Source organism: Dyadobacter alkalitolerans DSM 23607 (genome assembly GCF_000428845.1).
Taxonomy (GTDB): Bacteria; Bacteroidota; Bacteroidia; order Cytophagales; family Spirosomataceae; genus Dyadobacter; species Dyadobacter alkalitolerans.
This window is the reverse complement of the sequence record NZ_AUAS01000005.1, coordinates 1-57,671: the sequence shown is the minus strand read 5'-3', so window position 1 is coordinate 57,671 and position 57,671 is coordinate 1. Positions and strand designations below refer to the sequence as shown.

Genomic DNA, 57,671 nt, shown 5'->3' with positions numbered 1-57,671 from the left:
ATCCCATAATTTTTAACCAGCCAATTGGCACCATCCGTGTTATCCGTGAGATCTTTACCTCCCATAAACCGATAAATGCCTGTGCGCCAGTCACGGCCGTAACCTGAGCTTGCCCTGTAATCAAGATCAAGCACGGTATAACCCTTATCCACCAACATGTTATTGAACATATATTCCCTGAAATACTGACTCCACCATTTGTGCGCGTTTTGCAAATAACCGGCTCCATGTACAAAAACGACCGCTTTGCCATTTGATTTTTTAGGTTCGTAAACCCTTGCATAAATGTCCTGTCCGTCGGTTGCCTTAATGGTGACCACTGTTGCTTTTCGCCATGGGTAAGACAGGAATTCGGGAGATGTGGATCTGGTAACCTGCTCTGAGTTAATGCTTTTGGTATTTGCGTCTGGATTATCCATTACAAACAGCTCCCAGGGAACATTGCTTTGCGAATAGCGAACAGCGAGTTTGGTCTCGTCCGGCGATAACGTTACTTCGTGCGCGCCGGTCTGCTGCGTAATGCGGCTGCGCTGTCCGCCCGTTGCAGACATTTTATAAAAGTGCTGCTCTCCCGGATGTGCTTCGTTGGTTATGAGGTAAAACGATTTTTTGTTTTTTGATAAAATGACATTTTGTACTTCAAATTTCCCATTGGTAAGCGCCGTTTTCTTGCCGCTGACAACATCCAGACTGTAAAGATGCGAGTAACCCGTTTCCTCACTCTGGAAGTAAATGTTGTTATCATTAATAAAGCCAATTTCTCCCGAACTCATCGGATAACCGCCAATGCCCGGCCCGCCGATCCAGGCTTCATCCCGCTGGCGATCCAGCAATTTCAATATTGCAGTTTCAGGATCAAGCGCCATGATCCAGCGGTCCTTGCCATCCAGCGAACGCACAACCACCACTGCATTTTTGCTGTTATCCGACCAGAATGGCCCGTTAATGATAACGTCCCGCTCTTTATTTTTTTTCCAGGCGGAATCCAGTTTGGGATAATCTTTGAGATAATCAGGCTTGTCGCCGATGCCGGGAATGTTCTTTACTACAACTTTTAATGTTGTATCTTTTTTAATATTATAAATCCAGAATTCGGATTGCGAAGCTGGCGCCCCGACTTTGGTCCTGGCATCGATATCTTCTGTAAAACCGGATTCAGTGACGTAATTGGGAACAATAGTCGACTTTGCGGATTTGTTCGGTTGCGTCAACCGGTAAGTAATGAACTGCCCGTCCGGACTGATTTGCTGGCTGGAAACGTTCTTTTCGCCCAGGTAAATTTCTTTTGGATAAGCTGCCTTTTCGGCATCGGTTATTTTTTTGCCCGCATCTTTCTTCTCTTTTCGTTCCTTCAAAACCTCGAACATTGCGAGCTGATCGTCTTTCAAAAATTTTTCCTGGCCTTCTGGTTTGCTATCGGCTTTTTTTGTGCCGCTCTTAAAATCAGTAAGTTGGCTCAGAAGCCCGTTGTCGGGTGTAATGCTGAACAGGTTCATTCCACGCGTAAAAACTACGCGCTGGTCATCGCCACTGAAAGCCGGATTACTTTCCCGCTCGACAGTGTAGGTTAGCTGTCTGATTTTGTAATCAGTAGTCGAGATCAGATAAATGTCCCCATTCTTTTCGTAGAGCCGCTGCGTTTTTTGCTTGTTGAAAACATCACTTTTACCGGGCAATGTTTTGCGAATGGCAGGGGTTATTTTGCTGATTTTTTTGGAGGTCAGATCATAGCCATACAGCGAGTCGGCTGCATGCTTATCCGGATTCCAGTTGAAATAAATCGTCTTGCTATCCTCAGACCAGTGAATGTCACTCGGCGAAGTGCCGATCCACTTCTTCGGATCCCGCATGATTTTCTCAACCGTAAGCGGGCCGAGGGTTTGGGCTTTTGATATACCTGTAAATAAACAAACGGCTAATAAGGTAAGGCGAAAGAATTGCAGCATATGAAATTGGACTTTGGGAATTGTAGCTTAAAGATAATGTTGTTATGATACATCGAAGAAAGGCACTCAAAGTTAACGCTACAAATGCTATTTTTGGCGGTTACCATTTACTCACGTATGAAAATTGCTTGCTGGATTGCTTTGTTGATCGTGTTTTTATTTCAGGCTGGATGCTCGGATCAGAAGTCGAAAATACCGGATAAAGGCGTTAGTTATGAGCTTAATGAGCGGCGGAAAAGTACGATTGACAGCATTGACTATAACATTCAGCTTGATATTCCAAGTAAGAAAAGTGAGCAGATAAAAGGCATTGAAACAATTTCTTTTAACCTGAATGCGCTCGATTCTGCGCTGGTTTTAGATTTTAATTCTGATAGCACGCACATTATTTCTGTCCAGTCTGAGGGTGACGAAATTGAGTTTGATGTGGCCAACCAGCACATCATCATTCATCCCGAAGGATTAAAAAAAGGAAGAAATATATTGACGATCGGTTTCATTGCCGGTGACCTTTCCCTGAACAGGAGCGACGAATATCTCTACACGCTTTTCGTTCCCGACCGCGCTTCCACCTGTTTTCCTCTGTTTGATCAGCCCAATTTAAAGGCCACATATAGCTTAACATTAAGTGTGCCCGACGGCTGGGAAGCGGTCTCGAACGGAAGCTTGAAGTCCAAAACGTCGAGAAGCGGCAAATGTGTTTTTCAGTTTGCTCAAACCAAGCCCATCAGTTCCTATCTGTTTGCCTTTGCAGCCGGCAAGTTTTTTAAGACCGAAAAGACGTTGAAGGGCAGGGCAATGACCATGTATTACCGCGAAACAGATGCTGCCAAAGTGAACCGGAATAAGGATGAAATTTTCAATCTGCACGCCAAGTCGCTTTCCTGGCTGGAAGATTATACGAATATTGGTTACCCTTTTGGAAAGTTTGATTTTGTCCTGATTCCTTCATTTCAATATGGCGGGATGGAGCATCCGGGTTCTATATTTTACAATGAGTCGGCGCTGATCCTGGATGAAAATGCGCCGGTGAATGAGAAGATGGCGCGGGCGAGCGTGATTGCGCACGAGTCGGCGCATATGTGGTTTGGCGATCTGGTAACCATGGATTGGTTCAATGATGTGTGGTTGAAAGAGGTTTTTGCCAATTTTATGGCTGCAAAAATCGTCCATCCAAGCTTCCCTGAGATCAACCACGATTTACGTTTTCTGCTAGCACATTATCCGAGCGCATATGAGGTGGACCGGACGGCCGGCACAAACCCCATTTTGCAGGATTTGGGTAATCTTAAAAATGCAGGGACATTGTACGGGGCCATTATTTACATGAAAGCACCCATCGTAATGCGCCAGCTGGACCGGAAGATAGGAGCGAAGCTCATGCGCGAGAGCCTTGGGGAATATCTGAAAACCTACTCATTTGGAAACGCCCGCTGGGATGATCTGATACAGATTATTGATAAAAAAACGCCGCTCAACATTGCGGATTGGAGCCAGGTGTGGGTAAAAACGCCGGGTATGCCGGAGTATCAATATGCTTCCGGCGAAGGAGCCGGGAAATACATTCAAAAACCAGATTCTGTCTCAAATCGGACGTGGCAGCAACCGGTTGGGCTGATAGATTTCGAGCTTAGTAACCAGCATTACCGCTTCCCTAATCCGGACGGCACTGCCTATGGTTATTTCAAGACGGATAGTGCGAGCACATCCTATTTTTTCATAAATTATAATAAGATGGGTGACTCCATTCTTTCGAAACCTGTTTTCCGGGGTGCCATGCTCGTTAATGTTTGGGAAGGCTTCCTGCGTGGTGACGGACCTGCTGGGGACAAGCTTTTAAAGGATGTGCTGCGGACATTACCGAAGGAGAAAGATCCGCTTTTGACGGACTATCTGCTCGGTCGCCTGCAAAGCCTATGGTGGTCATTCTTAAGCGATGAAAGTAGAAACCGATATCAGTCGGAGGTTGAAAAAGTGGCCTGGGATTTACTTAATTCGACAAAGGATAAGGGAATTAAAAAGTCATATTTCCGGACATTCAAACGTATTGCGCTCAGTGATGACGCTTATCAAAAAATGGAGTCGCTTTGGACTAAAACTATGATAATTGAAAACCTTACATTGTCGGAGGAAGATAACATTTCGCTGGCTTATGAACTGGCTATCAGAGGAAAGGGAGATGTGAAGGCGATTATGCAGACGCAGATGGATAGCACTAAAAATCCCGACCGAAAAACGAGAATGCAGTTTGTCATTCCTTCGTTGAGTCAAAGTGAAGCTGAGCGGGATGCGTTTTTTGAATCTTTGAAAAAACCGGAAAACCGCGAAAAAGAAGCCTGGGTGCTGGATGGGCTATCGAATCTGCATCATCCATTGCGATCCGCTAGCGCTATCAAATATTTGCGGCCGTCGCTGGATCTGTTGCAGGAAATCCAGCTTACAGGCGATATTTTCTTCCCTACGCGCTGGACCAACACCACGTTTTCGGGACATTCGTCCAGGGAGGCGACCGACATTGCCGCTAAATTCCTTAACGAACATCCGAACTATCCTTACTTCCTCAAAAACAAGGTGTTGCAGGCCATTGATATGCCGCAAAGAGCTGCAAGGTTGAAGCGTTAATAAAGGCGTTATGCATAACGTGACATCCCTCCGGGATTTCGGTTAATGCGGATAACTTGTTGCTACCAATATGTTATCCCTCCATGATTATCTAAATCTAAATCGCGGAGCGATGGATATTGGTAGAAACAATGCGCTGGAGGTCTGGTCGTTAAACAGTAAAAGGCACCGTTTTTTGCATTTTTCAATAAAAAACAAATGCTATGGAAAACAAACTTTTTGCGACTGCCTACATCCGGGAGTTGGAGGCAGAGTACACTTCTACTAAAAATTGTCTTGAAAGAATTCCTGAGTCAGCTTATGGTTTCAAACCTCATCCCAAGTCGATGGAAATGGGTTACCTGACGCTGCTGGTAGCCGAAATTCCTTTATGGGTGGCGGTGATGGTGGAGGAGGGCGAAATTGATTTCGTAACCTTCAAACATCTTGAAACCAGGGAAAGAAATGCCGTGGTGAAGCATTACGACGAAAGCATTCAGCGCGCAAAAACCGCGCTCCAGAATGCCACAGAAGAAAGTCTGGCAAAAGAATTCAGGCTCATGAATAATGGCCAGCTTTTATATGCGCAACCCATGATTGAAGCCATCGGATCGACGATCAACCATTGGGTACATCACCGCGGACAGCTCACTGTATACATGCGGTTGAACGACATTGCAGTTCCCTCGATTTACGGGCCGTCCGCGGATGACAAGAGCTTTGGTTAAACGCGTTCAAAGCGCTCTTTTTTTAAATCTTCCAAAATCTCTTTGGTAGAGTCAAAACCCGTGTGGTGAAAAGCTCGTAACCCGAGCTTTTTTGCCATATTAGCGAACATGATCCGGTCGTCGAAATACACACATTGACTCGGCGTGGCTTGCGCTATGCCCATAGCCAGTTCAAATATCCGTGGGTCGGGCTTCCGCATTTTTACTTCGCATGACGAGATGAAAGCGTCGAAACAAGTGTGGAGTTTGAATTTCTGGACGCGGTAATCATTCAACTCCTTGCCTTCGTTGTTGATTGAAATAATGCGAAAGCCGCAGTCCTTTTTCCATTCTTTGAGCCAGGCAAGCATTCCGGGAAGCTCCACGGATTGCGAATACATAAATTCCTTAAAATCTTCGCGTACAAAATCCCTGGGATGATTGAAGATCACCGTGTCCAGATATTGATCGAGATTAATGCTGCCGACTTCGTAGACATTGAAAATGAAATTATGAAGCTGGTCCATTTCCCTGTAATCCAGCCCGAATTTCTCTGCGGCCAGGATGCGGGATTCATGCCCCCAGCCATTACTTAGCAATACGCCGCCGATATCAAAGAAGAGAATTTTAAGATCACTGATTTGCATTATGAAAGAATTTGCCGTTAACAGTTAGTCACGCCTGCAATATATAAAATATGCTATTTCACATTGCGTTTTGCCCAATTGAAAATGGTTGAATAAACTTCTTCCCGTACGGGTTTCCGCGAGAGAATGAGGTCATGCATGCCGCCCTGGATCGCCTGAATGCTGTATTGACCCACAATATTCTGCGCCTGCCGCGCGATTTCCTCCACATTCAGCACTGCGTCGCCGGTAAACATGACGTCGCTCCATTTTTTCTCGTCAATCGATTTTGCCGAGTGAAGGACCAGCACGGGTTTGTCGATCTGCAGTCCCTGCGATAATTTGAGTTGACCCAAATGTATAGCTCTAATCCAGCCGAAATTAACGGGTGGGGCAATATGTGGTTTCCAGCCCAGATTGTAAGTCCATTCTCCATGCGCGTCTTTATGCAAACTTTCCCCATATAAAGGACTTAGCCCTGCGCTAATGGTCGTTTCGGGATGCTTTTCGGCGCGTTTGACAATGACAGGAATTGCTGTTTTCTTTAAAACCGATTTTACATTTAAATCAAAAAACGGACTGTTCAGTAAAATTGCGTCGAACATTTCCCTGCCATTTCGCTCGGCTGCGTAAAGCGAAATGATCAATCCACCCGTTGAATGACCGCTGAGAAGGATTTTCTCCGATCCCTCGGCTTTCATAACACTTAAAACGGTGTCGATATCAGCGAAATACTCGGACAGGTCGCGGACATTGTTGAACTTTTGATTGGCCAGAAATGAGCGTCCGTATTTGCGTAGATCGACGGCGTAAAAGTTGTAACCTTCCTGAATGTAGCGCTCCGCCATTTCCTCCTGGAAAAAATAATCGTTAAACCCATGCACGTAAAGCACAGCCTTGTTGCTTTTTTCAGGTGTTTGTTTTTTGATAATGGTGCACGTTACACTGCCTTCGTAATCAGCAGGTTGTACGATGGTCGCCTGTTTGAAACCATTCCCCAGTATATCAGCAAAATAGGTAACCTGTGCGTGTGCGGAACCGATTCCCACGACGGTCAGGGTTAAATAAAAGAGCAGGGTTTTTGATAAAGAATGCATCAATTACTCGATTTTTTTAAGTTCAGCACCCCGGTCGGGTTTGAGGTTTACATTCAAGAACTCCGCATTGGTGTTATTTTCAATTGTAAATCCTTTGGCAAAATCAATTTCAACGGTTACTGCGTCTGTATCAAACTTGAAAATATGTCCCCCGGCTTTGAGATCGTCCGCAATATAATGCAAATGAAAACCCGGAACATTGGTTCTGGCGAGATAGGGCGGGAGCAGGAATCCAACGCAGGTGCCGGTTGTGTTATTGTAGTTAAAGAGTTTCTGATGCTCACCCAGATGGGCCGGAAGCGTGGTATAGGGCGGTTTTGCAGGACTGGCAGCCCGGGTGGTCATTTTCGAGAATGTTCCGGTGATTTTAATTGCGTAAATAGTGTTGGCATTTAGTTTCTCTATGAGACGCTCCTGCAATTTCTCGTATGTCAGATTCGGTTCTTTCAGATAGATCGTCGTATCCGTTTTGAAAAATTTAACAAATGCGGCAGAGGTGCTGTCGCTGTCGGGAACCTCCTTCACACTGCCGTCGAAGCTCATTTTGAAAACATTACCGTTGAGCATAATTAACTCGCCATCCACTTTATTAAATGTACCCACGCCAAAATCGCCTTTCGGTTTCAGGTTTCCAATGGTAAGGTCGCCATCGAACACCCCGGCCATCAGCGCATCGATTATAGAGTATTGATACATAAAATCCTGCTCGGAATGAGCTCCCAAACCAGCCTTTCTAGCAGATTGACAGCAGCTCAAAAAAACGGAAAGAATGCAAGCGGATAGAAGGGATAGTATACTGCGTCTGGTAAAAATGTTCATCATGAATTAATACAGTGATCGTTAAATTTAGGGCCTTTCCATTCAGCAAAAGTGCAAAATTAATTTCTGTATGCCCGATACAATTCCTTCTACTATATTGTAATATGCCGCTGTAATTGATGGATTTACCATTTTAGACTAAAAAAATATATACATTTTGAGAAATAGTTTAATAAAATTGTAAATCTTACATGTTCATTGAGATTTTAAAATTGTGTATTGCAGATGGCTAAGTTAACTGATAAAAAAGAGACAGACTCGACTACTGATCCCACTGAAAATAAGGTGGACGTCGCACGGGATCACGGGCTGAACGCAGTAGAAACTGTTAGCCGTTTTACTGATTTCGATATTCACCTTTTTAGGCAGGGCAAGCATTTTAAGCTTTACGAGAAGCTGGGCTCTCACGTGATGGATTATAAGGGCGTAACCGGAACATATTTCGCAGTCTGGGCGCCTAATGCCGCTAATATATCGGTTATCGGGAATTTTAATGGCTGGAACAATGCCACGCATGTGCTGGCACCCCGATGGGACAGCTCGGGGATTTGGGAAGGCTGGATCCCGGACGTTGGCGTAGGAGAGGTTTACAAATATTATATAGTTTCTCAAACCGGCGGCGCACAGGAAAAATCCGATCCGTTTGCCCTATGGTGTGAAGTTGCGCCGCGAACGGCATCCATAGTCTGGGATACCTGGTATGAATGGGGAGATTCGGACTGGATGAAAGTCCGCAAGGAGAAAAATAAGCTGAATGCGCCAATTTCCGTATATGAAGTGCATTTGGGTTCCTGGCAACGGGACCCTTCCGATCCTGAAAGATATTTGACCTATAAAGAAATTGCCGTAACGCTGGTTCCTTATGTAAAGGAAATGGGCTTTACGCACGTGGAACTGATGCCGATTATGGAGCATCCTTATCCGCCTTCATGGGGCTATCAGATTACCGGATATTTTTCATGTGCATCCCGGATGGGAACGCCACAGGAACTGATGTATCTCATCGACCAGCTTCACCAAGCCGGAATCGGCGTTTATGTGGATTGGGTCCCTTCCCATTTTCCAGGCGACGCGCACGGGCTTTTCCGTTTCGACGGCACATCTCTTTACGAGCATGAGGATCCGCGAAAAGGCTATCACCCTGACTGGAAAAGCTACATTTTCAATTACGGACGCAATGAAGTAAAGTCGTTTCTGATTAGTAATGCCATTTTCTGGCTGGACCGTTATCACACCGACGGTTTGCGGGTGGATGCCGTGGCTTCGATGCTTTATCTTGATTATTCCAGAAAGCACGGCGAATGGATCCCGAACGAGTTTGGCGGAAGAGAAAACCTGGAAGCCATTGCATTACTAAGAGAAATGAATGTCGCTGCCTACACGGAATTCCCTGACATTCAAACCATAGCAGAGGAATCAACCGCATTTCCCGGTGTTTCGCGCCCCGTTTTCGTCGGCGGACTTGGTTTTGGAATGAAATGGATGATGGGCTGGATGAACGATACATTAAAGTATTTTGAAAAAGACTCTGCATTCCGCAGATGGCATCAGGATCAGCTGACATTCAGTCTGGTATATGCTTTTTCTGAAAACTATATGTTGCCATTTTCTCATGATGAGGTGGTTTATGGCAAAAAATCGCTGATTAATAAAATGCCCGGCGACGAATGGCAGAAGTTTGCCAATCTGAGACTAATGTTCACCTATATGTTCACGCATCCGGGAACAAAACTCATGTTCATGGGGTGCGAATTCGGTCAGACATCCGAGTGGAATTTTGAACAAAGCCTTGACTGGCATTTGCTCAATAATCCTAATCATAACGGCATGAAACTGTGCGTAACAGCGCTTAACAAGCTGTACAAAACAGAGCCGGCCATGTACGATTTCTCTTTCTCGCACGACGGGTTCGAGTGGATCGATACGCAGGACAGGGAAAATTCGGTGCTTGTATTTGCCAGAAAAGGCACAGATCCGAGTCAGAATCTGGTTGTAGTGCTGAATCTGACACCAATTCCACGCAAAGGTTACCGCGTAGGTGTGCTTACAGCAGGCAGCTGGCAGGAAATATTCAACTCCGATCAGGCAGAATTTCAGGGCAGTGGGGTTGTTAATGTGGGTCCTGTAACCTCAGAGGCACATCAATGGCATGGCAAAAGCAATTCCGTCATCCTGGATCTGCCGCCTATGGGAGCCCTCGTTCTTAAAAAAATGCACCGGCACGAAGCATATAAGTAGTATTTAACCGTTTACATAAATTGTAGATTACTTAGGCAGAGAAGCAGATCTCTGCCTTATTTTTTTGTACATTTTTTTACCTTTGCCCATCACATCATTTAGAAATCAATGAAAAGCTTCCGATTAATAGTACTTTTTATTCTTGTTGGTTCAATTCAGGGGTTTACACAAAGTCTTTCCCGTGTGACGTCAGGTATTGATCTGGGACTGGGATATCAAAAAGACGAATGGGTGCCGGCAGCTTTATATCACCAGGAACTGAGTCTGGCCAATTTTCAATGGTTTAGAGTAGGCTGGGGTGTCAGGACATGGGGATATTACGCCGGCAGAACCAATTTGACCCCAAAAGACAATGCATTATCACGCGATACGCTGGAATTTGGCCGGTTAACTGCCAATGGAGCAAGCTTTGTACTGGGTGCAAATGTTAAGTTGTGGCGGTTTGACATTGGTGCAAACACAGATATTTTCGGAATAGCAATCGGGCTGAGGAGGAAGGGATTATATACAAAACCTGGTTTTTCGGAAGGAGAGGGCGCGAAATATTACAATGCCTATGTGAGAAGCAATCCGGCCACACTCAACTTCTTGCCGCTCGCGCTGGACAAGCAGAATGGTCAGTCGGAAATTTTTTTACGCTACTGGATCACCGACCGTATCGGCGTGAAGCTCGGTTACACCGTCGGACGCATTACCTACGCAACCGAAGCCAAGCTCGACAACGGTCAGAAACGTTTCAGCAAAACCTATGGCGTTCCCTATTTTGCGTTGTCATTTCCACTGTATAATTAATCAATGCACGCATTCGTCACCCTATGAGCGAAAAGCTTACAGATTCTCATAAATACAAGCTTTGGAAAGGCAAGCTCGAAACGAACGGTCTGGACATTCACCGCGTAGACGAGCTCTACAGCCGCAGAAATGGTAAAGGCGAAGTTCTTTTCTCCTTGCTCTACACCGACGCAACAACGCCTGAAGGCAATAAAATTCCACCCATCTGCTTCCTGAAAGGCGAAGTTGTCAGCGTCCTGATCTGTTTCATTGACATTGAAAGCCGGGAAAAATATCTGTTGCTCGTTCAGCAGCGGAGAATTTGTGACGGCTCCATGACATTTGAACACCCAGCCGGAATGCTCGACAGCGAAAGCGATGCGGCGGCTGTTGCGGCAAGAGAAGTTTTCGAGGAAACAGGCATACAGGTTGTTAAAGAGCAGCTGGTAAAAGTAAATGACCAACCTTTTTACCCATCCACGGGCACCAGCGACGAGGCCATGTATATGTTCTATTGCGAACTCGAACTAAGCTCCGAGGCCATCCAGTCCTATCACAACCAAACGCAGGGATTACTGTCGGATCACGAATACATCAACACCCAGGTTGTCCCGTTTGTTGAAGGTCACAAGCTAGTAACAAACGTGAATGGCATTTTACTTAATTACCTGTATCTCAAAGGCGTCGGGGATTGGGATCTTTTAAAGCAGCTTTAAATGGCCGGGGAGATGGATTTTTACAAAACATTTCCTCCGTCAATTGGTCATAATTCAAAATAGGGGCTATATTTGCACCCCATTACCGGCCCAAAGCCACCAGAAGCACCCATAGTTCAATGGATAGAATTTCGGTTTCCGGTACCGACGATATGAGTTCGAATCTCGTTGGGTGCACCATACGAGACAAAGCCAGATTTTCTGGATTTGTCTCGTTTTTTATGACCTCTAGGTCCTTCATTTTTTGATAGATAAGGTTGACACCCTCATTGATTCTTGCTATAAATTTCCATCGAAGGCGTGTACCGGCCAAGGAGTGTCATTACTCGATTACTCATATCGCCGTACAAGGCGTAATTACTGCTGAAAACATGTATCTCCTGTTCCTTAAATTTTTTTTCAAGAAGGAATGCCGGAGCTCCCATAGTGATGCCGAGGGCCTTCGCTTCGTTCGACCTGGCTATTACGCAACCGTCATTGTTACTAAGCACTACCACTGGCTTAACATTCAATTCGGGCCGGAACATCCTTTCGCAGCTTGCATAAAAATTGTTACAGTCAACGAGCGCGAACATATCAGAAGAATTTAATGACGTTTGTAACGATTCCCCAAATCAAAAACTCAGTTTCATGATCCACCCAGATCGGCGCATACTGGTCATTTTCAGCTACCAGCCAGCACCCGCCCTCATCGTATCGTACCCGCTTCACCAGAAAATCGCCATTTAAAAAGCAGACCGCAATGCAGTTTTCTTTGCAGGGGAGGCTCTTGTCGATGACGATGATATTGCCATCGTCGATATGCACATCGCACATGCTGGTTCCCTTCACCTTTCCGCAAAATGTGCTTGCTGGATTTCTCACAATCTCTTTCTGCAAATTGATTTCGAGATCGATAAAGTCTGCCGCAGGGGACGGGAACCTAGCGCTGATCGCCGGAATTGATGCAGTAAGCCAGTTTTTGCTCACTACTTGACGGTAAATGTGTGATGATTGACTCTCGAAAATCTCCTCCATCGCTTATCACTTTTTACAAAGGTGGTACAGCGAAAGCAACAAGTCAAGATTAAATATGGAAATATTCCATTATTGTGGATTTGTTCCAATTATGTTATATTTGCGTATCTTTACGTTTAAGAGATTGAAAAGACAACGTTTCTGATTTAAATATTGAGGTTATGTGCTATCACGTGTCGAATGAAAGTGATGTTGAAACTCTGAAAGCAGAATTCAAACTTCCTGTTGACAAGCTCGAACAATTCAAAAAGAGATACGACTTCAATGGCTTCGAAAAGCCGTTTTTGCCCGTTATGACCTCGCCACGGTCGCTTGATTTATACAGGTGGCGACTGGTACCACCGAATGTCACTGACGAAAAAGCGTTCAGATTCAATACGCTGAATGCAACCAATCATGACTTGTTCAACCGGGACAAGATGTGGTGGAAGTATGCGAAGCATAATCGCTGTCTGGTGCTGTGTACAGGATTTTTCGAGCCGCACTATCCGAATTTAAATGACAAGAAGAATTATGAATCGTGGTATATCAAGCCCTTGGAAAAGAAGTTCTTCGCATTGGGCGCGATTTACTCGACGTGGAAGGGGACGAACACCTTTGCCATCGTGACACAGGATGCGAGCCCGATGATTGGCGCAATACACAATGATGGTAAGCGGCAGCCGCTGATACTGAAAGGTGACGCTGCACTGTCCTGGATGATTCCCGGGCTGAGTGAAAATGAGGTTATGGATTTGACTTATTTTCAGTATCCGGATGATAAGCTTTCGGCGTATCGGGTGATTGATGGGGTTTATAGTAATCAGATAGATACTAATTTGCCTCAGGTCTTGGATCCTTATGGGCAGACGGTGCGGAGGGCGGCTTAGTACGCAATCTATCCGATGTCTAGGTTAAACGAGGAAAATTCGTTTTATGATTATTCATTGATCTTAAAATGAGGTCAGCTTCTCCTGGATATTGCTGGAAATTCAAATCTCCTTCTGACCAAGACGGAGTAGTTCCGCGACTAGATGATGTACCTTGGTTGATGGTGTTTGATCACTATAAGGCTTAGCAATGGTAGTGTTATGAATTTCTTCAAGTGACGTTGCCCTCTTAATTGCATCGTAAGTTCTAGGGATCAAATAAGGTCTAACTGCGTTACGAAAATTCTTTTCTCTTTTGAAATGCTGCTTATAGTTGCAGTTTTTTATTTCCAAGACCTTAATCAAATCCTCATTCTTATCGGGCATTTGGCTAAAAATGTCAGTTAGTCTTTTATAGTAGATCTCACGATTCCGATTTGCCGCATTATTTTCGACGTCTTCAAAGTGGAGCAACACCCAAAGCTCAAATGCATCATTGCTCCAAGCTACTTTTAAACCTCTTCGTTCGGCTGTGGCAATTGATTCATTAAAGGAGACATTATCTCCAATTAGCTTGTCGTCGATGTTCGCGCTATCTCTATCGAATACACACCAAACCTGGGTATATTGTTGTTTTAAGTAATCGCCGTCTTCACGTCTCTCCATAAAATCCTCGTGATAGCAATGCGTCAATGCTTTCATAACATTATCCATTTTGCTTTTTTGATCACCAATAAGGTTTACTTTTATCAAAGACGTCTCAAAGAATTTAAAGTACACTGGTTCGCTAACTTGATCTTCACAAAATATTATGAAAAGTGGCAGCGAGTCAGCGGTGCGAGTGTCACTATCCCTAATATTCCACGGTTCCATATTCATGCGTCGAAAACTTTGTATTCGTAAATTTCTCTAATGTCGGAGTACCACCATAGAACCCTGCTAGATAGTTTTTTGCAAAATCAGCGTCATTTCGGATACCTTTCAAATCAGCGAGCGAGTACAGCCTCGTAGATTCATCTTCAAGTTTTTCAGAAAAATAAAACTGGTCTCGCCTCATTATCGCAGGTGACAGCAGGTTGGTATCATGACTTGTGAATAGGAGCTGTGTTTTGTTAGAATTTATATATTGGTTATTAAAGAGCGATATAAATTCTATTACTAATGCAGGATGAAAGTTACTGTCTATCTCATCGAGAATTAGAAGTCCTCCTTTTGGCATACTGAAGACTGAAAGCAAAAAGCCAGCTAATTCAAATAGCTTTTGTGTTCCGGCTGACTCATTTTTGATAAGATTGAGGCGCACCGATTTTTCATTCCCGTCAATCTTCATTTGCTTCCAAAGGTCTATTCTACTGAGAGAATAAAGTCGCTCTGGTTTTTTATCATCATCTTTTTGTTCTTGGACAGTAATGTCCGTAAATTTTAAATTAAAGGAATATAAAAGGCTTATCAGTGCTTCTTTGCTGTAAGGATTTTCTATCATCCTAAATAAATGACGACGAAAGTTTAGAGATCCACGTGACGAATTGGACATAGTACGGCCCTTTAAATATTGCCTTATCTTCGCACATATTCCACTACTATCAAAAGCAGCTGCATGAGTCAAATATAATGAATGGACATACGGCAAAGTTGATGGGATCTTATCTGCATTCAAAACCTTCTTTGGAGTAGTTATCAGACCTTCGCGCGTAAAATAGGCACTCATATTCTTTTCTACTGTGCCAAAAAGCCATTCATTGGTGATCACCTGTTGCCCTAAGTTATTCTCATCGTTCTTTAGAGTGAACCCGTATCTAAACTTTCGACCTTCCAATAGTAACACAATCTGAAAAAAGCTTTCTGTTGAAAATGCTTGCTCTTGATAAAGGAATGGGTCATTTAATTCACTAAGATTGGAGGAAGCACTAGCTTCATTTCTTATGGCATTTAGAAAATAATCAAGCGCAACAACGGCATTGCTTTTTCCGCTACCGTTAGCCCCGTAGATACAGATTGTTTTAAGCAACCGCATATCTTCCTCATTGCACACATTGTTTTCATCTACCACAGAGTGATCATCAGAGCTCTTTAGACCAGTTGCTACAAAGCTTATTGTTTGCAATGTATTTATAGATCTGAAATTCTTGACACTGAATTCTACTATCACGTTTTCTCGTATTTGGATTCTTTGCGCAAATTTTCAGAAAAGATAATGAAATTTTCGCATATTCTAGTAATTAACAAGATCTAATATCACTATGCTCGTATTATTGCGTAAGTGGTGCTTAGTTGACAAAAACCTATTAATATCAGGTTTTACGATAGCAACTCTTTTTAACCATTAGTCAAGAATGTTGATTGTCAGTAAAATGCCCAATCCGCTCCCGACAAACCCTTTCCGTCAAATCCTTCAACAACGCCACCCGATTCCCCAAATACTCCAACTCCGCCTTCTCAATCCTGTAATTCTTATTATACCGCGCATCGATATACGCCTTTTTAAGAAGAACAAACAGCCGCTTCTCCTCCTCAGTAGACATTGGAAAAACAGTCGCTAACTCTGCATGTTGCTTAATTACCTGATTTCCTAAAATCTCAATGTCATGAATTCTCGGTTTGTAATCGGTGAATACGAGGAGAATAGCAGCATAGTATCTTTCCGTAGCTTGATGAAGTTCAAATGCCGCGTTATTGAAATATGTTCGTTTGTTTTCTCCTTTCAGAAAGAAAAATTCGAAGGCTTCCAAAAAGTGATTTGCACTTTCAAACCAATGCTCAAATTCCTCGGTCGATTTCTCCATCCGCTGCGCCGAATTTAGTTCTTTCGGCTCAGATAAGGTGAATTTCCCAGAATCAAAAAGCATGATTCCTTCTTTCAGGATATCCACAAAGAAATAGTAGTTCCGTTCGATCTTGTCATTTACAAAACCAATGCTGTGGTAGATAATGCTGGTTCGGGTAATGTCCTCATTGGCCATTAGTTCCTCTTCCAGCTCCCTCGATTTCTTGACTTGCTTTGCCGAATTTTTGTCTTTGGTGATGATCAGAATGTCAAAATCGCTCACATACTCGTATTTCTCCTGGTAATCCTCGACCCAGTCACCCCGCGCATAGCTGCCGAAGAGAATGATCATTTCTGCCGGGACTTTGTGGAGGACAATTTGGGTAAGCGTTCTTAATTGGTCTTGTTTGTTTTGTGGGAGATGAGACAGGGATGTTTTCATTCGTGTGTGGGGGTTTTTGAAATTTTGGTAAGATACAAAATTTCAAAAATCCATTGTCATTTGCATTGGCTTGACCGCCCCACCGGCTACACATTTGACAGTTATGGCTACACTTTGGGCTTTTCGTTTCTGGAATTTTGTATCGTAACATTCAACCATATGATATGATAAATGGAATTGAAAATAAAGTGGTCGTTATCACAGGCGCAAGTAGCGGAATGGAAAGGCCAAATATGGGCCTGGTTCTTACGATTTTCGCGATGGCGGGCTTGCTTTCGTAGGGCCAAATCAGATTGTTGCGCTATCCGATGATTTGGAGGAGCACGAAGGCTACGCATTATACTTTCACCCCGATATTTTTTGTAAACATTCCCTTGCATCTCGCATTCACCGATATGGCTTTTTTGCGTATTCGGTCTCCGAAGCATTGTTTCTTTCCGAAAAAGAGAAGAGTGTGATCAAATCGGTATTTGAGTCAATAGCGACGGAGCTGGGAACGCACACGGACCATTTCAGTCTGGATGTGCTGGTTTCGCAGATCGAGCTGCTCCTTCATCATTGCAATCGGTTTTACAACCGGCAATTCCTGACGCGCAATGTAGTTCATCACGATCTGATCGATCAAATGAATGCGTTTTTGAATGAGCGATTTAAGAAGAAAGAGGCATTGGTTAAGGGGGTGCCGACGACTCAGGAAATAGCAGAGCAATTGAAAGTTTCCCAGCGATACTTGTCCGATATGCTGAAATCCCTCACCGGCCAGACTACCCAGCAGCATATTCATTTGAAGATGGTTGAAAAAGCCAAGGAAATGATCGGCAGCGATTCACTTACTACTGCAGATGTGGCTTATGCGTTGGGCTTTGAACATCCGCAATCTTTCAATAAATTATTCAAGCAGAAAACCGGCATGTCACCCGCTGCTTTTCGTAAGTCGGTGAATTAGTCTGCGGCATGCAGAATCAACATTTCGGCCAATGAAGAAGCGGACTTTTTTCTGTAAGCCCCTTTTGGCCAGGCAATGGTGGCTCGGCGCTGCATGTCGGCTCCGGTGATAGGAATGGACTTTAATTCAGGATGTTAAAGTATTGTCGAGTTCATCAGCACGGTTACCCAGCGACTTGTTTGTATAAATTGGAGCAGGGTGTGTATGTCATTGACCTCTATGCTCATTGAAGGCGATAAATCATGCTTTTGCATTACTAAGTCCAGATAGCTGCGGATGCTGTATCCGGCCGAGGGCAAAATCAGTGGCAGATCAGGCAAGTCTTTCAGCTTAATATCCTTCTTGGCTGTCACTGGATGATCGCAATGGGCGATCAGTGATAGCTGAGCGGAAAATAAAAGATCTGTTGTAGTGCGTTCATTGTCTGGCTCATCATAAAATGATAGCATTAAATCCAGATTGCATCCTTCCAACAAAACAGATCATGGAAATCAAACAAACCGCTGCCAATGCATTGTCTCATGTTGTAGCCACGGCCATCATCAACGCGCCGATCGAAAAAGTCAACATTGCCGATTGCTGCTAAACCTGCCTGATGCCGAATATCAAAAATGTTCCGTCAATCATATCGCTGCTGGGGCTACGAGGAAAAGCGCTGAATGGTTTTTATGAATTTTAAGTAAAAAAACATCGATATCTGACGGCATTTGCATTGCCTTGATTTTGCGGAATGCATTCATAACTACTTCTTCTTCCCAAACTCCTTCCGGTAAGCTATTGGTGTCATTTCATACGCACTGCGGAAGCAGCGTATGAAATGATATTGGGCAAGGTTTGCTAAGCCAGCCAGTTGACCGATAGTGATTTTGTCTTCTGGATGTCTGGTCATGTAGGCATCTAGCGCTGTCGAGAGGGCATTTTAGTACTATTTAAGTCCTGCGATGGGCGTTAAAGTATACTACTTTAAGTACGTTTAACTACAATCTTTGATGATCAAACTTAGATCGCAGATAATTCTTGGAAGCTATTTCACCGATAATCTGTGCTTTTTGATAAACTTATAAGTTGGCGAATTAGCTCCAAAGATAAACCGGCTTCTATTGCAAATAGCCACGCACCGCTCTGCGATGCGATCAAAAATTTCAAGCCTTTCAGTGTAGAGTCCGTTCAGTTTGTCAGTGAGCATGCTTATCTCTGCATTAAACATTTCCATTTCCGAAATCAGCAGGTAACAGTGCGGTAGTGAAAAATGCAGCTTGCGACCCGATAATGTATCCGTAGTAAGCAGGCTCACCATCGCTTCAAAAGCATCCAATATTACTTGATTACTGTCAAAGTAATCAAGCAAGTCCTGATTGTGGGATGGCCTGGAAAAGTCATAAGGTGCATTCAGCCGATTTTGTGTGTAGATCCTACGGTAAAGGTCACTTATTTGTTTGCGCCGGGCATTATCGATTGTAAGATCACTGATCACACACCGGTTTATCAACTGCGCAGTTCGCTTTACACTTTGGCCTGCACCTTTGATCAGCGATTTTCGCTCGGTGGCTGCCTTAAAATATTTTTCAAACACATTAAAATATTGGGTATTCACTCGTGAGTAGGATCCAAGCGCCTTTTGTAATCCATCCGTAGCATCCATCTCGCCCTTTGGCACATAGATTTGTGATGCGCTTACTATTTCGAGAATAGAGCAAGCATACTGAATTCGCTGAGCGAGCGATTTTTCAAATGGCGTTTTGACAATCAGTAAAGTATCAGGCATATCTATCAGCGGCAAGAGGGTACAATGCGCCACTACGGGTGACGCAAATCAGGTGAAAGCTTTTAGGTATATTGGCAGGCAAGCAGCGCGCTAATCTGCCAGCGGCAGGGCTGGTAACCGAATGGAAACGGCGGTGCCCTTGTCTTTAATGGATTTTACACTAAGTTGCCCCTTGTGTATGTCAACAATCTTTTTGGCAATCGTTAGCCCTAAACCAAACCCCGGCACATTTCCCACATTGCCTGCGCGCATCATAGGTAAAAAAACATCATTTAGCTCAGCGTCCGGAATGCCTATGCCCAGATCGGTTACCGTGATGATCACCGATGAAGGTTCCAGGTCTACTTTTAGCTCGACTGGCTCTTGCCGGGAGTATTTGCTTGCGTTGTCCAGGATATTGGTCAGCACCGTACGCAGTAGCGTCGCATTCCCTAAAATCCTCAGATTAGAACTTTGCTGGGTAAAGGTATCTGTCAATACCAGGTCAATTTGCTGGTCTGGGCGTTTCTCGCCAAAGTAGGTAATTGTATCCAGCACCGTGTCCACGATGTTGATATCTTCGCGGACTCTGGCCGACTGCAAACCTTCAACTTCCGCTAAATGAAGCAACGAGTTGGCAAGCTCAATAGCGCCTTCCAATCTGATCAAAGCCTTTTCCATGCTTTGTTGGAGCTCGCCAAGCTCTTTGTCATAGGCCAGAGAGGTTTCCAAAATCCCTTTTACCACAGTCAATGGCGTACGGATCTCATGTGAGGCATAGGAAACAAAATGCTCCTGGCTAATAGCCAAGGTGTTCAAACGGCTTAGCAGCTCGTTGAAGGAGTTTGCAAGATAGGCAGCTTCATCGGTGCCTTTTCGGCCCTGGAGCCGGAATGAAAAGTCGCTGACTGCCGCTGGATCCATCTGAGCGATTAGCTCATCGAAGGGCAGCATGGCGCGGCGCGCAAAGAAAAAACCAGCAAAAGCGACAATGACCAGCAAAATGATATTGCCGCTGGCCAGAATGAAAAACAGGCTCTCACTTGCCTGTATCCCGGTAAGATCGTGCGCCGTGACAACCGAGACGAAGTGCTTCCCATCCACATTAAAGGATAAGGCAATACCTTCTTTAAGCCTTTTCAAAGGTCTGGCTTTATAACTAAAATAGACTTCCTGCTTGCGGGCTTCATTAAGGAGTTCTGAGGTAAGCTTATAATCACTCGTCCCCGAAGACTGATAGATAATCTTGTTGCTGCTATCTACCAAAAATTCGTGTTGGTCGGGTAGGGTCAGGTAGCTGGAACGGTGAAATTCCAGCCTGTTTTCAAAATATAACTGTCCAGCCACAGCCCTGCGCTGGAGGCGGTTACGCATCAGCGACTGCCGGTAAGATTCATAGGCCTGGTAAATGAAGATTGAAAAGACTAGCAATAGGGCCGCTACCAGAAAGCCAAATACGATGGTGATGCGTTGCTTGATGCTCATGGCTCGGGTCCCATTAAATATCCGACCCCAAATACAGTATGCAGTAGCCGCGGTTCAGACTTGTCAATCTTACGGCGCAAATAATTGACATAGACATCAACCACATTGGTATTGGTATTAAAATGCACATCCCAGACATTTTCTAGCAAATCAACCCTATTAATGACCTTCCCTTGGTTGAGCATAAAGTATTCCAAAAGCGCATATTCCCGGGCAGTCAGCTCAACCCTTTCGCCAGCGCGCCAAACCCTGTGTGAATCCGTTTCTACTTCCAGATCCAGCAGTTGCAGCCGCTTGGGCCTGGGAGCCCGTGATGGGTGGCGTCTGGCCAAAGCCTTCAAACGGAAAAGCAGCTCTTTGAATGCAAAAGGCTTTGCCAGGTAATCGTCAGCGCCCGCCTCAAAACCCAACACTTTGTTATCGAGGCTTCCCAGCGCAGTAAGCATGATCACTGGCACTGCCGGCCAGTTCTGCTTGATGAACCTGCAAAGGTCATAGCCGTTCAAGCCGGGCAGATTAACGTCGAGCACGACAACATCAAACTTGTTTTCGTTGACCATACTTCTTCCGATCACCCCGTCAAATGCCACTGCAACGGTAGCACCTTCTGATTGCAACCCTTTCTGAATGAACTGCGTAAGTTCCAGGTCATCTTCAACAACTAAGACATTCATGCTGTTATTTTCTGGCTATTTGATGGGGTAAAATTAGGGATCGGTATTAGAATATCGTTAAAAACGGGTCCTTCTCACCAAATTCTAATAACCTTCTCACCACCCTCTAACCAGGTGCACCTTTAATTTGAAGCCAGAAAGATGTACCCCCAGCGCCTAACAAGGTGCTGCACGATATTAAAGCTATGAACCGCTGTCTAATCCTAATCCTATTCGTAACGCTCGTCTTTTACCGGCATCCACCTGCTCTTGGGCAAAGCCTGAGCTTGGAGGGTGCCGTTGAAGCTACCATCAACCATTATCCTACACTTGCCGCGCAAAGGTCAGCGCTGGAAGCCTTCCGTGCCAACTTGCAGGTGCTGCGCGATAACCGGCTGCCAAACGTAAAATTGCATGACCAGGTAAACCTGGGGACTGCAAACGGGCTTTCCGGCTCATACTTTTCAATGGGCCTTATCGTACCCACATCTGGTGGACGAAGGCCTGAAAATGCATCAGATCTGGCTTCGGGCAATATCGCGCTGGCTTCTGCCGACTGGGAGGTTTATAATTTCGGCCGTTTCGGGGCTGAAAATAAACTGGCCAATGCTGACATTGCAGTAGGGGAGTCGGCTCTGGAACGCGAGCAGTTTGCGCTACGACAGGTCGTTATCAAAACCTATCTAGATTTGGTATGGCTCAGGCAAAACCTTAAAATCGAGCAGCAGAACCTTGCCAGGGTCGATACCGTCCGGCGCATTATCAATAACCTGGTCCAGAACGGCATCAGGCCGGGGCTTGACTCGTCACTGGCATCGGTCGAGCTATCGCGCGCCAAGCTAAGCTACTACCAGATGCAGGAAGAATACCGTAGGGCCAATGTCCAGCTGGCGACATTGACAGGCCGTCAGGTAAATGAGCTCGAAGTTGATACCACCTTTAATGCTGCTTTGCTGCTGGGTGAGCCTGCACCAAGCACGGTGCTGACATCGCATCCCCTGCTTAGATACAGAAGTAACCTGCTTACACGCCAGAATGCTGAAATTGACATGATCCGTAAATCGGCCCTGCCCAGGGTTACGCTACTTACTGCTGTCTCAGCCAGGGGCACCAGCCTTGACATTGATAATAACTTTGGCCCAATCGGCAAGGGATTTGGATATAGCCGTACTAATTTTTTAGTGGGACTGGCGGCAACAGTCAATCTCATTGATTTCAAAAGGGTCAAGACACGCGCTATCCAGCAGCAGTGGCGTGTCCGTGAGGCGGCAAGCCTCTTGACTGTCGAGCAGGTGCAGCTGCAAAACACATTGACGATGGCAGACTCTGTGATGTCCTCCATCCGGCTTTCTCTGCGCGAGCTTCCCGTCACGGTGAGATCAGCTACACTTGCCTACCAGCAGCGCATGTCCCTATATAATAATGGAATAGAAAATATACTGGGCATCACCGATGCTTTGCAGCTTTTGACCAGGGTAGAGCGGCAGGTGATCGACGTGCAGCGCCGGGCAGTTGCCGTTAGACTTGAAAAGGCCTATGCTACCAGTGATTTTGAACCATTTTTTGACCTTTTCAGGCGTCCATAACCCTGTTTAAATATGCTATCAGCCTCATTAAAGCGCCCTATATCAGTCATGGTACTCATTGCAGGGCTTCTTGTTTTCTCGGTCATGTCGGCCAGCCGCATACCAATTGATATTTTTCCACGGCTCAATTCACCTGTTATTTATGTGATCGAGCCATATGGGGGTATGTCTCCTGCTCAGATGGAAGGCTTCTTTGCTACCCGCATGCAGGACCAGTTCCTGTACATTGGCGGTATCAAAGAAATTTCAAGTAAAAGTGTGCAGGGGCTTACTGTTGTAAAGTTAGCCTTCTATGAAGGAAGTGATATGGCCCAGGCCGCAGCCGAAGTCGCCATCCAGGTCAACCGGGCCATGAAGTTCTTTCCACCCGGCGCGTTGCCCCCACAGGTAGTGCGTTACGATGCATCGTCAGTTCCGATTGGTGATTTGGTATTCAGCAGCAAAACAAGATCACTTAAAGAAATCCATGAACTTGCCGTTACCCGGATCAGGCCACTATTTTCAACTGTTCCCGGACTTACTGCGCCGCCACCGATCGGTACCAACTCTCGCACGATCGTTATCAATCTTGACCCGCAGAAAATCCGCAGCCTGAACATTTCGCCTGATGAAGTTGTGGAAGCCCTTGCTGCAAACAATGCTATGACCCCTTCTGGAAACATCCGGATAGGAAATACTTCTTATATCACCACACTGAACTCGCTGGAAGATCAGGTGTCAGACTTCGGCCAGATCCCCGTCACCACAGACGGGCACCGGACCGTGTTCCTTCGTGATTTGGGAAATGTGGCCGATGCATCGGATGTGACAGCCGGATATGCGCTGGTCAATGGCAGCCGCTCGTCTTACATACCTGTTGTGAAAACGGCAGATGCATCCACTTGGGATGTGGTAACAGCATTAAAAGCCAGGCTTCCCGAAATGCGCAGTCTGCTGCCCGATGACATTGAAGTCAACTACGAATTTGACCAATCTGTTTTTGTAATCAATTCAGTAAAGAGCCTGCTTTTTGAGGGAGGGCTAGGAGCTATCCTTACCGGCCTGATGGTGCTGCTATTTCTGGGCGACTGGCGCTCTTCACTGATTGTCATCATTACGATCCCTGTCTCTATCGTCGCCGCCGTGCTAATGCTAAGCCTTGCAGGTCAAACGATCAACATCATGACGTTGTCGGGCTTGGCACTAGCCATAGGCGTGTTGGTAGATCAGGCCACCGTGACCATTGAAAACATTCACCAGCACATTGAAATGGGCAAGCCTCAGAAGCAGGCTATTTACGATGCCTGTAAGGAAGTCGCGCTGCCACTGCTGCTGATCCTGCTTTGTATTATTGCCGTTTTTGCTCCTTCATTTATTATGTCGGGCGTGCCCAGGGCTATGTTCTTGCCGCTGTCGCTGTCCATTGGTTTTGCCATGACGGTGTCCTATTTCCTTGCCCAAAGCCTGGTGCCGATCCTTGCAAACTGGATGCTGAAAGAGCATGTGCATGAGAAACCCGCTGGTGCCGAGCCTAAGATAACCTTCTTTGACAGGGTAAAAGGCAGCTTCATGCGACAAAACGAGCGTTTTGCGAAAAGCAACAAACTCGTTGTTGGAGCTTATCTCGTTGTCGTTTTTGCGTTGGCGGCAGCAGGATTCGTCTGGATTGGAAAAGACATGCTACCGCAGCTGAATTCCGGCCAAATGGTGATCCGCATGAAAACACCCGATGGGACTAGGCTTGAACGGACTGAGGAGAAAGTAAGTGAGCTATTGGCTTTGGTCGATCAAGCCTCAGATGATCATCTGGCGATTTCATCAGCCTATGTCGGCGTTGTCCCAACCAACTACGCGACCACGAATTTATATGTAAGCACCAGCGGCCCTAATGATGCAGTTATTAAGGTGGGCCTTGACCCCGAATACAAGACCAATATGCAGGATCTGAAAGAAAGGATCCGCATGGCCGCAGCCCAGCAGATGCCAGAGATTACTTTATCATTCGAACCCGCTGATCTGACTGAGAAGCTGATGAGCGGCGGCGCTTTCACGCCCATCGAAGTGCAGGTTGCCGGAAGGGATATGAAAGAAATTGAAGGCTATGCAAATAAGTTAGTAAAGGGGTTGTCTGAGCAGGATCATCTGCGGGATGTACGTATTATTCAACCGCTTAAATTCCCGGTTATCAACATTAAGCTCGACCGACAGAAACTGGCAACAATGGGACTGAGCTTACAGCAAACCGCGCGCTCGATCACCGCTTCAACATCATCGAGCCGCTACACCGAGAAAAACCAGTGGCTCGATCAAAAGGCAGCTTATACATACCAGGTTCAGGTGCAAATCCCTGAATTTGCCATGCGTAATATGGCCCAGTTGCAGGAAATCCCCCTTGTAGCAGGCCAGCCAAGGCCCGTACTGGCCGATGTGGCTACCTTCTCAGTGGATACCCTTCCAGGGGAATACGCAAGGATCGGGCCACGGCGCTTCGTAACGGTTTCAGCCAATATCCATCATCAGGATTTGGGTAGTGCCACCCGGTCGGTTGAGAAAGTAATTGCCGGACTAGGAGCGGCTCCGAAGGGCCTGGTAACAGAAGTAAAGGGAATGTCATCGCTTTTGACCGAGACCCTGGACAGTTTGCAGCTTGGATTGGGCATTGCAATCGTGGTTATCTTCTTGCTTTTGGCTGCTAACTACCAATCATTTAAGTTATCGCTGGTGATCCTTTCAACGGTGCCTGCCGTGATCGTGGGCGCAATTGCCTTCCTGCTATTGACGGGCAGCACGCTGAACCTGCAATCTTACATGGGTATTATTATGTCAACGGGTATTTCGGTGGCCAATGCGATCCTGATCGTAACCAATGCCGAGCGGCTGCGCTGGGAGTACCGCGATGTAGGCCGGGCTGCATTGGAAAGTGCGGGTGTGCGTTTAAGGCCAGTATTGATGACCAGCTTTGCGATGGTGGCGGGTATGGTGCCGATGGCATTGGGTACCGGTGAAGCTGGTGAGCAGGTTGCCCCGCTTGGCCGTGCAGTGATTGGCGGATTAATCGCTTCAACCCTGGCAGCCCTTTACATCGTACCCCAGGTATATGTGTTTTTGCAAAATAAAACAGCTTATAAAGATCCATCCCTTTTACCCCTTGAAAACGCGCTACCCACTCCATCAGATTTGCATGCCAATGGCCACTCAGACCAAACTACTTATGAAAAACATAGCATATAATTGTTTTGCCCTTGCAATTGGGCTAACCGTGTTCAGCGCTTGCTCGTCCTCGGAGTCAGCAGAAAACAAAACACAGAAAAAAAGCGTGAGTAAACCAGCTGTAAAGCTAGGGACGGTGAGCTCTGCGAAAGTAGGCCAGCACGTTCAGCTGCCCGGGGAATTCATGGCCTTTCAGGAAGTGAGCATTTACCCTAAAGCAGACGGGTTCGTTGAAAAAGTGCTTGTAGACCGTGGTAGCAATGTCCGAAAAGGGCAGGTGTTGATGGTCTTGGAGGCTCCTGAAACCGAAGAGCAGTTGGTAGCAGCCCGCTCTAATTACCTGAAAGCAAAAGCTATGCTGGTCGCTAGCCAGGAGCATTATAAACGGCTGAAAGCCAGTGCCGGCATCCGCGGCTCTGTGTCGGCGCTGGACCTGGAAAGTGCCAATGCGAAAATGATGGCAGACAGTGCAGCGGCGATGGGGGAGCAGGCTAACTTTAATGCGCTTACCAAGATCAAATCTTATCTAACAGTCCGCGCACCATTCGATGGTGTCATTACGGAAAGGAATGTTCACCCTGGTGCGCTGGTTGGCTCCGGAGTGCGCCTGCAAGCACCGATGCTGATGCTCCAGCAGCAAAACCGGCTTAGGCTGGTCGTAGATGTGCCTGAGACTTATAGCGTTGGATTAAAGCAAGGAAAGCAGGTCAGTTTCACAGTTAATGCAATGCCTGGCGAGCAATTCAAGGGTAAGGTCAGCCGCCGCTCTGGAAATATGAACCAAAAATTCCGTTCAGAGACTATTGAAATAGATGTGGCAAATGCCAAGGGGGGAATCAAGCCTGGTATGTTCGCCGAAGTTGTCTTTACTCCGGAAGGTACGCAGGGTGCTCTTACCGTGCCAGCAGAAGCGGTTGTCACATCAACAGAAGGCCAGTATGTGATAAAGGTCAATCAGGGAAGAACCCAGTTTGTTGAAGTAAGAAAAGGGATGCAGTCTGATGAGATGACAGAAGTATTCGGCGCGCTCAGGGATGGCGACCAAATCATTGTCAATCCACGAAATGATATGAAAAATGGAACACAGGTTGCTTTGAACTAGCAAAGCACAAAGTTTAAATCACTTGGATCTCTAAATCGTCAAAGCAATGATACTACTGGATCTTATCATTGATCAATCATCATATATGCTTCACAAAGCACTAGACACATGAGCTCAGAAGAAAGTAATAATCAAGCGCCATTTAAGCCTAATGACCACCTTGCCAACGAACGGACATATCTCGCCTGGGTTAGAACCGGGATAGGTATTATGGCTTTCGGCTTTGTGGTTGTTAAGTTTTCGCTATTTGTAAAGCAAATTGGTTTTGTACTGCAAACAAAGGTAACCAGCCCCTCACATGGATATTCATCCATTATTGGTATTATTCTGGTCGCCTTGGGTACACTTTCCATTCTGTTTGCTTTTTTGCAGTATCGCAGAACCGAAAAGCAGCTCGAAACCGGTCGTTACAAACCTACAACTTTACTGACTACAGTTTTAACCGGAGTCATTTTCCTCATTAGCATTCTGTTGATTGCTTATCTATTGCAAAGTGTATAGCACTTGCATAGCTAGTAATAGGAAGTGATTTAAATTATATCTGCGGTGTATCAAAAGCCGTGGAATATTAATCTTCGGGTAAGCGAGTTTTGAGCTTTTTTGTCCGCTTTTCAAGCTGGCTTAGCCAAAAATACCCTAAGATCCCAGAGATAATCGAAGCTGTCAAAATGGAGAATTTGGCTTCCGACAGGATTAGTTCTTTTCCAGAAAATGAGAGTAGGGCAATGAAAATGGACATAGTAAAACCTATGCCGCCTAACATCCCCACACCAATGATGTGCATCCAGCTCGCATGCTTGGGCATTTTGCCAATGCCAAGCTTAACGGCTGCCCATGAAAAAAGGGTTATGCCCAGTGGTTTGCCTATTACTAATCCTGCAATAATCCCCAAGCCCAGTACAGTGGTTAGTCCTTGCAGCATTCCAGGCTCAAACTGGATATTGGTATTGGCTAGCGCGAAAATGGGCATAATAACAAAGTTGACAGGGTTCACCAGAATGTGTTCCAGCTTTTCAAGGGGGGACTCTGTGGCATCCGGGGTAGTAGGTAGCGCAAAAGCTGTCAAAACACCTGCAATGGTAGCGTGTACTCCTGAGTGATGGATAAAATACCAAATGAACAACCCTGGGATCAGATAGGCTGCCAGGCTTTTTACTTTTAGTTTGTTTAAGAGCAGCAGGAAAATAAAAATTCCGAATGCATACAGCAAGTAGGTGTAGTGGATGTCTGTTGAATAAAATATGGCAATAACCAAAATCGCCATTAAATCGTCAACGATCGCCAATGCGGAAAGGAAGATCTTCAAAGAAGATGGTGCTCGTTTGCCCAGCATGGAAATAATAGCAATTGCAAAAGCAATGTCTGTTGCCATGGGGATACCCCATCCACTGGCCGTCTCTGTGCCTTTGTTTAAAGCAAAATATATCATGGCAGGGGCCATTACACCACCTATTGCCGCCAGAATAGGTAAGGAGGCTTTTTTTATGGATGACAGTTCACCTTCAACCATTTCGCGTTTAATTTCTAGGCCTACTAAAAGGAAGAAAATGGCCATCAGGCCATCATTGATCCAAAGAAGTACTGGGTATCGCAAATGAATGCCCGCGATATCTCCGCCGATTTCAGTGGATAATAGCCCTTCAAATCCAGATCCTGCACCAGAATTTGCAATGATCAATGAAATGATAACGCAGATAATCAAGATGATGCCGCCCGTTGAACTGGACTGGAAGAATTTCTTGAAAGAATGAAGGTTAATCAAATTTGCCATGAGGCAAAACTAGTAACAATCATTTAGATCATTAACAAAATGCAGGTGATATCGTCAGATCATAGCCGATCTGATGTCAAAGTGAAACATTGTAATTGCGGAAAGTATTCTTAGCTGACAAATTTTAGCTTTATTTAACCGGTGTAATACGAAACGGAATTTAACCAAACCCTTCTGACCCTCTACATGGAGCAAATCGTCAATTCAATTAATAGTATCATTTGGAGCAACGCGCTTATTGCGCTCTGCCTTGGGACAGGGATCTATTTTTCGATCGTTACCCGCTTCTTACAGGTCAGGTTTTTAAAGGATATGGTCAGCCTGCTTTTTGGCAACAAGGCATCTGAAAAAGGTGTCTCATCATTTCAGGCTTTCGCAATTGCCATATCAGGAAGGGTAGGCACCGGCAACATTGCCGGTGTCGCAACGGCGATTGCTATGGGAGGGCCTGGAGCCGTTTTCTGGATGTGGGCCATTGCATTTCTGGGCGCGGCATCGGCCTATGTGGAAGCCACACTTGGACAAATTTATAAGCAGGTCAAAGATGGGCAGTATAGGGGAGGCCCTGCATTTTACATTGAAAAAGGGTTGGGTGTGAAATGGTATGCAACATTGTTCGCTATTGCTACCATTGCGAGTACCGCATTGTTCTTGCCTGGCGTGCAAAGCAATAGCATCGCCACAAGCGCAAAAACTGCTTTTGACATCCCGGTTGAAATGACAGGAGCTGGCATTACAATACTGCTCGGGCTGATCATTTTTGGCGGAGTGAAGCGGATTGGCAGGGTGGCAGAACTAGTCGTCCCGTTTATGGCAGGTGCATACATTCTGATGGCACTTGTCATCATTGCGATCAATATCACCCAAGTCCCAACCGTTTTTCGCCTGATCATCCGTTCTGCATTTGACATGGAACCGGCATTTGCCGGCATTTTTGGTATGGCCATTTCCTGGGGAGTTAAACGCGGTATTTATTCTAATGAGGCAGGCCAAGGCACAGCCCCTCACGCCGCTGCTGCCGCAGAGGCTAGCCATCCCGCAAAGCAGGGACTTGTTCAGGCATTTTCAGTCTATGTTGACACATTGTTTGTATGTACGGCAACTGCGTTAATGATTCTCTTTACAGGCAAGTTTAATGTTGTCAATCCCAATGGTGGCTTTCTTGTAGAAAACGTAAAAGGAATGGCAATCGGATCTGAATTTACGCAGCAGGCGATCAGTGCGCACTTCCCTGCTCTGGGAAGCGGATTTGTCTCCATTGCCCTGCTATTTTTTGCATTTACAACCATCATGGCTTATTACTACATTGCAGAAACCAATCTGAGTTATTTACTGAAAGACGGCGACAGCAAAATCATGCTGTGGGTGCTACGCGGCCTGATCATGGCTGCCACATTCTATGGTTCGGTTAAGACGGCTGAGCTAGCCTGGACAATCGGGGATATTGGTGTAGGACTCATGGCCTGGCTGAACATTGTTGCCATCTTGCTTTTAAGAAAGCCCGCTCTGGATGCACTTAAAGACTATCAGCAGCAGAAGAAGTTGGGTAAAGACCCCGTCTACAATGCTTCTAAATTAGGGGTTAAAAATGCAGACGAATGGAATAAAGCAAATGAATGAAAGAATAAGATATTTTCGGAAATGGCTTGATTATCTTTTAGTGACGATGAGCATTATTTGCTCGATGGTTGTTGTTTTTCATCTGGGCTATAACACAGACCCCGTGATTGAGCAGCTTACTAACCGAATACTGGAATGGTGTTTTCTATTTTTTGCGCTGGCATTGGCTGCAAAGACCTTAACAGCATTGAAGAGCAAATCATCGTTTATCCTTAGGGTTGGCGAAGCTTTACTTTTATTTTATTTCATTGCCGTTATTATAGCTGACAGCTATCATTTCTCTGGAATGGATGGTACAGAACTTGTCAAGCCAGAATGGATGTATCTGGGAATTTTCGCTGTATTCGTTATTGAAGTTTCCAAACAGACGCTCTTTTTCGATAGATTTTATTTTAATCCGACCCTACTTTTCGTACTAAGCTTTCTAGCCTTGATCCTGATAGGCACGGCGCTGCTGCTGCTGCCTAAAACAACCCATCACCAGCAGCTTAGTTTCGTAGACGCACTTTTTCTTTCGACAAGTGCTGTATGTGTCACCGGACTTTCGGTTGTTGATATTGCTTCGGAGTTTACACGCTTCGGCCAGACAGTATTACTTATACTTGTACAGATCGGCGGCTTGGGTATTATGACCTTTACAGGATTTTTTGGCTATTTCTTCTCGGGTGGTCTTTCATATAAAAACCAATTAATGTTCACTGAGCTCATTGGTGAGAACAAAGTTAGCTCGGTTATTTCCACCTTATTTAAAATCATTTTGGTCACTTTCTTTTTCGAAATACTGGGAGGTGCCCTTATTTATTTGAGCTTGGATCCATTGCAATTTGAAAGTACCGGAGAGCGACTCTACTTTACCGTCTTTCACGCAGTAGCCGCTTTTTGTAATGCGGGCTTTTCGACTTTGCCTGATGGATTAAACAATGCCGGAGTCCGCTTCAATTATGAGCTGCATCTTTCGATCATTCTACTGTATGTTATGGGCGGTCTGGGGTTTGGGATTGTCTTTAACTCATTTGAATTCATTAAACGGTGGACTTTAAATTTTTATGACAAAATCAGGTATGGCCGCCACTTTGTTCACAGAGCACGTGTAATTGCGTTCAATTCTAAGATAATAGCTTATACTAGCTTTTTACTGATACTTTTTGGGTTTGTCCTTGTTTTCCTATTAGAATTTAATCACACGCTTCTTGAACATCAAAGTTATTACGGCAAGTTTGTGACAGCCTTGTTTATTGGCACTAGCCCCCGAACAGCAGGGTTCAACACAGTCATGATGAACGAGCTAGCTTTTCCAACTGTAATGCTAACCTTTCTACTTATGTGGATCGGGGCTGCTCCGGGTTCAACTGGCGGAGGGATCAAGGTAACCACATTTGCATTGGCCACATTGAACATTCTTACACTTGCCAGGGGAAAGGGTAGGATCGAAGTATTTGGAAGGAAGGTATTAAGCGAATCCATCTCCAAAGCCCTTGGTATCATTTCGCTGTCTTTGATTTTTTTAGGTGCAGCTATTTTCATGCTGTCAGTTACAGATCCTGATAAACGATTGATAACATTGGCATTTGAGACATTCTCAGCATACAGCACTACTGGTCTGAGTTTGGGCGTCACTACACAGCTAAGTAATGCAGGCAGGTTAGTGATCATACTAACTATGTTTGTCGGCAGGGTGGGTTCATTGACCTTACTTGTCGCATTTGTCCGAAAGTCAAAACTCAAAGAATATCAGCTTCCTGGCGAACAATTAACTTTTTAATTACTGACTATGAAGTATATCATTTTTGGACTGGGGAGCTTTGGCAAATCTCTGGCGATCCGCCTAACAGAATTAGGTCATGAAACCATTGGCGTTGATAGTAATTGACCAGCCTTTAATTCAAAGCCTCCAGATCAAGAACCTGCGGTTTCTTTTCATGACACTTCATAAGCTTACAGAGCTGTTATAAGGCTATTTCAGGGTAATACTTGCCGTATAACTTGTCTTATATTGACCAACAAAGCACAGAACAAGTGGGAAACTATCATATTGTGAAATCATTTCGAATAGCCAGGGAGAACGGGCTTTGCCTATTGGTGCTTGACAATGGCTGCATTACTTTGTTCCGAAGTAGATCAAATTTAACATTCTATTAATGTATCATATGCTTAATTTGAAATGAAACTTCATTTTTATGAAAAAGACTGCTTTGTTTGTTGCCATCCTGACCACTTTGTTTGCATGCCGCAATGATGCTGATGAGAGCGTGTTGCCGGAGATTTCAGGAGTTTATCAGATTACTACCCTTTATAATATGGAGGGTGAGACTCTCAACTTTCCTGAACTCGTGGATGGAAAGGTTGCTATTACATCCGAGTTGGAAATCACAAAAGTGGATGAATATGAAATTAGTATTCTAAGAAAAGGGGTCGCGCTGGGAACACCATACACAGATCCTTTGGGTTTATTTGATATTCAAAAAGGTGAGGGTGAATACATTGTCTATAATGATGGTTTATACATCGGTAGCATAAACGGCAAGAAATTGTATTTAAATTTTGCAGGTAAAAGTAGAAATACGATGATTGCGTCAATCCGAGCTAGCAAATAATTTACAGATTCTTCATCGTCACAGAGTATAAGCAAATACCAAAAAATTCCCATAAACGTCGGTTTTTTTAACTCTTGCTTACTTGGACAAGCAAGTCGGTCGAATGTTGCATCTAAGCAAACACTCTCAGCCAACCATGAGCTAATTTAGGCAAGTAACCGGCGCAGCCAAATGGCACATCAATGCTTATGAGCCAAATGTAATGGATAACAATACGGCTATAAAACAACCTTTAAGCTTGATGGGAGAGAAGTAGCAGAGGAGTAAGATTCCAGCATTTAGTTTATCAGCAGATCTTGACCTTTGATGTAGTATTTCCGACAACCTATTCTAGTAGCATACGCTCGAAAAAAAAATAAATGAAGAGATAGATCTACTTATCAACACCGATAAGTCAGCACTCACTGAATATAAATTAAAGCAAGTTTATGGACTTGAAAAAGAAATCGCTAAAAGACGAGGTTTCACTATATGGAAAGAGTTATTGACTACCGAAATAGCAATATTTGAAGAGACATTAATAGAAACACGCAATATCTTAGTATTTGAGGTAAGCTTACTCAACAAGGAAGTACTAGCAATAGCAGAACCTAATCGATTACATAATAAAATAATAAATGATGCTGCTATCTACTCAAAAACATTAAATAGCGCATGGAGTCAAATTGAAACGGCAATCAAATTAAAGTCAAATTTAAACATAAGCATAAACCAAATAACGGAGGAATCAAGAAATGAGTTTTTAACAATAAAGTCGGTAGAAACAGTCAAACTAAGAGATGGTACAGAGATGATGGTAATGATAAACAACGATTACTTGATAGAGGTAACAAATACACTTGAGTCCTATTTTATTGAATTAAACGACAAAATAAACGAGGTGCTAAAAAAACGCTCAACTAGATATAAGATTCGAATGTATCACACAACATTTTAAAAATTGTGGTACACGCGCTGGCAAGCTCGCCTACACCAGAACGACGCTGCGAGAACCGCAAATCTATATCAGCAAGATGGCGAGAATTACACTAAGAATTACCACAATATGTTTTTGTACGCTGAATTCACTGATACACCTTCCGCTCAAAACCGGACTTATTACCGTGTTACCATCGAGGGGCCTGTAACGCCTTATCCGTAGTTTCGGAGTCTATGAAACTCAGCGAGAATATAGTAGGACTTTCCAATCCTATTTTTTTCAACTTCGATCCTAACTTCTGATTAGAATAAATCTGCAACAATTCAGAATGTAAAGCTGGCCGATGGTCATTAAAGAAAATGAGGCTGCCCGATTCAGAGCAGCCTCATTTTCTTTTAGGGTGGAATTAATATCCTTGATTTTGTACCAAAAATCCTTCCTCGGCAGAAGCTCCGTCGATGGCTCGCTGAGGGATTGGGAATAGTCGCTTGTCGACGCTCTTATCCGTTTTTCCTGTCCAGCTGCCTTCATATTTTCCAAAACGGATCTGATAATTTCTTCTGAAAGCCTCCCAGTACAATTCAAATCCCGACTCACGAAATAAGATGTCAAGGTCAATTTTCGTCAGCGCTTTTGGAGTTTGGGCCGGCCGGGCATTTCTTGAAGTTCTCAATGTATTGATATCAGCCAGAGCACCTGCATTGTCGCCATTTCTCAGCTTCGCTTCGGCGCGCATCAGGTAAATTTCCCCAAGGCGAATCAATACCAGGTCGACACTGCTGTAACTGCAGCAATTGTTACCGGTATGACTGAACTGATACTTTGAAAACCGGTAGCCGGTGTTGTGCAAGCTGCCCGGGCCTGTAAAATCTACATTGGGAATATGATTTACATAAGTCAGGTTGGCTCCGCTCGTTCTTTTGTTGATCACCGGATATATCCTTACTTTGCCGTCGGCGGATTTCAAAATATTGCCGCTTCCGTCTTTTCTGGGCCCCCAGATGATTCCGCGTAAAATCCCTCTGTCCATTTCAAACTCCGTGGCATCTACGGAATAATAGTGCTCGGCATCATTCAAAGGCGTAACTCCTGTTAAGTTTTTCAGGTTTTCAGGAACAATCGTATTTTTCTTGAAAAAACGGGCATCTGCGTCGGCTGGGTCTATATTGCCATTGGCATCCACCCAGGTTTGATAAAAGTCGGGCGTTGCAGCAACCGCATCTGTTCCGCGCGTGTTCGGGAACTCCGGTCTTGGGATCTGGTCACCTGAAATCGACCAGTACGCCCAGCGCTGGTGATCTGTTTCCAGTACTCCCCGCTGGTCCAGTGCAAAAATTAGCTCCTTGTTGGTATGATTATCGTCGCTGAACAGATCAAAGTATTCAGGAGACAGGGCATAGGGTCCCGCAATAATCTCATTGGTATATTTAATCACCTTATCCATATCCTCCTTACTAAACTCAGGCTTACCATACGGACTGCGATAGACGGCGGCGTTCAAATACAAACGCGCCAGCAATGCTTTCACTGCATTTTGGTTTAACCTGCCCGGATCATTTTCCTTACGGATTAAGTCAACCACCGATAACAGTTCGCTTTCGAGATAAGTAATTGCTTCCTGGCCTCTCAGGACCTGAGACACCTCACTCGAAAGCTCTTTTTTGAACACCAGGCCCCAGTTGTCCAGTGCCAGCATATTGAGGTACGCCTTCATGGCAACCATTTCATAGTAACCTGCCTGCGCACCTGCATTACCGGCTTTACCTGCTTCGTTTAACCGTTCCGCAGCAATGACGGCTCTCGATAAAGTAAGGGTAATTTGCGTCCAGGTATCGCCTACGAGCCCATTACTTGGGGTCATCAGGTGCTGGTGAACCGCAATAAACTTACCCCCATCATACCAGTCGGTGCCGCCTCGGTAGGGCAGGATACCTTCATCAGAAGCGACCTCTTGCAGTCCGAATTGGTTTGTATGCAGCCATACACCGGAGCGGAGAAGGCCATATACCGGGGCTATGGAGCCGCTTACAAGTTGGGCTTGACCCGTTCCTGTAAGCGATTCATCAAGAATATCTTCTTCCAAATTGGTACAACCAATAAAGGCCAGTAGAAATCCCACTGCCGTCAACGCTCTATAAAATCCTGTATTTTTCATTATGATTTGATTTTCAACGAATCGTAGCTATCGTTTTGTTCTATTAAAATGTCACATTCAAACCAAGCAGGAAAGTTCTTGCTCTTGGATAAGTAAAGCGGTCGATTCCAAATGTCTGGATGCCGCCGGAAGCCGATCCCGTATTCACTTCGGGATCAAAACCTGAATAACTGCTTATCACAAACAAATTCTGACCGGTTAATGTAAGACTGGCACGTTGAATGACGTTCGCCAGCTTGGTTCCTGTTAGGTTCAGATTGTAAGCCAGGGTTGCATTATTCAATCTCATGAAAGAGCCGTTTTCCAGATATCGGGTCGACACAACATTGGCATTGCTCAACGCCTCATTTGGGTATTGCGTGGCGAAATCAGTTGTGTTGTTGGATTTGGCCAATAATGCCCTGCTGAACAACGTCATAGTCGTGTGGTTGTAAACCTTATTGCCGGCTACACCATTAAAATTTAAACCCAGATCGAAAGACTTGTATTTCAGATTAAGATTATATCCATAAATGATCTTCGGGATAGCGCTGCCGACCACAACACGGTCATTATCCAATATCGCCCCATCACCGTTTGTATCTCTGAATGCATTTTGACCATTATCCGGATTTATTCCATCAAATTGATACATGTAGAATGCGCCCAGCGGTTGATCATTAATGTAGCCGTTAATAGTCGCCCCGGATTGACCGGCACCCTGCGCCGCGCCAGTGGCCAAAACTGCGTAAGGAGACTTCTTCACTTTATTCTGAATGTAGGTGAAGTTACCTCCGATGTTGTACGAGAAGTCACGCTTAGGATCGCTGCCATAATTCAAAGTAAGCTCGATACCATTATTCTGGATTTTCATATCCGGGATATTGTTCCAGTAGGTCGAAGTAGGCTGAACCGGATCGGAAGGAACAACTTCCAAAAGGATGTTGGAAGATTGCTTGTTAAAATAATCAAGCGTACCAGTCACTCTCGATTTGAACAACGCAAAGTCAATCCCTAAATCCACCTGTGTCGATACTTCCCATTGCAAATTTGGATTGGCCAATCTTGTGAAAATAATCCCGTACGGAAATCCTTCCAATGCAGTAGCGTCGGTATCGATCGGATAAGTACTTACGCTCCCGGTTCCTGTTTGTAAACGCTGCTCCAAATAGCTCGCTTTTGTGATCTTGGAAGGAATTTCCTGGTTACCGGTCCTTCCCCAGCTTGCGCGCAGTTTCAGGTTGTTGAAAGCCGAACTACTCATGAAATCTTCCTTGCTGATGTTCCATCCCAAGGCGAATGAAGGGAAATAACCATACTTATTATTCTGACCGAACTTGGAAGATCCATCGGCGCGGAACGTACCGGTGAACATGTATTTGTCAGCATATATATAGTTTACCCTTCCAAAGAAAGATTGCAGCTCATTTTTCAAAGCCTCCGCGTTGACCGCCGTAGGGAATGCGGTTGTGCTGGTGTGATCCTGGTAAATAGGCTCGATATTGTTATTTGCAAATCCGCGGTAAGTAGTTATTCTGGTTTCATCCAAAAACTTTTGGAAAGAATGACCCGCCAGGAGCGTAACATTATGGTTCTCACGGACCCAATTGTATGTCAGCGTATTCTCAACAAGTTGGTTCGTATTTCCACTTATTGCATTGTCAAGCACACCATTGGAAACGTCGGACTCATTGATAACCGCAGGAAACGGCTTATACTGCTGATTTCTGGTTGTCGTAGAATAATCTACACCGAAATTCAACTTGTAGGTAAGGCCGTCGATGATTTCAACTGAGGGTGAAATATTTGCCAGAATACGGTGGTTAATAGCCTTGTCGCTGAACAGATTATACCGGGCAAGCGGGTTTAATGCATTCGTGTTCAACAAAGTAGGGACGCCGTCTGTTAAAGGAGGAATCGTGGGATTCAAACTAAGCATATCACTCATGGTAGAAGTGATATCCGGGCGTAAATTTTCCGTGCGGGAAGCCGTTAAATTGTAGTCAATATTTAAGCGGCCGTTGAATGCCTTCTGGTTCAAATTCAATTTTCCTGAATAGCGTTTCAGCCTGCTGTTTTTCAAAATTCCTTCCTGATCCTGATAACCTACGGAAGTGAAATAGGAAAAATTTTCGCTATTGGCTCCGCTCATCGATAAGTTGAGGTTGCTTGATACACCTGTCTGCGAAAGTTCATCCTGCCAGTTCGTATTTGCCCCAAAATCCTGCAAAGTTCCGCCTGTGGCTACAACCTCCCTGCGGAAAGCATCGGCATCGAAAACATTTATTTTGTTAGCCATGGACGATATTGCCGTGGATGCAGACAACGTCAGCTGCGGTCTTCCTTTTCCTTTTTTGGTCGTGATTACCACGACCCCGTTAGATGCCCTGGATCCGTAAACAGCTGTCGCACTGGCATCTTTCAATACATCAATGCTCTCGATGTCATTAGGGTTAATGAAGTTGAGCGGATTGGTGGGAACGCCGGTGTTGGAATTGTCCAGCAAAAATCCGTCAACCACATACAGCGGTTGCGTTCCGGAGCGCAAGCTACCGATACCCCTGATGATAATGTCCTGCGCAGCACCGGGTTCACCGCTATTGGCAGCAATTGAAACCCCGGCCAGTTTACCTTGCAGCAATTCACCCGGGTTTGTCACGACGCCCCTATTAAAACTTTCACTGTTAAGCGAAGAAATAGCGCCGGTAATGTCTGACCTTTTCTGTGTACCGTAACCGACCACAACAACCTCGTTCAATTGCGCCAGGTCCTGGGTTAATTGGATAATGATTGACGATTGCCCGTTAAGCGGAACTTGTTTTGCAGCATATCCAATAAAAGAAACTTCCAGAACGGCATTGGCATCGGCTTCTATCACAAATTTCCCTTCGGCATTGGTCGATGTGCCTCTTGTTGTTCCTTTAACGACAACCGTGGCACCCGGCAGCGGCGCCCCGGCTTCATCTGTAACCGAACCCGAGATGGACTGAGCAACAGACTCAGCATCTGAAAAAGACTTCTCTGCCTGAAACGAAAGCTTCGTATTGATACGCACAGGAAATGCCTGGACCGGGTTAGTATTAAGTACAGCCCAAGGCAAACATGCGTAAAGACATGCGAGCTTTGATAGACGTAATTTTGAACGCATAGATTTGATTTTTTACTTTTGATCAGGGGGCAAAATTACTTCCGGGTGGGTAGAATGGCAGTTAAGTGGCGTTACCATTACGTTAACAAAATGTTACCTGGGTTCCGGCCTCAGATGCAGCTGCCAGTGATAACACAAATTTAATACGGTTGTCTTTTCTGGTCGGGCTACCTTTGCCTCATACGAAACCACTACCAATGAAAGCGCTACTAGGTCTGTTGCTTGCCTGCTGTTTCCCTGTTTTCGCACAAACAGATGATCATATAAAAATCAACAAAACGCAGGTAATCGGTTCTCACAATAGCTATAAACAAGCCATCGATCCGGTGCTGTTTAAGGCGTTTTTACAAAAAGATTCCGCGTCGGCAAGCTTGCTTGACTATGAACACATTCCGGTTACCGCACAACTTGACCTTGGTTTGCGCAACCTTGAAGTCGATGTATATCCTGACGAGAAAGGCGGAAAATATGCCAGTCCTAAAGGCCTTGAAATGGTCGCCGGTCAGAAACCATATGATCCACAAGGCAAAATGAAACAGCCTGGGTTCAAGGTGCTACACGTGCCTGACCTTGATTTTCGGACTCACTATTTTACGCTGATCGATTGCCTCCAAGACCTCAAAGCCTGGTCAGATGCGCATCCCGATCATACGCCGGTATACATCACCCTTGAAGTGAAAGGTAAAATTGCCAGTGATGGCAAGACGGAGGGTATTACAGCCAAGGATTTTGACTATCTCGACGAAGCACTTCTTGAACATCTGGGCGAAAGGCACATCCTTACACCTGATCAGGTAAAGGGCGAATTTGAATCCCTTGAAAGTGCCGTGCTAAATGATAACTGGCCAACATTGAAAGAAGCAAAAGGGAAATTTGTGTTTGTACTGGACGATTCGGGCAGCAAGCGGGATATGTACATCGCCGGGCATCCTTCGCTTGGCGGAAGGACCATGTTTGCCAATGCATTGCCAGGGACACCGGAAGCCGCTTTTCTGATCAGAAACAATGCCAAAGCTTCTGAAATACCGGATCTGGTAAAAAAAGGCTATCTCATCCGTACCCGTGCGGATTCGGATACGCGTGAAGCAAGAAGGAACGACAAAACTACTTTCGAGGCGGCATGCAAATCGGGCGCCCAAATTATTACTACGGATTACTACCAGAAAAGCACCCGTTTTGATTCCGATTATTCTGTGAGTTTTGAAGGCAGTACCTATTTTAGGAAAAATCCGTTGTTTTGAACGCAGCAAAAAATCACATGTGCCGTTATTGCCCGTCTAGCAAGTTAATGGTGAAGCATTATGAGCACAACCTGTAGTATATAACTATATGATATGTTAAGTGAATACATTCGGCTTGGAGAAATCTTGAACTAGATGGGAGAAAAGTAGGGGAGGAGTAAGATTCCAGCATCTAGTTTAGCAGCAAATCCGGATCTTTGATGTAGTATTTCCGACAACCTATTCCAGTAGGCATACGTTGTACCCCGGTAACCAGTTTTTCAGGAATTGTTGCTGTAAACTTTGTCAAGTAATGAAGGTATTTCCCTTTTCTAACTGTGAGATTTGTTAACCAGATAAGATCTTTTCTCAATGTCGTCTTCATTGTGCAACGCTTTGCTAAGCTCGACAAACCGGCTTGCCGCCTGAGTAAACTCATCTGTTGAAAGAAACGATCGTAGCCAGCTAGCAAAATCTTCAAGTCCAGGTTGCTGGTAATTGTATTGAAAGTATTCCAAAAATGAAGGGTTTTCTAGGTTTTTTGGTGTCATCGAATTGCTTCTTGGATATTAACAGTTTCAGCACCCTGATAAGTTACGTGAAATCCCGATTGCAGCCAAAGTTTATCGTTCTTAGTAAATAGTTGTGTGCAGCAACTGAACGATTTGTCGTTTGATTAAACCGGTTTTTGCTTCTTCGACACTTCACATAAAATTGTAATGCATCACATTGATCAAAACGGCTATCTGGCTGACCGTTGGCTATTCATGTTCCATGGTGATCGCGTTCAAATAAGAATTGAAAATTAACGCCTCCTAAATGTCCGACGAGCTCGCAATAATTGGTCTTCCAATGTGTGTCCGTCCTGATTTTTATTGCAAATATCCAGGTCGGGCCCTGAAATTTCAGAAGTTACCAGCACACGCTCGCTTCGTAAATCAATTCTACAGTTTTCGATCGTGTCATCGTCTAGACCTTTCCATTTAATTTGTGTCTCCATATTGTACATGACTGTTCAAGGCCTAGATGATCGCCCAATTAACAATTTGATAAATAATGCGGCCGCTGAATTTTGATTAATTTTACTAGATGTATGGCGCATTAAAAATAGTATGGGTGTATTAAAAAACAGCAAACCACTCAAAGAGGATAATGTTAAGGCTTTTGATGAAATCTACCATCAATACAGCGACGCTGTTTACCGTAATATCAGTAAGATAGTCAGACAGCCTGTCTTGGCTGAGGAAATTTTGCAGGACGTTTTTTTTGCACTTTGGGAAAGTTGGGATCAGATAGATATTGACAACTCGGTCGGAGGTTGGCTGATGGTGGTAAGCCATAACAAAGCGATCAGTTGTATCAGGAAAATGGTTAGGGATAGGGTTATCGCACAGGAACATGTGCCTGAGGTCGTTGATGATCAGGACGAGAGTTCGGACGGCTTCGAAGCAAAGCTAAATTTGCTCTATAACGCCATTGAGCAGCTTCCGCCGCGAAGGAAAGAAGTTTTCAGGCTGTGTAAGCTGGAAGGAAAATCCTATCAACAGGCTTCGGAAATGATGGGAATATCTGTTTACACAGTGAAAGAGCATTTGATAGCCGCTACAAAAGTCCTAAAAGAATATATCCAGATGCATGGTGCTAAAAATGCCGCCTGGCTGTTGTATATCCTAACGCATTTTAACAAATAAGTTTGGTTAACAATTTCGTAACATACCGGACACCCACCACCACGGAGTGTTCCGCGTATTTAGATTGAAAGCATGGAAGAACTCGACAAACTCATACAGAAATTTTGGGCTGGCCAAACAACCCATGCAGAAGACATCCGGCTTCGGCAAATGCTGGCTGATGACAAAGAAATATTGGTCGACTTTCCATACACGCAGGATACAATGCTTAGCAGCGATAAAAAAAATGAGTTGTTGAACCGGCTGCATGTTAGGATGAATGTACAGGAAGGCAGCACGCGAAAAACCGGGCAACCATTCCTGCATTGGAGTTTGCGTTACTGGGTTGCAGCGGCCTCAGTGGTGCTTGTATTGACGGGGATATTTGTCATTTACAGCATGAGAAGTATGTCGCCGAGAAAAGTAGCACAGCATTCCGCAGTTGGCAAGGAAGAACTGGTACAATTAGTCAATTCGTCGGACACTGTTGAGCACATTGCTTTGGCAGACGGCTCGTTTATCAAACTTTTTCCGAAAAGTGGAATTTCTTACTATAAATCATTTTCTGCTGACAAGCGCAACATTTCGTTGCATGGAATGGCTGAGTTTAAAGTTGCAAAAGATTCAACCCGGCCGTTTAGCGTATATACTGGATCGTTAATTACGACAGCTCTCGGGACGACCTTTCTCGTAGATGCGCCAGTCAGCAAAAGGTACATTAATGTAAGGTTGATTGAAGGGAAAGTGGTGCTGCGCGCCGAGCGCATGAAAGCGATCTATTTGTATCCTGGCCAGGAATGCGAATATGTCAAAGATTCGGGTGAGGCAACTGTGAAGGAGTTAAGTAAAGCAAAACCGCAGGGTTTGTCGCAGCAGGTAATTAAAACTGCTCCCACGCCGAGCAGAAAAGAAGCCTTAATGTTTGTGCAAAAGCCATTATCGGGTGTTTTTGACCAAATAGGGCGATATTACGGAGTTAGGATCGAGAGTGCTGATCCGCAAGTAAATGCGATTTCGTTTTCCGGGTCATTCTTTGAAACGGATTCGCTTAGGGCAATTCTCAAAATAATATGTGACGCCAATCACCTGACTTTTGAACAACAACAGAATAAAATAACCGTAGAAAAGGCCAAAAAGTAACTTCGTGCCGGTCGGGTCGCGTATAACCATGTTTTCAATTTTTCATGCTCCGGCTTCCGGGGCAACAGATAGACTATTTTCAAAACAAATTGCAGATGATGAAAAATGTACAGAAAATGTGGCTGATGCTACTATTGATGATGATTCCTTGCCTTTCATATGCCCAGCAAATAGACAGTCAGGTGACAGGCTCGGTGACCAGTGTAAACGGCGAAGAGCTGGTAGGCGTAACGATAACGATCCAGGAAACAGGCTCAGAGAAAAAAACGTTTTCGATGACAGACGAGAAGGGGCTTTTTAAGATTGATAACCTTCAACAGGGCAAATCATACAGCTTTTTGTTCAGTTTTGTAGGCTTTGAGAATCAGGTTTTGAAAGATTTTCAAATTAATCAAAAGGACAATAATTCCATTGCAATCCGCATGACCGAAGCTGCAAATGCACTCGACCAACTAGTAGTGATCGGATATGGATCACAGCAGAAGCGGTTTGTGACCGGCTCGGTATCCAAGATCAGCAATGAAAAACTATCCACATACAGCGGAAGTAATTTTGCCCAGCAACTTTCTGGTAAAGCGGCAGGCATTGTTGTTAACGATGCAAATGGCCAGCCCGGATCCAATCCGCAAATTGTGATCAGAGGCATTGGTACACTCACGGCAGGCCGCAATCCGCTTATTGTGGTCGACGGCTTCCCGCTGACTGAGGGGACGTCACTAAATTATATTAATCCCAACGATATTGAAAATCTGGAAGTGTTGAAAGATCCGGCTTCCGCGGCTATTTATGGGTCGAGGGCTGCAAACGGCGTGATTTTGATCTCAACTAAAAAGAGTAAGTCAGAAAAGGTCAATGTTGCCCTGGACGTGTACACCGGCTTTCAACAAAAAGCAGACAAGGTTGAATATGTGGACGCTTATGACGCGGCAACTTACCTGACAGAAGCCAGGGATTGGGGATATGTATCCAAAAACCCTGCTAACCGCAGTTTCTCGGATGACCGGGCTACCCGGATTGCAAAAGGCGCTTCGCTCCGGGAGCTTCCATTGAACTACCTGGCACCTTATCTGGCAAAAGAGCAAGGCCTGGTCAATACCAATTGGATGGATGAAATATTCAGGACTGCGCCAATGAGCAACTACAATGTGGCTATAAGCGGCAGCAGTGCCAATACGTCTTACTACACCTCGTTCAATCATTTCAGCCAGGAAGGAATTCTGATCAACAACAATTTAAAAAGATACAGTGCTACACTGAAACTCGACTCCGATATTTCCAAAAGAGCAACCATTGGAATCAGTCTTAACCCATCTTACACGACTCAGAAATTTATTAACACCAATGGCGGCTTTGATGAGCCGATCGGAATGGTTACGGCCATGTATCCTTTTTTTAAACCTTATAATGAGGACGGAAGTCTGGCTATCAGTGAGCAGATCGTTGCCAACGGGCCCGAAGATGGTGCATTGGTTGAGAACCCTGTGGCTGCTGCCAAGCTGATCAAAAATAACCGCAGCTTTTTCCGCATGTTTGGAAACGCATTTTTTAGTTATGAAATCGCCAGCGGGCTGAAATATAAATTCGTGCTGGGAGGCGATTTCGCGCAAAGCAACTTTGATTTTTATAATTCGTCTAACCTGGGTGCGTACAGGACACCAGCACCCAAACCCGCCTCAGCATCTGAAACCAATGCTTCGCTGAACAATATTCTGATTGAACATACCCTGAATTATTCCAAGAAGATAGGTCAGCACGAGTTCAGTGTATTGGCTGGTTACAGTTTTCAGCGGGAAAACAGCAAGTCTACCCTGGTGACAGGGACAAATATCGCCGATGACAATGTCGACAACATTGCGGGAGCCAGTGCATTTACAGTAGAACCAAGCCGCGAGCGGTGGGTGCAGGTATCCTATCTTTCCAGAATACAATACATTTTCAATGACCGTTACATTGCCTCTGTAACCTACCGTACCGACGGCTCATCCAGATTTGGTGTTAATAATAAATGGGGGAAATTTCCTTCTGTTACGGCGGGCTGGATATGGAGCAACGAAGGTTTCTTTCCGCAGCAATCCCTCATTACTTTTGGTAAAGCAAGGGCAACGTGGGGTGTTTCGGGAAATAATCAGATAGGTCCTTACGGCTCGCTGGCGCTGATTTCCGGTGGGAATGCTGCTAATAACTATCTTTTTGGCTCAGCCCCGGCACCCGGTTTTAGTGCTGCCGCCACGCCAAACCCGAACCTGTCATGGGAAACCAATACTTCATACAATCTGGGACTGGATCTGCAATTGTTAAACAAGATCGATCTGACGGCCGAATATTATAATGCAACAACCTCAGATCTGCTTTTAGATGTGCCTATTCCGCAGCAATCCGGCTTCAATACGTCATTGCAGAACATTGGTAAAATCAGAAATACTGGCCTCGAAGTTTCGGCATCGGCCAGTGGCATTAATCTCGGTAAAATTGGCTGGACAATAGATGGTAATATTTCTTTCAACAAAAATAAAGTGCTGGCCCTGGCTCCCGGGCAGACGCAGATCATTGCCGGTTCAAACAGCAACATTATTACCAAGGTCGGAGAGTCCGTAGCCGAACTTTATGGATACCAGGTAACAGGCATTTTCAAAACGCAGGAGCAATTGGGCACAATGCCAAAGCTGCCCGGAACCTTACTTGGAGATTACATTGTGAAAGACGAAAATGGTGATGGGGTCATCGATTCGCGCGACTGGATTTCCATGGGGACCTATCTGCCTAAATTTACTTATGGGGTCAGTAATGTGTTCACAATCAGTAATTTTCAGCTCTCACTTTCCATTTCAGGGGTTGAAGGGCGTAAAGTGATGGAAAGTAATTTTGCTTCCAGGGAAGAATCCGGAGAGGGTTTTGCTATGCCAACCAAGTACTATTTCGAAAACCGGTATCATCCCGAGCACAACCCAGACGGATTTCTCGGTCAACCGAATTATGGCAACTTTTCAGCAGCAAGACGCTCCGTACGCGCCTCAGACCGGTTTATCTACGATGCTGATTTTATCCGGCTTAGAGATGCACAACTTTCATACAACTTACCGGCCGCATTGATCAAAAAGGCAAGTATAGCTGCGGCAAGAGTGTATGTAAGTGGAAACAATTTGCTAACACTCACAAAATTCAGAGGTTATAATCCCGAAGCCACCACACCCTCGGTGCTAACCAGCGGCCAGAGCACTTCCAATTATCCTATCGCCCGTACATTTTTGATCGGCTTCAACCTTACATTTTAACTACATCAGACATGAAAAAGACTATCATATATGTGATTATGACGCTTGTTTTTGGATCATGCACGGACCAGCTAGAACAGCGTCCACTGACCAGTAAGGAGCTCGGCGTTTTTCTGAAAACAGAAACCGAGGTGGAAGAATACGTCAATTCCATCTATGCTGCTTTGCAAAACAATGGGCTATATGGATTGAACTTGCCGGCCATGGGAGAGATTCCATCTGACAATACCTTTGACGAAGTCCCTGCAAATGATGCGGCTGTCTACGGCGACATGGATGAATTCAAAACCATTCCGGCCAATGGCGTTGTCGCAGACAACTGGCGGATGTCGTATGTGGCAATCCAGCGGAGTAACGTAGTGCTGGCCCGGATTAATGATGTGACTTTTAAAGCGGATGCTACTAAAAGTGCCCGGATCGGGGAAGCTAAATTTATAAGGGCTTTGATGTACTTTAACTTGGTCAGATTTTACGGGGATGTTCCGCTTGTGCTGGATGAAACAACTGATCCCAACGTTTTCTTCGGGCAGGGCAGGACAAATACTTCACAGGTTTATGAGCAGATCGTCAAAGATTTGTCGGAATCTATTCCGTCATTGCCAGCTTCTTCCAGTCAGCCCGGACGTGTTATCAGAACCGCCGCACAGGCATTGCTGGGTAAAGTTTATTTAACCAAAAAAGAGTATCAGAAAGCCAAAACAGAGCTGGATGCGCTCATTGCCTCCAATGTTCATGAGCTTTTGCCGTCGGTTGAAGACGTCTTTTCGCTTTCGAACGAAAATAACAAAGAGATCATTTTTGCAGTACAGTTTGCTTCCGGGATTAATGGAAACACCGAAGGAAGCGCTATGTACCAACAGTTTGCGCCATCGGGCACAGTAAGCGGCGCGAAGGGCCACAACTTGCCTACCCTTGAGCTTTTCAATAAATACACTCAAAACGATGCAAGAAAGGGCGCATACGTGGCGCTGACCCCTTCCGGGGTTCCATTCAATAATAAATTGAAGAAGCCTGAAATAATCACAGATGGAGGCAGCAATGTTGTTGTCCTAAGATATGCCGATGTGTTGTTAATGCAGGCAGAAATTGAAAATGAATTGGGTAATCTCACCTCGGCACAACATCTGCTTAACCTGGTGCGGAAGCGCGCAGGTCTGACCAGCACTGCTGCGACAACGCAAAGCGATTTACGTGCAGCGATAGACTTGGAAAGGAGATTAGAACTGGTAGGTGAGGGGCACCGCTGGTTGGACTTGCTCAGGACTGGTCAGGCAATTACAGTCATGAACAGCTGGTTTTCGGAAAACAACAAACCCATCACAGTGTCTGCAAAAAACCTGGTATTGCCCATTCCACAGAATCAGATAGATACAGATCCTGCCATCATTCAAAATCCCCAATATTAATTATATTCAAATGAAGCCGTTCCAACATTTGCTAAGTTGTTTTTTCCTGCTTATATTCTCAGTCAGTGCCGCGTTGGCGCAGTTGGACACGACGTCCCTAATCTGGAAAGAAGGATACCTGGATATTCACCATATCAACACCGGAAGAGGAGTGAGCACATTTTTCGCCTTGCCCGACGGAACAACTATGCTCCTCGATGCAGGGGATATGGACGATTCAGTTTCGGTTAAAAGCCTGCCATTAACTGTCACACCGCCTTATCCTGACAACAGCAAGACGGCAGGGCAATGGATTGCAGATTACATTCGCCAGGTAACGCCCCAAAACGGGAAAATTGTCCTGGACTACGCGGTTATTACCCATTTTCACAGCGATCACTTTGGCTTAATCACACCTAGAACCAAAACTGCAACGGCTGGCAGTTACAAATTGACCGGAATAACGGAAGTTGGAACACTGATCCCCATCAAAAAGATCATTGACAGAAACTATCCTGGCTATAATTTCCCGACAGATTTGAGAGAAGCGTACAAAGGAGAGTCAAGCATCTTTTTGAATTTGCAACGATTTATCAATGATCAGCAAAAAAATGGTTTGACCGCCGAAAGTTTGAAAGTTGGGTCTGTGAGTCAGATTGTTTTAAAAAATAATACCGCTAAATATACTGATTTTAAAATACGAGGCGTAAAGGCAAACGGGACAATCTGGACTGGCGTAAGTGACAAAACTTTTGAATATTTTACTGCCGACAGCGTATTGGACGCGAAAGGTAAGTTCAATGAAAATCCGCTTAGCCTGGCCATCAAGCTGTCTTATGGTAAGTTCGACTATTTCACGGGCGGAGATAACACGGGTTTACAGGGATTCGGATTACCGACTTGGTTTGATACGGAAACCCCCATGGCCAAAGCAGTGGGCAAAGTCGAGGTGACTACATTAAACCACCACGGAAACAGGGATGCTACCAACGAAAATTTCCTAAGTAGTTTGCAGCCCAAGGCGGTCATTGAACAAACCTGGTGCAGCGATCATCCTGGCCAGGAAGTGATGCACAGGCTTCTTTCCAATCACATTTACGAAGGGGAGAAGAATATCTTTGCTACCAATATTCAGGAAGTAACCAAGGCCACGCTTGGGTTTTGGTTTACCAGGGGATACAAAAGTATGTTCGGACACGTGATTGTCCGCGTACTTCCCGGAGGAAACCAGTTTTACATCCTGATTGCAGAAACTGCTAATTTAGAAGTTACTGTTAAACGCGTATTTGGGCCATTTGCTTCCGAATGAACAGGATTGGACCAGCTGCTTTAAGATGCAACTGCACTAGCTGGCGTTTCCGAATACAAGGGAAGTTGACGTTTGGCTCGGAAGGTCGTCTGTTGGCTGCGAGATGTATAAAGGCTATGATAGTCAGGACTAACCCGACGATCATAGCCTTAGAAATGTTATTCTTACATTAATTCCGTCTCACCACCGTGTAACTGCTGCACCTGATAAGTCCTCCATTCTGATATAATTGCGTCACGATCAGAGATTGACGTTGGTGTTACACCAATAATGATACCTCCTTCTTTGACACTGTTTTCGTAGTGCTCAGCATGCTCCTTAGGTATACCTGAGCCCACGAGTGCGCCAATAATGCCGCCCGTCAGCCCGCCTGCACCTGCACCCGTGAGTGCTGCCAAAACTGGTCCGGCAACAACAAGGCCTAAGCCCGGAAGCGCAACAACAGTGCCAATAGCTGCGATAGCACCAACAATGGCACCGGCTGTGCCGCCAATTGCGGAACCGACACCAGCTTTCTCTAAGGACTTGTTGCCTAGATCGCTGTCATGATCGCTGTTTTCAAAATGCGTCTTTTTGGTCTCGTCAGACATGATTACTGTAATGTCATCTGAGCTGTAGCCGCGGCTAATCAAAGAATCGTAGGCGCGGTCTGCATCTTCTCTTGTTTTGAATGCACCAGAAATCGGGGTGGCAGTGTAAACGCCACTGTTTAAATCAGACATAGTAAATCATTTAAAATGGGTAAAATAAAACTCACATAACCATCACTAATATCATTCCAAAGCCTCTGAACTACGGTTATCAATTTGTTATCAATTCCTCAGCGATGTTAATGTTAATCCTTTTCTAATTTCCCCAAACAAAGTCAAATTGGTTTATCAGCCGCAACCATCTGTTTTATTCCTTCCTTGTAAGTTACTGGTGTATACGAGAACCGATTACAAAACTTTGAACTGTCAAAAACATAATCACGATCACACTGGTAGGCCATCTCCGTAAGCTCTCTTACAATTGGTACAAAAATGCCGATCACACGCATCATTAGGCGCGACAGAATGTAATAGTCTGGCTGTTTGCCCATTTCAACGGCTATCAGGGTGATAAATTCTTTTCCAGTCAGCTTCTCCGAGGATGTAGGAAGATGCCAAACTTGTCCAAAAGCATCTGCTGTATTACCCAGTATGGCTACTGCTTTGGCTGCGTCCAACGTATAAGTAAACGCATGAAGTTTGGAAGCGTCAACCTGCCAAAATGCCTTTTTCCCCTTCTTGAATTCTTCCAGAACCGAAATAGTCAATGGGCTATTCCGACTGGATGGTCCATAAAAATCAGCGCTGCGGGCGATCAATGCCGGCAATCCATGTTCACTGACGGCGTTGAGCAGCAGATCCTGGATCAACGCTCTTACCTTTCCTTTTCTGCTTTCCGGTGCAACCCGCGAGCCTTCTGTCATATGCGGAATCTCTTGCGCGGCATACATGTACACATTATCTAAAAAGACTAGCCGGGCCTTATGCATCAGGCACGCATTGATCACATTTTTCATTACCACCGGCCAATCCTTTTCCCACACGCTGGTTTTATATTCGAATCCCACTGTCAGATAAACCACCTCGGAACCTGCAACGGCAGCCTGGACTTCTGCTTCATGCAGAAGGTCTGCTTTAAACAATTCGTCGTCCCCGTTTACCTGTAAGGGTTTGCGCGCTACAAGGCGAATGTGCTTGGTGTATTTTTTTAGTTCTTTGGCCAGCGGCGTGCCGATATCGCCGCCTGATCCCAGTATTGTTTGCATAAATTGTTAAATGTCTTTCTTGCAAAATAATTTATCTGATGTTAAGCAAATGTTATATTCAATGTATCCGAATCCAAGCTGAACCTGACTGGTGGTGTTATGGCTGCATCGTCCGTGTCCGAGCTATCACAATGCGACCAATGCCGCAAACACTTTTTCCGCTTTAAATCCCCAATATAGCCAGTTAAATGCTGAATTACGGATTGCAATAATTTAGGCGATGGTTTAGGCCTAAAAAGTAAGCGGTTAATAAAAACATGTATGGCAAGGATTTTCATAACGGGCTCAGTGGACGGGCTTGGGCAACTGGCAGCAAATGCACTGGTCCACCTAGGGCATAGTGTGGTCTTGCACGCGCGCAATTCACAGCGTGCAGAGTATGGACTGGCCATGGTGCCGGGTGCAGAAACAGTACTTATCGGGGATTTATCTAGCATCCAGGAAACAAAGACCTGGCCGGGCTGGTCAACAGGCTTGGCACTTTTGATGCGATCATCCACAACGCCGGTATATACCAGGCCTTGGAAAATACGCTTAGCCCAGACGGACTTTCAATGATATTGGCTGTCAACAGCATTGCGCCTTATCTTTGACATGTCTGATCAAGAGGCCACAAAGACTGATCTATTTGAGCTCGGGCATGCACAAGCAAGCAGACCCAGCGCTCACTGGCCTAGATTTCTACAAGCTGCGCGTGAGTTATGCTGATGTCGCTTTTATTGAGCAGCGATTGGGCGATGATTTCAGTAGACAACAGGCCAGCGATGACGAAAAATATTTTGCCTCATTAAGCCAGGCAAAGACTTATGTTAATAGCCACTTTGAATCCGGGGCAGAATAATTTTCGCTCAGCCAATCAGCCGACCCGGACAATATAGTGTACCTAATCATTGACAAGATCACCTACATGATGGCCTGACCAAGACCTGCAATAGATTATCTTACCATTAAGTGCAGGTTTAGCTTACGGCTTATTTGTAAGTTTACCAAGCAGCATTATAAAAAGTGGACATGGTACATGAAAAGACCTTTCTGGTTCAAGGTGACACTAAACATGTGAAAGTAGTTATCAGAAGTTATTACTCTGATCAGCACGTTCAAATTAAGCCCTTTGTTGAAGTGAGCGTCAAGCGGCAAGGGGAAGCATTGTTTTGCAGCCCGGTTGGCTTGAAGCTGCCTGCATATGGAGATCTTCAAGCGATTTTTGATAAAGGGACCAAGGACCAGGTAATCGCTTTCAGCGGTATTTCAGGACAGCAATTTGATCAGGTTATTACAGAATTCAGGCTCATATCTAATTCATCTGTATTATGGTAATCCTTAGAAAATTAGACGAAGAGCAGTCCAGCATGCAGCACCAAAGTTCCTGTTGAGAGCAATCCTGTGAGCAGGCCGGGGCTGGCTACTTTCTTGATTCGGATTTATTGGACGAAGTGATGAGCGGGCTTGTAGTAGCATATGGCGAGTTGATATCCCTTGAAAACAATAAGCAGTTTCCTGATCCAGCGCTTGTTACAAAATATGCAGATAGGATGCAGGATATTGAATTGTTAAAGGAAAGCTTTCCGATTGAAGCTTTGCACAGACCAAAATCAGTTACTGATATTTACGTCCAGGAATTAAAGCAGGCGCGATTATTGCTTGATGATTAGTAACTAAAAAAGGCTGCATCTCACGTATTTTAATATACGTTTCAGGGTGTTTAAACAAAGGCATAAAAACGATATCATCAAGCTAGCATCATGAAAGGTCAAAAGAAGGAATTGGCAGCCCAGATTTCTGAAACGCTTCAACAGAAACTAACAGCACCTACAAGCGAATCCAAGAAGATCCGCAAAGCCATCAAAGACACGGCAACCAAACTTGCCAAGAAAATAGTCAAAGCCGGTGATAACCAGGATAAAAAAAGTCGAAAAGCAAATCAAGGCACCGGCGCTAATGCAAACAGCGATCGTTTGTCTTCAGCTGCCTGGATTGAGGCGGGGCCATAGTTCAGATAAAAAAATGTACGTTACATATTGTTTCAACATTAATTAGTAGAGTTGACTTAGACCAGATTTATGAGCTGCATGACAAGGTAGAGGAGCCAGGCTTCTTGGTCGCCCAGCCGGGGCGCATTTTAAAGAACTCATTATGGCTTGACGAATATGGATCCCTAAGGGCCTGCTGTAGTTTCAAAAAGAGTTGGTTCTCTCCTTTTTGCAATTCTTCAATCGCCATATGAAGCAGAAAATTCCTTAAAATAAACCTTGGATTAGCTTTGCGCATGCGCTGTAAGCTATCTTCCCTTGTGCAGGTGTTCGTTCTTAAACGAGCTTGGTAGCTCTTCAAAAGAGTGTAAAGCTGGGTGGCATCTCCCGGTTCAGGGTCATTATACAGGCTGCTCTTAAAGTAACTAAGCATGTCTTGCTCTGTGGCTACTTCTGTCTGCATATCTATCAGTAGCTGATAAAAGATCGTCATATCTGGCTGGATTGCCGTCAATACTTTTTCGAATTCGGCAACAAGCTTTACATCATCATCATCGTTTATACCGTCTAAACCCAACTTATTTGCCATCATGGCGTAGTACTTTCGCCAATAATCGTCTTCATAGGCCTTCAGCTGAATTTCTAGTTTGTCGGTTTCCGAAATCAATGGTACCAACGCTTTAGCCAGTCGGCTGAGGTTCCAGTAAGCTATTCTTGCCTGCTTGCCGAATGCATATCGCTTGCCTGGCAAGTCGGTGGTGTTAGGCGTAAAGTCAGGGTCGTAGTTGTCAAGAAAAGAATACGGGCCATAGTCAATTGTTAAACCAAGCACAGACATATTATCTGTGTTCATAACCCCATGTACAAAGCCTACCCTCAGCCATTCAACGATCATCGTGGCTGTACGTTCGACGACTTCGCCAAACCAGCGCAGTACTTTGTCCTCACCTTCAATATGTGGATAAAAGTGCTCGATCGTCCAGTTTACCAATTGAGTGAGGTTGTCGATCTCGTTTCTGGCGGCAAGCATTTCAAAGTTACCAAAACGTAAAAAGCTTGGGGCTGCACGCATTACAATGGCACCCGGCTCATCAGCAGGACGCCCTTCGTAAAACATATCACGTGCCACCTTGTCGCCCGTGGTAATCAGCGCCAATGCCCGCGTAGTAGGGACACCCAGGTAATGCATCGCTTCGCTCATGAGGTATTCCCGTACGGATGAGCGTAAAACTGCCCGACCATCGGCTCTCCGCGAATACGCAGTGGGGCCAGCACCCTTTAACTGCAACTCCCAGGTATTTCCTTTGGGGCTTTCCCATTCGCCTAAAGTGATAGCCCGACCGTCACCAAGTTGCCCTGCCCAGTGGCCAAATTGGTGGCCGGCATAGCAGGCTGCATAGGGGTACATTGTCGGGGTAACGAGGTTGCCGCCCAGAATTTGTATGTCGTCTGGACCAGGTTCCGCGATGCCCAGGCTGTCTGCCAGTTCGGCGGACCAGGCTACAAGTTCGGGTTTCTGTACGGGTGTAGGTACTGCCTTACTATATAAAACTCCGGGAGTTTGACGTGGGTGCAGATTACCACTGTGATCACCTGGGAAGGTATCCACAAAATTAGTTTTGAATAGCTTAGAACTTAAATTTTCCATAAAGTGCAGCTGAGTTAATTAATGGCGATTAAAACTATGCCATATATTAACACACGGGTGGAAGTACATCTTCTCACAAACAGTAGTACAGGCTTTATAATATGCGTAAAAAATACGATCTGCTATTGATTATTTTGATGTCATTGACAAACTGTTCAAGAGATATTAAGTATTAGTTCCTGGTCTAATGATCGTTATAAATGCTATCATTACTTTACGCAAATACCATAGCATGTAAGTCATGCCGCAGTATAACAAACCATTAGTAGGGAGTTGTGCAACGGCCACGGTAGGTATTCGCATATTCAAATCAACGATTAAAGCAATTGGAACTGCACCCATTCGAGGACTTCGGGTTAAACTAAACAAAGAACAAAAAGCGCCACGGGTTCTTTTGTAAATAATTTTTGCTATCATATCTATCTCATCATTGAACCATTGAAGTTTGTAATTTTTTGTAAATAGGTCAATAATTAACCAAGCACCTAATTGACAACATTTACGGATAAATAATATCAAACCAGGCAGGTATCTTTGAAAGTGCCATACCCACCATGCAGCGGGCCGATATGGTTGTGGCCTAGCGGAGCCATCAGGCTAAGAAGTAACTATTTCGTTTACAACATTCCTAACATTTGTGGCGGCCCGAGATGCGGGCCGCCGGTATTTCACCGTGGGTTAAAATCTTGCTCGATCTGTCGGTGAACCAGCAATCTGTTCCCTTTATTTGCCTTCCGAAAGATCTTTTATAATTTTAATCGCGTTCTCCCACATGCCTGCATGTTCATCCGTGTACCTTTTCGCCAATGGCCCCGATTCGAGGGAAAGGGTGCAAGTGCCGTCTTTATGATCAACTAAGCTATATTTTTCAGAGTATTCACCGGTCTCGCTGGTCGGGTCGGCGTCCACATCGTCGAACATATCTACTTGTAAATAAGCAGCCTTGCGGTGCTCTTTTACAATGCCACGTGCCCCAACTTCGCCGTCTGTATCCAACCATACTACCTGTGATCCTATATTCCAGTCCGTCTCTACAAAAGAGCCACCACCAAATGCCATTCCCCATTGATTATCAGGGTTAAGCACAATATTCCAAATCACGTCCGCAGGCGCAGTAATGGAAATCGTTTTTTGGATAATTTCTGTTTCGACATATTTTTTGAGTGACTGGCCTAATATAAAGTCCCAACCGCCGGTGAAGCTCGAAACCGCAAAATTCGGATTGTTTTTTGGGAAACTGTCAACACCTTCATGCGTAAGCTTTAACCTGGTTTGTTTCGGGCCTTCTTCAAAAAGTTCAAAAGTTACCACGGAATAGCCCTCATATTCTGGATATGTCCAGCTATAAGCCAATTTCTTCGGCGGCTCAACAATAAGTATTTCACATTCATGAAGAAATTGCACCTTATCGTCACCACCCGAAAAGCTAAATTTAAATCCTTTTTCAGGTTTGAATTCACTGAGATCAAAATACCATTCTTTCATTTGGGCTTTATCCGTAATGGCTTTCCACACCTTTTCAATGGGAGCATTGTAGATGCGTTCTGTAACGATCGAATTTTTTTCCATCTTTAAATTATTAGTTATATAAAATATTGATTTAAAGCAGGTTACTCATCTTCTTGATTCTCAAGAAAATCCCCCAGGGCGTCCAGTTTCTTGGCCCAAAACTTCCGGTAATGGTCCAACCATTTGTCCACCTCCCTGAGCTTCATCGGGTCAGCCATGCAATAGCGCTCACGTCCATCTTGCCGGACCGTCACTATTCCACATTGCACCAATATCTTAATGTGTTTGGAAACAGCCGGTCGGCTGATGTCAAAATGCCCCGCTACTGAGTTCAAATTCATGGACTGCCCGCTAAGCAGCTGAATAATGTCCCTACGGACAGGATCCGATATTGCCTGAAAAACATCTCTTCTCAACTCCATATATATGAAACCATCTGGTTACAAATGTAATGAGAAACCATTTGATTACGCAATACGTTTGAGCAAATTTTTTTTGGACAAATATTAGAGCCGCTGTGCTGACATAGATTGGTTCAACAAATTTTCAAATCTCATTACACTATGTAAAACGGTATTTATTGCTAAGTACTTTATTTGAAGGATAAGTAAGCTTATAGTCAAGTAGTTAAGAAAGGTTTCCGAGAAAAATGAAAGCTGCTGTGCTTGCTTACGGAGCAATTAACGAGGATGAAGCCCAGAATTGGCTCCTGAAGTTGTTATATCAAATTTTATGAACTGTATTAAAAGTCAAGGATAACTCCGTAAAATTGGACAATAATTTGGATCAAAATCCTGATCGAACTTGACCACTGCAAACGCCTGCCGAAGTAACTTGTTAACGACTGCAATTAGTGCGACTTTTGAAGCTTTGCCTGCGGCTTTTAAACGTTCATAGAGCGCTCGACATGATTTATTATGCTGAATTGCAGACCAGGAGGCAGTATACAGCATGCTCCTTAATTGGCCATCACCAGTTTTACAGATTCCCTTAGCTGAATTTAGCTTTCCGGATTGATAGATAATAGGGGCTACACCAATGAATTTAACCAGAGCTTTAGCCGAATGAAAGTGCCTGAGACCGCCGGTTACCTCAATCAATGCCGTAGCAATAGTTGTTGAAATGCCTACTATGGAAGTCAATCTGATGAGCTCCTGACTGAAATTAGCTTTCGTTAATTCTTCAATTTCGTCATTTAACCTCTTTATAGCAACGTCAAACTCATTTAATATATGTGTTAAACTAGTCTGAACAGCTTCGTCTTTCACTG

General features: G+C 44.8%; 49 protein-coding genes, 1 tRNA gene and 1 pseudogene (1 of these 51 running past the window's edge). 27 read left to right on the top strand and 24 right to left on the bottom strand.

The genetic code is table 11. From position 1 onward, the window contains the following. Window positions 1-1,946, bottom strand: the 5' portion of a protein-coding gene (locus G395_RS0111280) for a prolyl oligopeptidase family serine peptidase (RefSeq protein ID WP_026630135.1). 430 nt of this gene lie to the left of the window's left edge; the window shows 1,946 of its 2,376 coding nt (coding positions 1-1,946); its start codon is at window positions 1,944-1,946; the stop codon falls past the left edge of the window. Between the two features lie 117 nt (window positions 1,947-2,063). Here G395_RS0111280 and G395_RS0111275 point away from each other — a divergent pair, with 117 nt between their 5' ends. Both G395_RS0111275 and G395_RS0111270 read left to right on the top strand, forming a co-directional pair. Continuing rightward, entirely contained in the window at window positions 2,064-4,568 is a 2,505-nt protein-coding gene (locus G395_RS0111275) for a M1 family metallopeptidase (protein ID WP_026630134.1), read from the top strand. A gap of 203 nt (window positions 4,569-4,771) precedes the next feature. Further along, a complete protein-coding gene (locus G395_RS0111270; RefSeq protein ID WP_026630133.1) occupies window positions 4,772-5,275 on the top strand; it encodes a DinB family protein in 504 nt (167 codons plus the stop codon). Here the strand turns inward: G395_RS0111270 and G395_RS0111265 are convergent. The 3 genes from G395_RS0111265 to budA are packed head-to-tail and all read right to left on the bottom strand — an operon-like array spanning window position 5,272 to window position 7,673. After that, entirely contained in the window at window positions 5,272-5,901 is a 630-nt protein-coding gene (locus G395_RS0111265) for an HAD family hydrolase (protein WP_026630132.1), read from the bottom strand. The two genes, G395_RS0111270 and G395_RS0111265, sit on opposite strands and share 4 nt — an antisense overlap. 53 nt (window positions 5,902-5,954) lie before the next feature. After that, window positions 5,955-6,977: an alpha/beta hydrolase gene (locus G395_RS0111260; RefSeq protein ID WP_026630131.1), complete on the bottom strand. Its 1,023-nt coding sequence runs from the start codon at window positions 6,975-6,977 to the stop codon at window positions 5,955-5,957. A gap of 3 nt (window positions 6,978-6,980) precedes the next feature. Further along, complete coding sequence (budA, locus tag G395_RS0111255) at window positions 6,981-7,673, bottom strand: acetolactate decarboxylase (RefSeq protein WP_229204138.1); 693 nt, start codon at window positions 7,671-7,673, stop codon at window positions 6,981-6,983. Between the two features lie 348 nt (window positions 7,674-8,021). Between budA and glgB the strand changes: the two genes are divergently transcribed. The 4 genes from glgB to G395_RS0111235 all read left to right on the top strand — a co-directional run bounded on the left by glgB (window position 8,022) and on the right by G395_RS0111235 (window position 11,701). Further along, the gene (gene glgB / locus G395_RS29210) at window positions 8,022-10,034 is read left to right on the top strand and encodes a 1,4-alpha-glucan branching protein GlgB (protein ID WP_035361103.1); all 2,013 of its coding nucleotides are present in this window, start codon (window positions 8,022-8,024) and stop codon (window positions 10,032-10,034) included. 183 nt (window positions 10,035-10,217) lie between these two features. Continuing rightward, window positions 10,218-10,826, top strand: coding sequence for a hypothetical protein (locus G395_RS0111245; RefSeq protein WP_229204137.1), 609 nt, complete (start codon window positions 10,218-10,220; stop codon window positions 10,824-10,826). A gap of 23 nt (window positions 10,827-10,849) precedes the next feature. Further along, window positions 10,850-11,521: an NUDIX hydrolase gene (locus G395_RS0111240; protein WP_026630128.1), complete on the top strand. Its 672-nt coding sequence runs from the start codon at window positions 10,850-10,852 to the stop codon at window positions 11,519-11,521. 105 nt (window positions 11,522-11,626) lie between these two features. Continuing rightward, window positions 11,627-11,701, top strand: a tRNA-Arg gene (locus tag G395_RS0111235). Window positions 11,702-11,799: 98 nt separating this feature from the next. Here the strand turns inward: G395_RS0111235 and G395_RS0111230 are convergent. Continuing rightward, window positions 11,800-12,096, bottom strand: a pseudogene (locus G395_RS0111230) (Y-family DNA polymerase); the annotation flags it as partial. Between the two features lies 1 nt (window position 12,097). Then, a complete protein-coding gene (locus tag G395_RS0111225; RefSeq protein ID WP_051350125.1) occupies window positions 12,098-12,538 on the bottom strand; it encodes a LexA family protein in 441 nt (146 codons plus the stop codon). Between the two features lie 161 nt (window positions 12,539-12,699). Between G395_RS0111225 and G395_RS0111220 the strand changes: the two genes are divergently transcribed. Continuing rightward, on the top strand, window positions 12,700-13,407 hold the full coding sequence (locus G395_RS0111220) for an SOS response-associated peptidase (protein WP_026630125.1): 708 nt from the start codon (window positions 12,700-12,702) through the stop codon (window positions 13,405-13,407). A 102-nt stretch (window positions 13,408-13,509) separates the two neighbouring features. On the opposite strand, the gene G395_RS0111215 is transcribed toward G395_RS0111220, so the two are convergent. The 3 genes from G395_RS0111215 to G395_RS0111205 all read right to left on the bottom strand — a co-directional run bounded on the left by G395_RS0111215 (window position 13,510) and on the right by G395_RS0111205 (window position 16,592). Beyond that, entirely contained in the window at window positions 13,510-14,259 is a 750-nt protein-coding gene (locus G395_RS0111215) for an RloB family protein (protein WP_229204160.1), read from the bottom strand. Further along, window positions 14,240-15,535 carry an AAA family ATPase gene (locus G395_RS0111210; protein ID WP_026630123.1) on the bottom strand — a complete coding sequence of 432 codons (1,296 nt, stop codon included), beginning with the start codon at window positions 15,533-15,535 and terminating at the stop codon, window positions 14,240-14,242. Before G395_RS0111210 ends, G395_RS0111215 begins: the two co-directional genes overlap by 20 nt. Window positions 15,536-15,713: 178 nt before the next feature. After that, complete coding sequence (locus G395_RS0111205; protein ID WP_026630122.1) at window positions 15,714-16,592, bottom strand: HEPN domain-containing protein; 879 nt, start codon at window positions 16,590-16,592, stop codon at window positions 15,714-15,716. A gap of 313 nt (window positions 16,593-16,905) precedes the next feature. Between G395_RS0111205 and G395_RS29205 the strand changes: the two genes are divergently transcribed. Then, the gene (locus G395_RS29205) at window positions 16,906-17,538 is read left to right on the top strand and encodes a helix-turn-helix domain-containing protein (protein ID WP_229204136.1); all 633 of its coding nucleotides are present in this window, start codon (window positions 16,906-16,908) and stop codon (window positions 17,536-17,538) included. A gap of 134 nt (window positions 17,539-17,672) precedes the next feature. Here G395_RS29205 and G395_RS0111180 read toward each other — a convergent pair whose 3' ends face one another. From G395_RS0111180 to G395_RS0111155, 5 genes are all read right to left on the bottom strand, one after another. Beyond that, the gene (locus tag G395_RS0111180; protein WP_026630121.1) at window positions 17,673-17,987 is read right to left on the bottom strand and encodes a LysR family transcriptional regulator substrate-binding protein; all 315 of its coding nucleotides are present in this window, start codon (window positions 17,985-17,987) and stop codon (window positions 17,673-17,675) included. A gap of 293 nt (window positions 17,988-18,280) precedes the next feature. After that, window positions 18,281-18,427: a helix-turn-helix transcriptional regulator gene (locus G395_RS33085; protein ID WP_084439571.1), complete on the bottom strand. Its 147-nt coding sequence runs from the start codon at window positions 18,425-18,427 to the stop codon at window positions 18,281-18,283. A 135-nt stretch (window positions 18,428-18,562) separates the two neighbouring features. Then, on the bottom strand, window positions 18,563-19,303 hold the full coding sequence (locus G395_RS0111165) for a hypothetical protein (RefSeq protein WP_026630120.1): 741 nt from the start codon (window positions 19,301-19,303) through the stop codon (window positions 18,563-18,565). 90 nt (window positions 19,304-19,393) lie between these two features. Beyond that, entirely contained in the window at window positions 19,394-20,767 is a 1,374-nt protein-coding gene (locus G395_RS0111160; protein ID WP_026630119.1) for a sensor histidine kinase, read from the bottom strand. After that, window positions 20,764-21,441 carry a response regulator transcription factor gene (locus G395_RS0111155; protein ID WP_026630118.1) on the bottom strand — a complete coding sequence of 226 codons (678 nt, stop codon included), beginning with the start codon at window positions 21,439-21,441 and terminating at the stop codon, window positions 20,764-20,766. The genes G395_RS0111160 and G395_RS0111155 overlap by 4 nt, the downstream gene beginning before the upstream one ends. Before the next feature lie 185 nt (window positions 21,442-21,626). Between G395_RS0111155 and G395_RS0111150 the strand changes: the two genes are divergently transcribed. The 4 genes from G395_RS0111150 (at window position 21,627) to G395_RS0111135 (ending at window position 27,798) form a co-directional block, all read left to right on the top strand. After that, complete coding sequence (locus G395_RS0111150) at window positions 21,627-23,006, top strand: TolC family protein (protein WP_157486677.1); 1,380 nt, start codon at window positions 21,627-21,629, stop codon at window positions 23,004-23,006. Between the two features lie 48 nt (window positions 23,007-23,054). Beyond that, window positions 23,055-26,216: an efflux RND transporter permease subunit gene (locus G395_RS29200; protein ID WP_229204135.1), complete on the top strand. Its 3,162-nt coding sequence runs from the start codon at window positions 23,055-23,057 to the stop codon at window positions 26,214-26,216. After that, entirely contained in the window at window positions 26,197-27,297 is a 1,101-nt protein-coding gene (locus tag G395_RS0111140) for an efflux RND transporter periplasmic adaptor subunit (protein WP_035361088.1), read from the top strand. The genes G395_RS29200 and G395_RS0111140 overlap by 20 nt, the downstream gene beginning before the upstream one ends. Before the next feature lie 108 nt (window positions 27,298-27,405). Next, window positions 27,406-27,798, top strand: a complete 393-nt coding sequence (locus G395_RS0111135) for a YidH family protein (protein WP_026630115.1) — start codon at window positions 27,406-27,408, stop codon at window positions 27,796-27,798. A gap of 67 nt (window positions 27,799-27,865) precedes the next feature. On the opposite strand, the gene nhaA is transcribed toward G395_RS0111135, so the two are convergent. Continuing rightward, on the bottom strand, window positions 27,866-29,068 hold the full coding sequence (nhaA, locus tag G395_RS0111130; RefSeq protein ID WP_026630114.1) for a Na+/H+ antiporter NhaA: 1,203 nt from the start codon (window positions 29,066-29,068) through the stop codon (window positions 27,866-27,868). A 186-nt stretch (window positions 29,069-29,254) separates the two neighbouring features. Here nhaA and G395_RS0111125 point away from each other — a divergent pair, with 186 nt between their 5' ends. The 4 genes from G395_RS0111125 (at window position 29,255) to G395_RS0111110 (ending at window position 34,219) form a co-directional block, all read left to right on the top strand. Beyond that, on the top strand, window positions 29,255-30,688 hold the full coding sequence (locus G395_RS0111125) for an alanine/glycine:cation symporter family protein (protein ID WP_026630113.1): 1,434 nt from the start codon (window positions 29,255-29,257) through the stop codon (window positions 30,686-30,688). Beyond that, window positions 30,657-32,450: a TrkH family potassium uptake protein gene (locus G395_RS0111120; RefSeq protein ID WP_084439567.1), complete on the top strand. Its 1,794-nt coding sequence runs from the start codon at window positions 30,657-30,659 to the stop codon at window positions 32,448-32,450. Before G395_RS0111125 ends, G395_RS0111120 begins: the two co-directional genes overlap by 32 nt. Before the next feature lie 415 nt (window positions 32,451-32,865). Next, window positions 32,866-33,282 (top strand): hypothetical protein, encoded by a 417-nt coding sequence (locus G395_RS0111115; RefSeq protein ID WP_026630111.1) that lies wholly within the window; start codon window positions 32,866-32,868, stop codon window positions 33,280-33,282. A 484-nt stretch (window positions 33,283-33,766) separates the two neighbouring features. Continuing rightward, a complete protein-coding gene (locus G395_RS0111110; RefSeq protein WP_026630110.1) occupies window positions 33,767-34,219 on the top strand; it encodes a hypothetical protein in 453 nt (150 codons plus the stop codon). 388 nt (window positions 34,220-34,607) lie between these two features. Here G395_RS0111110 and G395_RS0111105 read toward each other — a convergent pair whose 3' ends face one another. Together G395_RS0111105 and G395_RS0111100 are read right to left on the bottom strand one after the other, a co-directional pair. Further along, window positions 34,608-36,356 (bottom strand): RagB/SusD family nutrient uptake outer membrane protein, encoded by a 1,749-nt coding sequence (locus tag G395_RS0111105; protein WP_026630109.1) that lies wholly within the window; start codon window positions 36,354-36,356, stop codon window positions 34,608-34,610. A 43-nt stretch (window positions 36,357-36,399) separates the two neighbouring features. Further along, entirely contained in the window at window positions 36,400-39,483 is a 3,084-nt protein-coding gene (locus tag G395_RS0111100; protein WP_084439565.1) for a SusC/RagA family TonB-linked outer membrane protein, read from the bottom strand. A gap of 197 nt (window positions 39,484-39,680) precedes the next feature. Between G395_RS0111100 and G395_RS0111095 the strand changes: the two genes are divergently transcribed. Next, complete coding sequence (locus G395_RS0111095) at window positions 39,681-40,724, top strand: phosphatidylinositol-specific phospholipase C1-like protein (RefSeq protein ID WP_026630107.1); 1,044 nt, start codon at window positions 39,681-39,683, stop codon at window positions 40,722-40,724. A gap of 311 nt (window positions 40,725-41,035) precedes the next feature. On the opposite strand, the gene G395_RS32060 is transcribed toward G395_RS0111095, so the two are convergent. Beyond that, window positions 41,036-41,254 (bottom strand): hypothetical protein, encoded by a 219-nt coding sequence (locus G395_RS32060; protein ID WP_157486675.1) that lies wholly within the window; start codon window positions 41,252-41,254, stop codon window positions 41,036-41,038. 561 nt (window positions 41,255-41,815) lie between these two features. Between G395_RS32060 and G395_RS0111080 the strand changes: the two genes are divergently transcribed. The 5 genes from G395_RS0111080 to G395_RS0111060 all read left to right on the top strand — a co-directional run bounded on the left by G395_RS0111080 (window position 41,816) and on the right by G395_RS0111060 (window position 49,479). Beyond that, a complete protein-coding gene (locus G395_RS0111080; protein ID WP_026630104.1) occupies window positions 41,816-42,394 on the top strand; it encodes an RNA polymerase sigma factor in 579 nt (192 codons plus the stop codon). Window positions 42,395-42,466: 72 nt separating this feature from the next. After that, window positions 42,467-43,513 (top strand): FecR family protein, encoded by a 1,047-nt coding sequence (locus tag G395_RS0111075; RefSeq protein ID WP_026630103.1) that lies wholly within the window; start codon window positions 42,467-42,469, stop codon window positions 43,511-43,513. 95 nt (window positions 43,514-43,608) lie between these two features. Further along, window positions 43,609-46,785, top strand: coding sequence for a SusC/RagA family TonB-linked outer membrane protein (locus G395_RS0111070; protein ID WP_169720027.1), 3,177 nt, complete (start codon window positions 43,609-43,611; stop codon window positions 46,783-46,785). An 11-nt stretch (window positions 46,786-46,796) separates the two neighbouring features. Continuing rightward, window positions 46,797-48,191, top strand: coding sequence for a RagB/SusD family nutrient uptake outer membrane protein (locus G395_RS0111065; RefSeq protein ID WP_026630101.1), 1,395 nt, complete (start codon window positions 46,797-46,799; stop codon window positions 48,189-48,191). Between the two features lie 10 nt (window positions 48,192-48,201). Beyond that, on the top strand, window positions 48,202-49,479 hold the full coding sequence (locus tag G395_RS0111060; RefSeq protein WP_051350121.1) for a ComEC/Rec2 family competence protein: 1,278 nt from the start codon (window positions 48,202-48,204) through the stop codon (window positions 49,477-49,479). A gap of 164 nt (window positions 49,480-49,643) precedes the next feature. On the opposite strand, the gene G395_RS0111055 is transcribed toward G395_RS0111060, so the two are convergent. Together G395_RS0111055 and G395_RS0111050 are read right to left on the bottom strand one after the other, a co-directional pair. Further along, window positions 49,644-50,201 carry a hypothetical protein gene (locus G395_RS0111055; RefSeq protein WP_026630099.1) on the bottom strand — a complete coding sequence of 186 codons (558 nt, stop codon included), beginning with the start codon at window positions 50,199-50,201 and terminating at the stop codon, window positions 49,644-49,646. A 143-nt stretch (window positions 50,202-50,344) separates the two neighbouring features. Continuing rightward, window positions 50,345-51,274 carry an NAD-dependent epimerase/dehydratase family protein gene (locus G395_RS0111050; protein WP_026630098.1) on the bottom strand — a complete coding sequence of 310 codons (930 nt, stop codon included), beginning with the start codon at window positions 51,272-51,274 and terminating at the stop codon, window positions 50,345-50,347. A 261-nt stretch (window positions 51,275-51,535) separates the two neighbouring features. Here G395_RS0111050 and G395_RS29195 point away from each other — a divergent pair, with 261 nt between their 5' ends. The 5 genes from G395_RS29195 (at window position 51,536) to G395_RS29190 (ending at window position 53,265) form a co-directional block, all read left to right on the top strand. Next, window positions 51,536-51,832, top strand: a complete 297-nt coding sequence (locus tag G395_RS29195) for a Rossmann-fold NAD(P)-binding domain-containing protein (RefSeq protein WP_026630097.1) — start codon at window positions 51,536-51,538, stop codon at window positions 51,830-51,832. Window positions 51,833-51,914: 82 nt separating this feature from the next. After that, entirely contained in the window at window positions 51,915-52,115 is a 201-nt protein-coding gene (locus G395_RS31115; protein ID WP_026630096.1) for a hypothetical protein, read from the top strand. Between the two features lie 215 nt (window positions 52,116-52,330). Next, window positions 52,331-52,591, top strand: coding sequence for a hypothetical protein (locus tag G395_RS0111035; RefSeq protein WP_157486673.1), 261 nt, complete (start codon window positions 52,331-52,333; stop codon window positions 52,589-52,591). A gap of 107 nt (window positions 52,592-52,698) precedes the next feature. Then, window positions 52,699-52,926: a hypothetical protein gene (locus G395_RS0111030; RefSeq protein WP_169720026.1), complete on the top strand. Its 228-nt coding sequence runs from the start codon at window positions 52,699-52,701 to the stop codon at window positions 52,924-52,926. Between the two features lie 90 nt (window positions 52,927-53,016). Beyond that, entirely contained in the window at window positions 53,017-53,265 is a 249-nt protein-coding gene (locus G395_RS29190) for a hypothetical protein (RefSeq protein WP_035361076.1), read from the top strand. A gap of 67 nt (window positions 53,266-53,332) precedes the next feature. On the opposite strand, the gene G395_RS0111020 is transcribed toward G395_RS29190, so the two are convergent. From G395_RS0111020 to G395_RS0111005, 4 genes are all read right to left on the bottom strand, one after another. Then, on the bottom strand, window positions 53,333-54,892 hold the full coding sequence (locus G395_RS0111020; protein WP_026630093.1) for a protein adenylyltransferase SelO: 1,560 nt from the start codon (window positions 54,890-54,892) through the stop codon (window positions 53,333-53,335). A 723-nt stretch (window positions 54,893-55,615) separates the two neighbouring features. Further along, a complete protein-coding gene (locus G395_RS31670) occupies window positions 55,616-56,461 on the bottom strand; it encodes an SRPBCC family protein (RefSeq protein ID WP_084439563.1) in 846 nt (281 codons plus the stop codon). A 41-nt stretch (window positions 56,462-56,502) separates the two neighbouring features. Then, window positions 56,503-56,823: an ArsR/SmtB family transcription factor gene (locus G395_RS0111010; RefSeq protein WP_229204134.1), complete on the bottom strand. Its 321-nt coding sequence runs from the start codon at window positions 56,821-56,823 to the stop codon at window positions 56,503-56,505. Between the two features lie 327 nt (window positions 56,824-57,150). Then, window positions 57,151-57,671: IS110 family transposase (locus G395_RS0111005; protein WP_026630091.1), on the bottom strand; the 521-nt coding region annotated here is incomplete at its 5' end.

Coding starts and splice junctions, on each gene's coding strand:
- G395_RS0111275 (WP_026630134.1), top strand. CDS start 2,064: ATGAAAATTGCTTGCTGGATTGCTTTGTTGATCGTGTTTTTATTTCAG.
- G395_RS0111270 (WP_026630133.1), top strand. CDS start 4,772: ATGGAAAACAAACTTTTTGCGACTGCCTACATCCGGGAGTTGGAGGCA.
- G395_RS0111265 (WP_026630132.1), bottom strand. CDS start 5,901: ATGCAAATCAGTGATCTTAAAATTCTCTTCTTTGATATCGGCGGCGTA.
- G395_RS0111260 (WP_026630131.1), bottom strand. CDS start 6,977: ATGCATTCTTTATCAAAAACCCTGCTCTTTTATTTAACCCTGACCGTC.
- budA (WP_229204138.1), bottom strand. CDS start 7,673: ATGTATCAATACTCTATAATCGATGCGCTGATGGCCGGGGTGTTCGAT.
- glgB (WP_035361103.1), top strand. CDS start 8,022: ATGGCTAAGTTAACTGATAAAAAAGAGACAGACTCGACTACTGATCCC.
- G395_RS0111240 (WP_026630128.1), top strand. CDS start 10,850: ATGAGCGAAAAGCTTACAGATTCTCATAAATACAAGCTTTGGAAAGGC.
- G395_RS0111225 (WP_051350125.1), bottom strand. CDS start 12,538: ATGGAGGAGATTTTCGAGAGTCAATCATCACACATTTACCGTCAAGTA.
- G395_RS0111220 (WP_026630125.1), top strand. CDS start 12,700: ATGTGCTATCACGTGTCGAATGAAAGTGATGTTGAAACTCTGAAAGCA.
- G395_RS0111215 (WP_229204160.1), bottom strand. CDS start 14,259: ATGGAACCGTGGAATATTAGGGATAGTGACACTCGCACCGCTGACTCG.
- G395_RS0111205 (WP_026630122.1), bottom strand. CDS start 16,592: ATGAAAACATCCCTGTCTCATCTCCCACAAAACAAACAAGACCAATTA.
- G395_RS0111180 (WP_026630121.1), bottom strand. CDS start 17,987: ATGCTATCATTTTATGATGAGCCAGACAATGAACGCACTACAACAGAT.
- G395_RS33085 (WP_084439571.1), bottom strand. CDS start 18,427: ATGACCAGACATCCAGAAGACAAAATCACTATCGGTCAACTGGCTGGC.
- G395_RS0111165 (WP_026630120.1), bottom strand. CDS start 19,303: ATGCCTGATACTTTACTGATTGTCAAAACGCCATTTGAAAAATCGCTC.
- G395_RS0111160 (WP_026630119.1), bottom strand. CDS start 20,767: ATGAGCATCAAGCAACGCATCACCATCGTATTTGGCTTTCTGGTAGCG.
- G395_RS0111155 (WP_026630118.1), bottom strand. CDS start 21,441: ATGAATGTCTTAGTTGTTGAAGATGACCTGGAACTTACGCAGTTCATT.
- G395_RS0111150 (WP_157486677.1), top strand. CDS start 21,627: ATGAACCGCTGTCTAATCCTAATCCTATTCGTAACGCTCGTCTTTTAC.
- G395_RS29200 (WP_229204135.1), top strand. CDS start 23,055: ATGGTACTCATTGCAGGGCTTCTTGTTTTCTCGGTCATGTCGGCCAGC.
- G395_RS0111140 (WP_035361088.1), top strand. CDS start 26,197: ATGAAAAACATAGCATATAATTGTTTTGCCCTTGCAATTGGGCTAACC.
- G395_RS0111135 (WP_026630115.1), top strand. CDS start 27,406: ATGAGCTCAGAAGAAAGTAATAATCAAGCGCCATTTAAGCCTAATGAC.
- nhaA (WP_026630114.1), bottom strand. CDS start 29,068: ATGGCAAATTTGATTAACCTTCATTCTTTCAAGAAATTCTTCCAGTCC.
- G395_RS0111125 (WP_026630113.1), top strand. CDS start 29,255: ATGGAGCAAATCGTCAATTCAATTAATAGTATCATTTGGAGCAACGCG.
- G395_RS0111120 (WP_084439567.1), top strand. CDS start 30,657: ATGCAGACGAATGGAATAAAGCAAATGAATGAAAGAATAAGATATTTT.
- G395_RS0111115 (WP_026630111.1), top strand. CDS start 32,866: ATGAAAAAGACTGCTTTGTTTGTTGCCATCCTGACCACTTTGTTTGCA.
- G395_RS0111105 (WP_026630109.1), bottom strand. CDS start 36,356: ATGAAAAATACAGGATTTTATAGAGCGTTGACGGCAGTGGGATTTCTA.
- G395_RS0111100 (WP_084439565.1), bottom strand. CDS start 39,483: ATGCGTTCAAAATTACGTCTATCAAAGCTCGCATGTCTTTACGCATGT.
- G395_RS0111095 (WP_026630107.1), top strand. CDS start 39,681: ATGAAAGCGCTACTAGGTCTGTTGCTTGCCTGCTGTTTCCCTGTTTTC.
- G395_RS32060 (WP_157486675.1), bottom strand. CDS start 41,254: ATGACACCAAAAAACCTAGAAAACCCTTCATTTTTGGAATACTTTCAA.
- G395_RS0111080 (WP_026630104.1), top strand. CDS start 41,816: ATGGGTGTATTAAAAAACAGCAAACCACTCAAAGAGGATAATGTTAAG.
- G395_RS0111075 (WP_026630103.1), top strand. CDS start 42,467: ATGGAAGAACTCGACAAACTCATACAGAAATTTTGGGCTGGCCAAACA.
- G395_RS0111070 (WP_169720027.1), top strand. CDS start 43,609: ATGATGAAAAATGTACAGAAAATGTGGCTGATGCTACTATTGATGATG.
- G395_RS0111065 (WP_026630101.1), top strand. CDS start 46,797: ATGAAAAAGACTATCATATATGTGATTATGACGCTTGTTTTTGGATCA.
- G395_RS0111060 (WP_051350121.1), top strand. CDS start 48,202: ATGAAGCCGTTCCAACATTTGCTAAGTTGTTTTTTCCTGCTTATATTC.
- G395_RS0111055 (WP_026630099.1), bottom strand. CDS start 50,201: ATGTCTGATTTAAACAGTGGCGTTTACACTGCCACCCCGATTTCTGGT.
- G395_RS0111050 (WP_026630098.1), bottom strand. CDS start 51,274: ATGCAAACAATACTGGGATCAGGCGGCGATATCGGCACGCCGCTGGCC.
- G395_RS29195 (WP_026630097.1), top strand. CDS start 51,536: ATGGCAAGGATTTTCATAACGGGCTCAGTGGACGGGCTTGGGCAACTG.
- G395_RS31115 (WP_026630096.1), top strand. CDS start 51,915: ATGCACAAGCAAGCAGACCCAGCGCTCACTGGCCTAGATTTCTACAAG.
- G395_RS29190 (WP_035361076.1), top strand. CDS start 53,017: ATGAAAGGTCAAAAGAAGGAATTGGCAGCCCAGATTTCTGAAACGCTT.
- G395_RS0111020 (WP_026630093.1), bottom strand. CDS start 54,892: ATGGAAAATTTAAGTTCTAAGCTATTCAAAACTAATTTTGTGGATACC.
- G395_RS31670 (WP_084439563.1), bottom strand. CDS start 56,461: ATGGAAAAAAATTCGATCGTTACAGAACGCATCTACAATGCTCCCATT.
- G395_RS0111010 (WP_229204134.1), bottom strand. CDS start 56,823: ATGGAGTTGAGAAGAGATGTTTTTCAGGCAATATCGGATCCTGTCCGT.